General features: G+C 74.0%; 14 protein-coding genes (2 of these 14 only partly in view). 1 reads left to right on the plus strand and 13 read right to left on the minus strand.

The window, feature by feature from the left end:
* The 13 genes from Asera_RS32385 to Asera_RS32445 all read right to left on the minus strand — a co-directional run.
* Window positions 1–555, minus strand: partial view of a metallophosphoesterase gene (locus Asera_RS32385; RefSeq protein ID WP_035295626.1) — the 5' end (the start) only. Its footprint begins 624 nt before the window's first position; only the first 555 of its 1,179 coding nucleotides appear in the window; it begins with the start codon at window positions 553–555; the stop codon falls past the left edge of the window.
* Window positions 556–842: 287 nt separating this feature from the next.
* Window positions 843–1,400: a hypothetical protein gene (locus tag Asera_RS32390; RefSeq protein WP_051801932.1), complete on the minus strand. Its 558-nt coding sequence runs from the start codon at window positions 1,398–1,400 to the stop codon at window positions 843–845.
* Window positions 1,397–2,029 (minus strand): hypothetical protein, encoded by a 633-nt coding sequence (locus Asera_RS32395; RefSeq protein WP_157034684.1) that lies wholly within the window; start codon window positions 2,027–2,029, stop codon window positions 1,397–1,399. The genes Asera_RS32390 and Asera_RS32395 overlap by 4 nt, the downstream gene beginning before the upstream one ends.
* Window positions 2,030–2,062: 33 nt before the next feature.
* Window positions 2,063–3,283, minus strand: coding sequence for an SseB family protein (locus tag Asera_RS32400; protein WP_030445129.1), 1,221 nt, complete (start codon window positions 3,281–3,283; stop codon window positions 2,063–2,065).
* A 2-nt stretch (window positions 3,284–3,285) separates the two neighbouring features.
* Window positions 3,286–3,879, minus strand: coding sequence for a hypothetical protein (locus Asera_RS32405; protein WP_051801930.1), 594 nt, complete (start codon window positions 3,877–3,879; stop codon window positions 3,286–3,288).
* A complete protein-coding gene (locus tag Asera_RS32410; protein WP_244844124.1) occupies window positions 3,876–4,379 on the minus strand; it encodes a hypothetical protein in 504 nt (167 codons plus the stop codon). The genes Asera_RS32405 and Asera_RS32410 overlap by 4 nt, the downstream gene beginning before the upstream one ends.
* 92 nt (window positions 4,380–4,471) lie before the next feature.
* Window positions 4,472–4,981: a hypothetical protein gene (locus Asera_RS32415; RefSeq protein ID WP_030445126.1), complete on the minus strand. Its 510-nt coding sequence runs from the start codon at window positions 4,979–4,981 to the stop codon at window positions 4,472–4,474.
* Window positions 4,974–20,987 (minus strand): ADP-ribosyltransferase, encoded by a 16,014-nt coding sequence (locus tag Asera_RS32420; protein WP_212804787.1) that lies wholly within the window; start codon window positions 20,985–20,987, stop codon window positions 4,974–4,976. Before Asera_RS32420 ends, Asera_RS32415 begins: the two co-directional genes overlap by 8 nt.
* Window positions 20,988–21,496: 509 nt before the next feature.
* The gene (locus Asera_RS32425) at window positions 21,497–53,392 is read right to left on the minus strand and encodes a hypothetical protein (protein ID WP_212804788.1); all 31,896 of its coding nucleotides are present in this window, start codon (window positions 53,390–53,392) and stop codon (window positions 21,497–21,499) included.
* A gap of 97 nt (window positions 53,393–53,489) precedes the next feature.
* A complete protein-coding gene (locus Asera_RS32430) occupies window positions 53,490–54,713 on the minus strand; it encodes a hypothetical protein (RefSeq protein WP_030445125.1) in 1,224 nt (407 codons plus the stop codon).
* The gene (locus Asera_RS32435) at window positions 54,713–55,150 is read right to left on the minus strand and encodes a YbaB/EbfC family nucleoid-associated protein (RefSeq protein WP_030445124.1); all 438 of its coding nucleotides are present in this window, start codon (window positions 55,148–55,150) and stop codon (window positions 54,713–54,715) included. The genes Asera_RS32430 and Asera_RS32435 overlap by 1 nt, the downstream gene beginning before the upstream one ends.
* Window positions 55,151–55,273: 123 nt before the next feature.
* Window positions 55,274–55,645: a hypothetical protein gene (locus Asera_RS32440; protein WP_030445123.1), complete on the minus strand. Its 372-nt coding sequence runs from the start codon at window positions 55,643–55,645 to the stop codon at window positions 55,274–55,276.
* On the minus strand, window positions 55,642–57,195 hold the full coding sequence (locus Asera_RS32445; RefSeq protein WP_030445122.1) for an SseB family protein: 1,554 nt from the start codon (window positions 57,193–57,195) through the stop codon (window positions 55,642–55,644). Before Asera_RS32445 ends, Asera_RS32440 begins: the two co-directional genes overlap by 4 nt.
* A gap of 126 nt (window positions 57,196–57,321) precedes the next feature.
* On the opposite strand from Asera_RS32445, the gene Asera_RS32450 reads away from it, so the two are divergent.
* A protein-coding gene (locus tag Asera_RS32450; RefSeq protein WP_030445121.1) for a right-handed parallel beta-helix repeat-containing protein crosses the window boundary here: on the plus strand, window positions 57,322–57,671 show its beginning. Its footprint extends 1,333 nt past the window's final position; only the first 350 of its 1,683 coding nucleotides appear in the window; its start codon is at window positions 57,322–57,324; the stop codon falls past the right edge of the window.

The following is a 57,671-nucleotide window of genomic DNA, read 5'->3' on the forward strand; positions in this document are numbered from 1 at the left end:
CCGGCGGGACCAGTCGGCCCGGTCGATCGGGCCGTAGTGCGTGTCGGTGATCAGCACCACCCGCAGCCCGTCCAGGCCGGCGCCGAGCCGGTCCAGCCGGACCGACACCTCGGCCACCCGCGGCAGCCGCATCGCCTCGACGTACCCCCAGGCCAGCAGCACGATCGTGATGACCAGGCCGACCGCGGCGACGACCCGGGACACCGCGGTGCCGGACAGGTCGGTGGCGAGCAGCGGGAGCCGGACCAGCTGTGCCAGCGTGCACCAGACGAACAGCACCCCGATCACGCCCAGCAGCACGTCGCTGGTGCGGGCCGCGGGGTCGTTCGCGCGCCGGTGGCCCAGGTTCATCAGCACCGGGAACCCGATCGCGGCCGCGACGAACAGCACCGTACCGACGACCACGACGCCGGTCGGCCAGCCGGGCGCGAGCACCAGCGTCCACCACGACAGGCCGAACAGCAGCACCTCCACCGCCACCAGCACGGCGGCGAACGCCACCACCCGGCCGATCCGTCTGCCGGGCTCGGCCCGTACATCCTCGGTTGCCGTCACTACACACTCCGTATCCATCTCGCGCCGCGCCCGCCCGCCGCGCACCGCACGAGCATGACACCCCAACCTGAGACCAGCCCACGACGCCCGCGGTACCCGGCTTCGACGGCCGGCGGCCGTGCGCCACGGACCGTCGGCCCCGCTCCTGCCGCGCCGTCCGGGCACAGCCGGACGCCACGGGCACCGCACCAGGGGCACCACCTGGGTCAACACCTGGGTCAACACCGCGAACAACGTGGGTGTCGCGATCGGCGGTCCGCTGAGCGTGGGATGCGGGCGAGTCCGGGTCAGTCGGCGAAGCCGGCCAGCGCCGACCGCGCGTCGGCCAGCTCGCCGCGCAGCCGCTCGGCATCGAACCGCCAGCGCGAGTCGAGGCTGAACCGGCGACCCCGTTCGGTCCAGAACGCGAACGGCGAGACCGAGTCCGCGCCGGGCCGGATGAACTTCACGACCTCGGCGAGGGCTGCGACGCCCGCGCCGAGGGCGGCGTGCGCCTCCCGGCGCTGCTCGTCGGTCAGCCCGACCGGGCTGTCCGGCACCTGGGCGAACATCGCGTCGGCGATCTCCAGCCACTCGCCCGGGTCGAGCAGCTCCGACGGCGTCGCGTCGCCGAACCCGCTCCCGTCGTCGACCGGCACCGAGGCGTCGTCCGGCACCCGGAACACGTACTCGCGCCACATCCCGCAGGACGGGCAGGCGCCGGAGTACCGCCGGGCGAGCACGCCGTCGATCACCTCCGACGCCGACCGCTCCGGCTCGAACCCGGTCGCACCGCAGTGCTCGCACGGCTGGCGAGCCAGGTAGAGGTACGCCTCGGACGCGGTCCGGGCCAGCCGAAGGCTCATCGAAAGTTCACGTCTCCTCGCGCCGATGACGGCTCGTCGTCCGCATCGTCGTCCTCGTCGATCCCGTACAGCGCCTCGAACTCCGCGACCGCGGCCCACCGCCGCGCCCGCGCCGCCGCCAGCTCGTCCGGGCGCAGCAGCTCCCCGGCCACCGAACGCACCGCCCGACCCTGCTCGGTCCAGAACGCGTCCGCCGGCAACTCCTCCGCGCCGGCGGGCAGGAACTTGCGGATCTCGTCCACGGCCGCCGCCGCCAGCAACACCGTGTCGTGCACGGCCGGGACCTGCGAGGCGGTCAACGACTCGCCCGAGTCTGCCACCTGCTCCAGCACCCGCCGGCACATCTCCGCGACCAGCAACCACTGGCCGGCGTCGATGATCGTCGACGGCTCGTCGCCGTAGCCGAGCACGTACCCCGTCGGCGGCGCGGCCGGGGGCTCAGCCAGCTCGAAGACGAACTCCCGGGACCGACCGCAGCGCGGGCACTCACCGACGTAGCGCAGCACCCGCGGCGGCTCCGGGTCGAGCACGTCGACGTCCGGGGCGAACTCGTTCTCGCCGCACGGGCAGGGCACCAGGTCCATGTAGACGTATGCCTCGCTCCTGGTGCGGGCACGAGGCATCGACATGCCGCCACCATACCGGGCACGGTCGATCGACCATCAGCGTCGAACCAGGGTCGAAAGCACGAAACCGGGCACCGTCACGGCGAGCGGCCCGCCCGGATCCACCACCAGCCGGTACGTCCGGTCCGGCCACGCGGCCGCCACCTCGGCCAGTTCGACCGGCGCCACCTCGACCTCCTCGCCGAGCGCGTCGGCGGCCCGCCGGGACGCCGTGTACACGCAGACCGCGCGGCCGTCGTCGAGCGGCACCACCGGCCACACGTACCCGGGATCTGTCGGGTGCAGGTCGCCGGTGCCGGTCGCCATCCAGACGACCGCACCATCGGCCGCGAGCGCCGCGAAGATCGCATCCCGGTCGTCGGCGGCCACCGCCTCGTACAGCGCCGCCTCCAGCGCGTTCAGCGGGCGGAACGGCTCGGTGGCCGCCGCGGTCGGGTCCGGCCGGGCCGGCAGCCGCACCGTGCCGTCGGCCTCCTCCGCCGACGGCGCCGGCAGGTACGCCTCGATCGGCGTGCCGGGGTCGACCACCAGCCGCCAGCTCGGGTCCGGCCAGCTCCGCGCCAGGTCCTGGTAGGTCGTCACGCGCCAGCCGGCACCGCGGGGTGCCGGCGCGGGCTCCCCGGTGAAGGCGACGAGATGCACCCCGCCGTCGACCGTCACCGTGGCGAACCGCGGGGCCGCCGCATCCGCGTCGACCGCCGCCGACGGGAGATACAGCGGCGCGTCCAGCAGCAGCTCGAGGTATCCGCGGTCGTCGTCGCGCTCGACGGCCAGCCGCAGCGCCGCCTGCACGTCGTCGGCCGGCCGCCAGCCGTCCGGCCGCGGGGCCCGCCGCGGCGGTTGCGCCGGCTCCGGCGGCGGCGCGTCGCAGCGCCCAGCCAGCCGCAGGATCCCGTCGTCGGCCCGCACCGACGCCACCACCCGCCCGCCCGGACGCTCCGCGATCACCTCGTACCGGTGTCCCTCGGTCACCGTCGGTTCCGCCCCGACCGTCCAGCCGTGCGCGGTGAGCACCTCGGCAGCGGTCCGGACCAGCTCGGGCGCGGTCCACGCCATCCCGGGCGGGGCGGTCGCCACGGTGACCGTGCACGCCCAGTCGCCGTTCCCGGAGGCCGGCTGCGCGCCGACCGGGAACGGTCCGCGCTCCCGCTCGACCACCGGCGCGCAGTCCGGGCATGCCGCGGCCGCCACGTCCAGCAGTGCCCGGCGCAACGCCTGCCGGGCCGCCACCTGAGCGTCGCCGAGAGCCTCGGCCATGCTCACCTCCGGTCGTCGATCTCGGCCAGCAGCACCTCGTAGCCGTCCCGCACGGCCCGCATCCAGTCCCGGGTCAGCCGCCGCGGGTCGGCCGCGAGTACCTGCCGGCCCAGCGGGGAGAACAGCCGGTCGGCGGGCACCCGGTCACCGTCGGCGGGCAGGAACCGCATCGCCTCCACCACGGCGTCGCGCGCGTACTCCAGCCGGGCGCGACGCTGCTGCGCCGGCTCGGCCACGGGGCTGCCATCGGCCCCGGCAGTGTCATCGGCGGCCGCCTCGGTCAGCGTGGCCACCTCCAGCCACTCCGCCGCGTCCAGCAGTTCCGAGGGCCGGCCGGCGCCGAACAGGGTCGCCGGCTCGATGTCGTCCGGCTCGGCCGGCGGCGCCTGCTCGGGGCTGCGGAAGTCGGCCTCCCGGACGGTGCCGCACCGGCCGCAGCGCCCCGCGTACCGCTCCAACGCGACGCCGGCCACGGTGGCGGTGGACACCAACCGCCACCGCGTCTCCCGATCGGAGCACGCCGGGCACTCGGTCAGCTCCAGCCGCAACCGCGTCTCCGCCGGGGTCCGTGCCAGCGCCGGGCGGTCGGGCGTCACGACCGGTCGCCGCGCGACTGCCGCTCGGCGAGCGAGGACCAGTAGCTGTCCCGAACCACCAGCAGCCGCTCCCGGTCGAACCGGCCCGGCTCCTGATCCCGCACCCGACGGCCCCGCTCGGACCAGAACGCCTCATCGGGCACCGCCTCGGCGCCGGCCGGAATGAACTTGATGATCTCGTTCATCGCCGCCACCGCGATGGACAGGGCGTTCAGACCGGCGGTCGGATCGTCGGTGGGCACGTCGCTCGCGGTCATGTCCGCGACCCACAGCCACTCGCCGGCGTCCAGCAACTCCGACGGCGCGTCGCCGCCGAAGTGGTACCGGTCACCCGAGGCCGGCACCGAACCGGGCGCCGGCAGCCGGAACACGAACTCCCGAAGCGCGCCGCACGTGCAGGTCCCCGAGTAGCTGCGGGCCAGCTCGCCCTCGGCGTCCACCAGGGCGCTCTTCCATTCCACCTCGACCGAGCCGCACCGCTGGCATGGATGCAAATCCATGTACAGGTGTGCCTCGTCCCGCGTCCGCGCAAGCCGCAAAGCCATCCGTCAACCCTAGTTCGACCCCGCCACGCCGCGCCGCGCCGGCTCGTTCACGGACGGTCCCGCCGCTCGTCCGGCAGCGGCGGCACCTCGACCGGCCCGGGCGGCAGACCGGACAGTACCCGGTACGCGTCCTCCACGGAGAGCCCACGGGCCGGCCCGATCGGCCGCAGTTGTACCGCGTCCGGGTCGCTCACCCCGGTCAGCGGCAGGTCCGATGCCTGGTCGCCGGCGCTGTCCGCGGCCTGGCGGTCCGGCGCGGCGCCACTCGCCGCCGCCGGGAGGGCGTCGCTCTCGTCGAGGAAGCCGTAGTAGGTCATCCGGAACGGTTGCAGCAGCGCCCGCAGGAACTCATCGCCTACGGTGGCGGGAATCCGGGCACCGCCGGCCAGCACCGGCACACCGTTGTCGTAGTAGTCCTGGGCGGGGCCGGCCCAACTCCGGTCGAGCACCCGGAATGCCACGGAGCCGTCCGGCTGCCGGGTGAACTCGGCCACCTTGCGCCCGACGCCGGTGGCATACGACCAGAAACCGACCCTCGTCGGCGCGTCCTCACTCATCGACCAACCCCGCGATCTCGACGCTCGCCTCGACCCCGTCTCGTTCGGCGAACACGATCATGCCGTTCTCCTGGACCTCCCGGAGCCGGGCGAGGCCGGCATCGATCGCGGCCGTCCCGATCCCCCGGCTCTCCAGCCTTGCACGCAACTCGTCCGGGTCGATTCCCCGTACCCGGGCCAGCAGATCGGCGTTCAGCCTGGTCCGCAGCTGGGCCTCGACGAACGGCGACAGGATCTGGTCCCGGGCAGATTCCGACAGCACCAGACCGTGATCGATCGCGACCACCGACCCGTCCCGGGTGAGGAAATTGAACTGGTTACGGTCAGTGTTGCCCAGCACGTAGTCGATGACCGCGACCTCCTGCTGTTCCCGCCACGGGTACTCCTCGACCGGCCGGTGCGCCTGCGCTTCCTCGACCCACCGCTGCAGGGAGCCCTGCATGCCTCGTATCTCGACGGGCACGGTCGGCGGCACCAGGGTGGATCCGAGCAGCTCGGCGAAGTCCGAGGCGCCGACCTCGCGGGCGGCGAGCTGGCCGGGTACCTGCGGGATACCGGCCCGGATCACCTGGCCGTCCTTGACGAAGACCTCGGCCTCGGCCGGTTTGAAGGCGCCCACCACCCGATCGTGCTGGAAGGCGCGGTACGTTCCGTTGACACCGCTCTTCATCCCGGCGGCGAGACCCTCCAGCCGGTCGACCGGCTGACCGGCCAGCTCCGCTCGGGCCGCCGCCACGGCGGCAACCTCCGGCGACCGGGCGGGCATCCCGTCGCCGCCGGCCGCGAGATCCGCCGCGAGCTGCTCGAACCGCCGGGCCTGGAAGTCGTGCCAATCCGCCCAGCCACGCACCTGCTCGGCCTCGAACTCCGCGTCCCGAGCCCACGAATGATGCTGCCAGCGATCCGCGAAGGACTCCATCAGGGCGGTCAGCCGGTCGGCCCGGCGGTTCAGCCGGTCGGCGTCGGCGCGCAGGACGGCCGCCCGCTCCTCGGCTTGGCCCGCGGCGTTCAGCTCCTCGGTCACCCGTTCCGGGCCGGCCGTGCCCTGCCGGTTCAACACCTGGGCCGCCGCGATCCGGGACGCCGCCTCCTGATCCGCACGTCCGGCCTCCCGGCCCAGCTCCTCCACTCGGGCCCGCACCGCGGCCAGGTCCGCGCGGACCCGGCGGACCGTGGTCCCGGTCGCACCGTCCGAACCGGACACCGTCCGCTGCAGCGCCGCGGCGAGCTCGTAGTGCTCGATCGCCGCGGTCAGCAGCTCGACCCGACGCTCGTGCCGGTCCGCGTGCTCCGCCGATCGTTCGGCGTCCAGGCCGGTGAAGACCCGTACCGAGGAGGACTCACCGACCAGCTGCGACAGATCCCGGCGCAGCAGATCGGCGTGGCGGTCGAGCCGATCCGGGTACTGGTCCTCCCTCTCCTGTGCCCGGGCGGACAGCTCCTGTGCCCGGCGCTCGGCGGCGTCGGCCGCGGCCTCGGCCGACAGCGCCTCCTGCTCGGTCCGGCCGGCGTCCTCCGCCGCCGCGTGGTACGCCTGCTCTGCCGCCGCCCGGCGCGCATCGAGGTCGAGCAACACCTGCCGATCCGCCGCGGACCACCGCTGCAGCTCCGCCACCGCCTGGCGCGATCGAGCGAGCCGCTGCTCGGCCTGCTGCTGTTCGGCCAGCGTCCGGTCGAACTCCGACACCTCGGCCCGGGCGGCCTGGGCGGCGGCGCGCTCGATCTCGGCCTGGGACCGGTGGTACTCCGCCGAGTACCGCCCCGCGTCGTCCTCGGGCTGGTCCGGGTGCCGGCGAAGCTGCTCCGCGTGGAACGCGAGTCGCCGCTCGTGCTCGGTGAGGCGCTGCTGCGCTTCCTCGCGCGCGCCGGCCGCCGCGGTGGCCGCCGCCGACGACCGGCGGTGCTGCTCGGCAGCGACGCTGTTTTCCTGGGCCCACTCACGGAGATTGCGGTCGGTCTGAGCGAGCCGGTCCGACACGGCGTGCTGCTCGGACCGCGCCCGTGCCAGCTCCGCGTCCACGGATGCCAGCCGACGCTGGTGGTCCGCGAGGCGGATGCGGTGCCAGGTCGCGGCCGACCGCTCCTCGGCCGCGATCGCCTGCTGGTCCACCGCTTCGTCACGCCAGCTCGCGATCCGGCCGCGATCCGGACCCGGCTCGGCGCCCTCGACCGGCGTCCGGGCGGGCGCCTCGGCCGGCACGGGTGGTTCGGCCGGCGCGGATGGTTCGGCCGGCGCCCGCCCGCCGTCGGGTACCGGTCGGGGCTCGTTCGGCGTCGGTTCCGGCCGCGGTGCCGGCTCGGAGTGCGTCCCGCCGACCTCTCCCTGGCCGACCACCCGGGCCCGCAGCACGTACTGCACCTCGCCCTGGAAGTGGCGCACTTCCAGGCGGAGGCCGACGATCCGGGTGCCCGGTGCCAGCAGAACCTCGGCCTGTTCCGGACGTGGGCTGATCCGGCCGAGCCAGGCGAGCCGGGTGCCGGCCGGCACCTCCAGCTCCAGCTGGATCTTCTCGGCCTGGAAGCCGGCTCGCTCGGCGGCGGAGGTGGGCATGAATCCCGGGTCCGCGATTTCCCGGCCGAGCAGCCCGGCCAGTTCGGCGGGGCTGGTGATGCCGAGCGCGCCGAGGCTCATCCCGCGCCGGAGCAGCAGGTCCTCGGCGCTTTCCCGCATGCCCTGGTCCATCGCCTCGCACACCGGCGCGTACTCGGCGAACTGCGGCAGGTGTTGGCGCTGCCATCCGTTGATGCCGAAGTAGTTGCCGTCGAGGTAGGTGTCGTACGCCGTGCGCGCCTCGGTCGGCCAGTCACCGCCCTGTGCCGCGTGCACCCGGTCCATGTCGGTGGCGTCCGTACCGTCCGGGAACCGTGCGCTGCTGTCGGGCAGCGGGCGTGGCTGGGCCAGTTCGGCATCGAGCGCGGCGTGGCCGGCCGCGTGGGCCGCCCCTTCCGGCGTGGTGAGGAAGCGCACCAGCTGCTGCTCGAAATGGTGGTCGTCGACGCCGCCGTCGGCGCGGGCCACGTCCAGCATCCGCACCACGTCCAGCGGCCGGACCGGGTAATCGGCCGCCGCACCGGCGCGCTGCCGGATCGCCACCATCACCTGGTCGTACAGGCGCCTGGACCAGGCTGCGTGGTCGATCGCCTCGGAGTAGGGCTCGACGCCCTTCAGCGTGTCGAGCAGCTGACGGACGGCCACCGGGCTCGGCTGCGCGGGAACGTCCCTCGGGTCGTACCCGTCCCAGGCCACCTCGGCGATCTGGCCCTCGCGGGTGGCCAGCCAGCCGGTGATCCGGTTCTCGAACTCGTGGGTGTTGCCGAAGTCGTAGAGGCGGGTCTGCGCCACGTCCACCAGCGCGGCCGCATCTGCGACGGTCAGCTCCCGTCCGGCCAGCGGACCGGCGGCCAGCGCATGCCGCAGCACCTCGTGGATGTGCTCGATGTGCGCGTCGGCGCTGAGCCGGGAGGCGACCTCGGCGTCGAACGCCTCCCGCTCGGCCGGGTCGAACGACTCGTACATCGCCTCGGCCGAGCCGGCCGGCGCCGGCTGCTCCACCGCGGCGTCGTCGAGGTACCGGTCGATCAGGTACTCGCGGCGGGCCCGCAACGCGACCCGAAGGTCCTGCGCCTCCTTCTCGGGCAGCTGGGCCCGGTCGACCAGCTCGTCGATCTGTTCCGGGGTGATGTCCCGGATCCGGGCCACGCCGTCACGGATCTCCTCGGCGGTCACGTCGCGGAACGCCCGCGCCGCCGAGTCGTTGCGATCCGGGTCGAGCATCGACTGCAGCTCGCCGACCTCGGTACCGAACTCGGCGCCCTTCGCGGTGCCCTGCGCCCGGAACAGCAGCGCGCCGCCGGTGTCCAGCCGTACCGGCACACCGTCTCCGGTGATCAGGACGTTGTTGTACCCCTCGCCGATCACGTCCCAGTTGGCCAGCCACGCGTCGACCGCGAAATCGCGGCGCAGGGCGGCGGCGAACTCGCGCCGCGGCAGCCAGCGGGTCAGCGCCGTGTCCCCGTCCAGCATCCGCGAGCTGAGACCGAGCTGCTTGCCGTCGAACTCGCCGCGCAGATCGATCAGGTCGACCTCGGCGACGCGGGTGCCGGCCGCCTGGTACAGCCGGTTGGCCAGCCACTCGACCCGGGCGTGCAGCTCCGACGCGGGCGCCTTGACATACCGGCGATGTCCCTCCCCGTCGACGTACTCGGCACCCGAGACAGAGCCGCCCTGCCCGCCGACCTTGACGTAGTCATCCAGGGTGGCGGGGCGCTCGGCGGCCGTGCCTGCACCGTCGAACAGGTCGACCACCTGGTCCACCGTGGCCGCGGGCGGGTGCGGCTCGGTGAGCATCCGGAAGTCCGACGGCCCCGACGACTCCGCCGGCCCCGACGGCTGCGACGGCTCTGCCGGCGGGCGGTCGGTCGCCACCGGCGGATCGGTACCGAGCACGTGACCGGCGAAGGGCGCGTCGGGGGCGGCGTCCCGCGCCTCGTGCCCCACGGTCCACTCGGCGGGCAGGCCGTGCGCGGCCGGTGGTGCGGCCCCCCATGGCACGTTCGTACCGGCCCGGCCGTACGGCGGGGACGCGAAGTCGGCCGGCGGCGGCGGTGTCCGCGGCACCGGCTCCACCCCGTGCCGGCGCAGGTACCCGTCGACGTCGAGCAGGTCGCGGTATGCCTGGCCCCGCATCGCCGGATCGGTGGACCGCAGCCGGTCCAGCAGCAGCAGCCGCTCGTTCGCCCGCGCCATCACGCAGTCGTTGCCGTGCTGGTGGTCCGAGTGGTCGGCGCCACGGCCGGTCACCCGGGACGTGAGGCGGCCGAGGAACCGGCGCACGGTGCCCTGTTCCTCGCCGCGGGCCCGCGCGGTCAACTGGTCGACGGTGTCGGTGATCTCGTGAATCCGGACCCGGGCCACGTCGGTGGTCAGGACCCGGGGCCCGATCCGGGTGTGGAAGACGGGTTTCCCGTCCACCCATTCGAGGACCTCGTCGCGATGGGTGTGGGTCTGGCCGGCCCGCCCCGGTACCAGCGGAGTGTGGGTCGACTCCCGGAACCCGATGGTGCCGTGGTCGCGGGTGTGTACCCAGAACACGCCGCGCGGGTCCCGGCCGGCGGGCTGCCAGAGCCCGCCGCCGTGCTGCGGCCGGATCTCCCAGTCGGTACCCGGCACCTCGCGCACGTCGAGGTCGGCCCAGATCCCGGCTGCGTCGCGCCCGGACGCCACCGACCGGTGCCCGCCGTCGATGTCGGTGAACGTGACCACGCCCTCGTGGTCCGGCGCCATCGCATCGGGTCGGGCGGCGCCGGCGTCGACCGCGTCCAGCTCGTAACCCGCCCGCTCGAGGTCGACCGCGTCCGGCTCGCGGCCCGCCCGTTCGAGGTCGACGGCGTCCAGCTCGCGACCCACCCGCTCGATGTCGAGCGCGCGCTCGGCGAGCTCGCGTCCCGACTCGGCCTGCGGGTCCCGGCCGGAGTCGGGCACGGCGGCCGGGTCCGCGTCGGTGCGCAGCCGCGACACCCACTCCGCCACGGTCTCCGCCTCCGGGGTACCGAGCCGATGCAACTCCTCCACGATGTCGGTGACGGTCTGGTTCGCCCGCTCCTGCTCGGCCAGCCGATCGGCGCGCGCCAGGTGCTCACCGGTCGCCGCCTCGTAGGAGGCGTACCGGTCGACGATCTCGCCGACGAGCCGGCCGACCGCCTCGTCGGAACGACCGGCGGTCCAGTACTCGCGCGCCGCCAGGTGTGCCACGGACCGGTCGAACTCGCGCCACAACGCGGCCACCCGCTCCGACTCGACCGCGGTGAGGCGATCGACCGCAGCGCGCTCGTCCTGCCGCTCGGCCAGCGCCTCGTACCGCTCCGCAACGACCGACCGGGCCTTGCCGAGGCGGCGCCGCTCGCTCCACGTGGCGGGCTGCTCCCGATCGGGGGAGTCCACCCGGTCCAGCACACCGCGCAGCCCGCCGGCGAGCCGACCGGGATCCGCCGGAACCGCGGCCAACTCGTGCCGGAAGACCTCGTGCCCATCGACGAGATCGGCCAGGACCTCGCCCGGCGCGCGCGGGGGAACGGATTCGGTGTGCAGCCCGGCCAGGGTGAGCACGGTACGCACGTGTTCCAGCAGCGCCTCGTCGGACCGCGCGATCCGGCCCGTCGCCGTTCGGATGTCGTCCAGGTGCCGGGGCGACGCCCCCCACGCGTACCACGCTCGCGGCGGTCGGTTCGACTGCCACAGGTCACCGAACCGGGTGTCGTCGAGGTGCGCGGCGAGGGCGTCGAACGCTCGCGGCAACAGGGTCGGGCCGTCGATCGTCGCGGCAGCGGTGGCGAGCCGCTCCCGCAGCCGCGCGTACGCCTCGCGGGCCGCGGCGGTCGCGGTTGCCTCGTCGTACCCTTCGCCGGGCTCGGCGGTGGCGGCGTCCGACCGGATGGTCTGCTCCACGTCGACCAGCGCGTCGAGCGTGTCGACGATGCGCTCCGCGGTCTCCGCCCCCACCGGATCGGTGTGCAGCGGATCGCCACCGAGCCACCGGTCCAGCCGGTCGTACCGGGCAGCGAGCAGCTCGGCCCGCAACCGATGGTCGAACGCCGCGCCGGTCGCCCGGCCACGGATCCCGACCATGTCGGTGCCGATCTCCTCGGCCCGCTCGAACCGGGCCATCCGATCCAGCGTGCGGTCCGCCGCCGCCACCGTGGCGTGGGCGGTGGTCTCCCCGAGTTGGGCGGCGTGCCACCGGTCCAGCAGCTCCTGCCGCTCGGTCCAGGCCTCGGCGATCTGCCGGTGCCGGGCCGCGAGCGTCTCGTCGGCGCTCGCCGCCGCGCTGGCCCGCCACGTGTCCGCCACGTCCTGCGCCCACCGCGCCCGACGATCCCGGGCTGCCTCGTACTCGGCCCGGGCCGTGTCGGTGCGCTCGGCGGTGTGCTCGACGTCGGGGTCGCCGGCCCGCCGCGCCCGAGCGACGTCCCGCTCCGCCCTCTCGTCAAAGCGGACCGAGCTGCGATGCCCCATCGTGTCCGCGCGGGCCGATGCCTCGCTGGCGCCCAGGTACTCGCCGAACGCCCGCTGCTCGTCCGCGCGCGCCCGCTCGTACTCCAGCTCCATCTCGACGGTCTCGCGCGCCACCCCGTCGACCATCTCGGGGCCGGCGACCTCCAGCGGCGCCGCCCTGTCGTCGCCAGGCACCGACCGCGGCCGCGGGTGGTCGTCGCCCAACCGGTCGGCCACCCGGTGGGACGCCTCGTCCGCGGCGCCGTACGGGAACCGCTCGGCTCCGAGATCGGGCGAGTACCCGTCGTGGGCAGGGGGTCGCACGTCGGCCGACCCGTCTCGTTCCAGTACCGAGAGCTGCTCGTGCAACCCCCGGACCGTGGCCAGGCGGAACAAGCCGGAGCCGAGACGAAGGTCGGCGGCACCGGTCGCCGCGGTGGCGAGCTGCCGGTACGTCGCGGCCAGCGCATCGTGCCGCTCGCCCGCCCCGGAAGCGAACAGCTCGGCGTGCAGGTCGGCCTGCTGCTCGGCGAAGTCGGCCAACCTTCCGGCTTGCTCGATCTGGTCGAGCGGCTCGCCCGTCCCGGTCAGCTGTTCGACCAGTTCGCTACGGATCACCCGGGCGGTGTCGCTGCCGAGCACCGACGCTGTCACCTCGGCGGGCAGGTCACCGGCGGGCGTGTACACCTGCCGGCTGAGCTGAGTGACCGGGAGATCCAGCCCGCCCAGCGACTCGCCGCTCGCCGGCACGCCGGCGACCGCGACGGTCGCCACCTCCCACTGGGGTTCGTCACCGCCGGTGGCCACCTCGGCCAGTCGGGCCGCGGCCTCCTGCGGGTCGGGCGTCTCGGTCAGGATCCGCGTGATCTCGGCCCGGTCGAGCCGGCCGAGACCGGTACCGACCACGAACCGGTCGCCGGGCCGCACCGCGCCATACGCGGTCTGGGGCCGCACCACCCGGCCGAAGAGGCCGTCGTTTTCGGTGAGCGCGATCTGCGGCGCCAGGTACCAGTCGGGATCCTCGACAAGCACCGCCTCGGTCTGGGTCAACCGATGCAGCTCGCCGTCTCGCAGCAGGTAGGTGTCGGCCCCGGAACCGACCACGGCGAAGCGAGTTCCGTCGACGTGGAGCGCCGCGAGCCGGGCACCCGCACGGTTCGCGCCGAGCAGGTAGTTGACGTCGGCCACCCGCTCGGCCAGTCCGGTCAGCGGCTCGCCGGACGGCTCCGCCGGCCGGTCGAACAGCCGGGCAGCGAGGTCCGCGCCCGTGCGGTTTCCGCCGACGGAATGCGCGACCATGATGCCCCGCTCGCCGACCACGGCCGCGTTGCGCATGCTCGAGGACGCGCCGACCTGCGTGTGCAGCCCGGTCGCGAGCGGACCCACGGCTGCCTGCGGGTCGCCGGGAACCTCCGTCGTCAGCCTCGGATCGATCAGCATCCGGTCGCGGCCGGGCACCACCGGGTCGACGGGCACCGCCGGTTGCTCGCCGTCCGTGGCATGCGAAGCGAGATCCACCGCCACTTCGTGCCGGGCCAGGTCTCGTTGCAGGGTGTCGATCTCCCAGGCGATCTCGGCGAATCGCCGCTCGGCCGCGGCGACCCGCTGTCGCTCCAGCGCCCGGGCCTCGTCGACCGGGATCGGCGCGGCGCCGTCCGCATCCTCGACCCGCATCCCGGTGCGCTCCAGGTACTCCTGGGACGCCCGCGCTCCGGCAAGAAGATCGGCGGCTTCCTCGAGCCTGGTCGCCGCGGTCGACAGCCTCTCGAACGTCCGCGTCGCCCGCGCGTACTCGGCCGCCATCCGACCGTGCACGTCGTTGCCGGCGTCCACCCGCGCGGCCGCCTGGTGCAGCGTGCGGAGCCCCCGGACGGCCGCCGTACCGGTTCGGATCAGAGACTGGAGCGCCTCGTGCTGGCTGCTCAGCGCCCCGGCGGAGGCATCGACGCGCTGCTCGAACTCGTCGCGCCCGCGCGGGCTGCGGAAGTCGCTGCGGTCCGCGCCGACCAGGCTCGGCACGGTGTGCGCCACCCCCATCTCGGCGCTGGCGTGACCGAGCCAGTCCACCGCCGTACCGACCCGCTCCAGGATCGGGTCGAGGTGCCGCAGCGACCGGTGCCAGATCGTTTCGATCTCGACCCGGTGGTCCCGGACGAACTGGAGGTTGGTGCGACCGCCTCCCTCGCCAAGGCCCGGCGGTGTCCGCCACGCCGCGCCCGCGCTCTCGGCCGTCACCGCGGACTCGCGCGGCAACCAGTCCAGGCCGTACCGCGCCGAGCTGACCGGCATGTACCGCTTGTCGCCATCGCTCTGCACGGTCACCGGACGACCGTCCAGGCCCAGCAGTTGACGCAGCCCGCCCTCCGGCTGGACCTCGGTACGCCGCCAGTCGCCGTACCGATCGATCCCGATCTCGTACCGCTGCTCGGGGCCACCGAGAGGGTGGCGGACTTCGAACATTCCCACGAACCGGTGCGGCGCCATCGACGGGACGAGCCACGCCGGCAGGAACCCGGGGCCGTTCGACCGGATCCCCTGCAGCACCTGCGGCAGTTCACCGTTCTCGTCCCGTACCGGTTCCAGACCGGCCGGTACCTCCGTCTCCACCGTCCGGCCGGTCGGCTGCTCCGGGGTGAAGAGACGGACCTCGGGGAACGGCCGGTGGTTGGCCACCAACGCGTCGTCGAGCGCCGTGCGGGTCACCGTGTGCGAGTCGAGCTCCCACGACAGGTCGGTACGACCCAGCACCGGCGTGCGCAACACCCGGGACACCCGGGAGGCGGCGGAGTCGGCCCCGAACCGGCTGCCGTAGCAGGAGGTCAGGTCGACCGTGTCGCCTGGGCTCCACTCCAGCCGGCCCTCGGCGGCGAGCACCGCCAGGCCGTGCGCGAACAGTTCCGGACGCAGCAGCACCGACCGGCCGATGCTGACCAGGCCGTCGCGGCTCCCGTGCAGGTGGATCGTGAGCCGCCCCGCCTCCGGCCCCGCCAGCTGCCACGGGTAGGCCGCGTCGTCGCGGGTCATGAACACGGCCGCGTGCGGCGACCCGGTCAATTCCCTCCGCATCGCCTCCACGGCTTGGGCGGGCTCCTCCACGATCTGCGAACGCACCCGCCGGGCGACCTCCGGCAGCTCGTACGGACGTGCCCCGGTCTGCTCCGCGAGCCGCACCACCCGGTCGAGCGCCCGGTCGTACGCCCGTTGATCGGGCACGGGCACCACATCGAAGATGCCGAGTTGGTCCATCGCGTCCTGCCGACGCCAGAACTCCTCCATTGCGTCGTTCAGCCGCTCGGACAGGTGCCGCGGCGGCGGCGCCACCTCTCGCGCCGGGTCACCGTGCCACGGATCCTGCAACCTCTTGTCGTCGGCGGTGGGCGCCCGGTCGGGCGCGCCCGGATCCGCGGCGTGCCGCGGTTCGGCCGCGGTCTCGCCACCACCGGCCCGGGCATCCGGCTCGTCCGCCCGATCCCAGCGGGACTCGGCCTCGGCGATGCGGTTGTGCAACGCGTGCAGCCGATCGACCGCGTCCGGCCCGGCAGCGGCCGTCGTCCGCACCTCCCAGGCGTACCCGGCGCGGTCCGCGCCGGCGACACCCTCGGTACGCGCGGTCTCCGTCGCCGTGTCGGCCAGTTCCCGGTACAGCCGGCTGAGATCACGGTGCGGACCTGCCGCACCGGCGTCCGCCAGCGCCTCGTGCAGGTCGGCGCGGTGTTCGGCGAAGTCGGCGAGCACCGGATGCCGCTGCGCGAGGCGGGTGGTCGACCCGTCGCCGAACATCTCCAGGTGCTCGGACATCAGCCGCGCCCGCACCACACCCACGGTCTGCGGCGGCATGATGTCGGCCTCGACCCCGGGCGGTAGCTCGGCCGTGCGCGAGTAGAGCTGGTCACGCAGCACCGTCACGGCGTCCCGGAGGCCACCGGCGTCGGTACCCGCCGGCGGTACGTGCGTCACGGTCACCGCGACGTCGTCCGCGTCGCCCAGTTCGGCGAGCTGCCGGGCGGCCTGCTGCGGGTCGGCCGCCTCGGTGAGCACCTGCTCGATCCGTTCCGGTGCCACCCGGTCCAGGCCGGCGGCCAGCACGAACCGGTCGCCCGGGCGTACCGCTCCGTGCGCGATCCGGGGGGCGGCGGTGGACCCGTCGATCCATCGGTCGCCGGCCGGCTCGACCTCCGCGCCGGCCAGCTGGTGCAGGACGCCGTCGCGCAGCAGGTAGGCGTCGCCGCCGGCGGCGATCAGGCCGAACCGCCCGTCCGAAACGAGCAGCGCCGAGATCTCCGCACCGTGTCCGTCGTCCGACGGCCGGAACGACGAGTTGGTCTCGGCCAACCGGTCCAGCAGCGTCTCCGTCGGGTCGGCGTGTTCGCCCGCGTCCAGCCCTTCGAACGCCCGAACCACGCGGGTGGAGTTCCCGGCGGCGCCGCGGGACCGGGCGACGACCGACAGCCGCTCACCGGCGCTGGCCGAGTTCACCTGGCGGGTGGGGTTGTCCACGCGGACCGCGAGCCCGCCGCCCGGTCGACCGGTCGGTTCGGTGGCCTGCGCCGGGAACTCGGTCACCAGCTCGTCGCGTACCTCGATCCGGCTCCGGCCGGCAGCTGCCGGCGCGTCGCCGACGGGCGCGCCGTCCACATCGCCGCCGCCGTGCGCGGTCGTCTCTACCCGCTGGTCGAGTTCGCCCAGGGTGCGCAGCGACGCGTCGATCCGGCTCTCCACCGCGGCCAGCGCGCGCCGGGCCCCCGCCGCGCCCTCGATCGCGAGCCGCCCCGGCTCCTGGTCGAGCCGACGGCGCAGTTCGAGCTCGGCGTCCGATCTCGACACGGCCTCCACGGCAAGGCGGTGCCGCAGGGCCAGGCCGAACAGGCGCTTGTACTCCGCGCCCAGCTCGGTGTAGGCGCCCGCCAGCTGCCGGTGCAGCTCCGCGTCGGGTCCGGTTCGGCCCAGCTGCCGGTGGAGTGCCGCGAGGCCGCTCACCGCCTCGTTCCCCTGCCGGGCGAGCGAGTACAGCGAACGGAACTGGTCGCGGAAGCTGTCCGTGACCACAGCGCGCCGATGCACGTAGTCGGTCAGTACGGACGGGTCGGCGCCCAGTGCCCGCGCGACCCGCAGGTCGGCGCGGGCCGAACCGATCCACTCGACGTTCTGGTGCACCCGGTCGGCGGACGGACCGAGGTGACGGATCGTGCGCCGGTACACGGTTTCCAGCTCGGCGTGGTGATCCCGGACGAACGTGAAGTTGTGCCGCTCCCGCGGGCTGCGCCAGCGGGGCAGCTCGGCGTCGTCGGGCACCCGCCACCGCGTCCCGTCGCTCACCGGATGGACGGCGGCGTCCCGAGGCAGCCAGTCGGCGCCGTACTCCTCCGCTGCCACCGGGGTGTACCGGGCGTCCCCGTTGGGCAGCCGCTCCTCGACCGCGGTGACCAGCTCGCCGTTGCGGGCGAGCACCTGGGCCAGGGTGTGTTCCGGTGCGTCCGAGCCTGGCGTGAGCCGCCACCGCCCGTCGACGCCGAAGTGGATGCTGTGCGTCTCGACCGGGCCACCCACCTCGGTCGGCCGGGACTCGAACACGCCGACGTACTCGTGCGGCGCCATCTCCGGCAGCAGATGCGCGGGCAGGAAGCTCGGCACGGTCGTGTGGATCGCGCGGACGGCCGGCGGCGTGACACCGTCGGCGAACAGCTCCGGGTCGAAGCCGGCCGGCAGCTCCCACTCCATCGGCCGGCCCACGGGATCCTCCGGCGTGAACACCCGGATCAGCCCGTGCGCGTCCCGGTCGCCGTGCACCAGGACGTCGCCGACTTGGGACGAGCCGATGCTGCGACGATCGATCGCGTGTGAGCCGCTGACGGTGTCGGCGGTGCTGGTGGTGTGACCGGCGACGGCGGCATCCAGTACCCGGGCGATGCGCCACGAGATCGCCTCGAAGCCGGCCCGCTGACCGCCCAGGCAGAAGTGCCCGTGGATCAGCTCCTGGCCGGCGAGGCGAACCGCACCCTCGTGCTCCAGCACCGCCAGCCCGTGCGCGAACAGTTCGGGCCGCACCAGGAACGAGCGCGGGTCGGTGAAGTCGCTCGGCTCGCCGCCCGCATCGAGGTGAGCTTCGTACGCCGGGTTCGGCAACGCGACCAGCCCGTCATCGGTGCCGTGTGCCACGACCTGCGTCTCGTTCGGCTCACCCGCGATCAGTTCCTGCCGGGCGCTGTCACGCTGCGACATGAACGCGACGTACCGATCATGGCCGAGCCGGGTCTGCCGCATCACGTCGACGACCCGGTCCGGATCGTCCAGAACCCTGCGGTCGAGGTGATCGGCCAGCAGCGCCGGGTCGAGGTCCGCGGGTCGCTCGCCGGTGGCCGCCACGTACTTCGCGAGCCGGCGCAGCGCGGCGTCGAGCTCCGCGGACGGCTCGGCTCGGCCGTCGTCGAGCAGCGTGCGCACCTCGTCCGCGGCGGAATGCAGCGCGGCCCGGACCGTGCGCGGCGCCGGGGCCACCTCGCTGACCGGGTCGCCGTGCCACCGGTCGGGGTCCGGTTCCGCCGCCCGGCGTCGCGGTGCCGCCTCGTCGGCCCCGGAGTGCCCCGCCGGGTCCCCGATCGCCGACTTCGGCCGGAGTTCCGTGGGGTGCGGTCGGTCGAGTTCGGCGCCGTCGGTGACCCGCGGTGGGTGATGCGCGCTGAACCGCAGCACCGTCTCGCCCGGCGACAGGTCCGGGCCGGTGGTGGGCTCGCCGTCGAGCCGGGCGCTCGCGGCCCGTTCGAGCAGCATCGGTCGGCCGACGGCGTCCTCGGCGAACGCGGCGCGCAGCGCGCGACGCTGGCGGGAAGTCCACTCGGTGCCGTCGTGTCGTCGCACGTCCACCACGTGCAGCTGATCGTCGACCCGTCGTACCTCGATGTCGGCATCGAGGCGCACCGCCACGTCGTGCAGCCGTCGCTGGTCGACCGGCGGGACGCGATGTTGCTTCGCGATCGTGTCCGCATCCGGGTACGGGTCCGCCGGCGGCTCCGGCTCCGGCTCCGCGACGACCGGCTCGGGTTCCGCGGCGACCGGCTCCGCGACCCGCTCGGGCCACAGCAACGACTGCAGCTCCTCGGCCGGAATCGGGACGTGCTGGGTCACCCGGGTGACCTTGATGTCCAGGATGCCGGTGTCCTTGCCGCCCTCGTCGCGCAGCCCGATGATCTCGACCCGGTCGACCACCTCGGCCGGCAGCCATCTCTCCATGTAGTCGCGGTGCGCCCAGGCGACCCGGCCCGGGATGCAGTTCGCCGGGCGCATCGGCAGCGCGTCGGTGTAGAACTCGAACCCGACCTCTCCGCGGTCCCGCATCGCACCGCGATAGGCCTCGGGCTTGGGGTCGTCGTGCCCGTTGAACTTCTGTCCCCACACCTCGGAGCTGCGCAGGATCATCGCGACCTTCTCGCCGGTCTGCAGATCCCGGGTCCGCGCCACGCCGGTGTGTTCCGAGCCCACCCGGCTGAACGGGCCGAACAGCCCCGGCGCGCCCTCCGGCGCGATCCACTCGCGGATCCACTTCAGGCTCGGGTCGCGGTACGACAGGTCGAGCAGCTCGTCCCGGGTGAGACGCGCCGGGGGCTCCGGCGGTACCGGTGGGTCGGTCTCCCACGGGTGCTCCGGCGGCTGCTGACCGTGCTCGACCAACCGCTCGTCGATCGCGGCGATCTCGCGGGCCCAGTGCTCCTGCTCCTCGTCGGTGTCCGCCCGGCGCCACCGGTCGTCGACGACCGCGCGCTCGTGCAGCTGGGCGGTCGCGCAGTCGTCCCGGCCGTCGACGGTGGTCTCGGTGCCGCGCCGCCACACCGAACGCAGCACGCCCTGGTCCTCGCGGCGTTCCAGCGCCGCAAGTCGCTGCAGCGTGTCGGTGATCTCGTGCACCCACGAGCGCGCGTACTGCCCGCCGTGCTCGCCCGGGCCGAGCAGTTCGCTCGGCCGCACCGCGTGCGGCCTTCCGCCCGGCTCGCCTGCGGTGCGGGACACCACCGTGTACGCCGGGTGGTCGCCCAGCGCCGGCCGCGGATCGACGTCGAACCGCTGCCAGCCGAAGTCTCGGGTGTGCACCCACACCATGCCGTCCGGGCCCTTGACGATGCGCCACACCGAGCCGTCCGGGAAGTACGTCTCGACTTCGTCGCGGAGCTCTCGGATCGCGTCGACGTACTCGTCGCGGGGCAACGGCTCGTCGTGGGCGCGACCGTCGGCGGCGTACTCGCCGAGCCGCTCGGAGGTCACGAGGTCGGCCGTCCCCTCCGGGCGAACGATCTCGTCGCTGACCTGGCTGGCATCCGCCTCCACGCCTGGCCGGAAGAACGGGTGGTCGGTGTCAAATCCATCGGGGCGGCGAGCAAAGTCATCCAGTTGACGGCCAAGATCGCGAACGGTCGCCAGGCACTCACTGACCTTGTCGCCGATCTCCCAGTCGGCCCGGCGCTCCATCGCTATGTCAGCAATGCCCACACCGTTGATACCGGGCCCAGCCGCTTCCCGAAGGCGCGACACCAGCTCGGTCACCCACGGGGCTTCCTCGATGCCGAACCGGGCCATCTCCTCGTTAATCCGCCGAACGGTCCACCCGATCAGGGTCGCATCACGAGATCCGCCCTGAAGATGCTGGTACTCGTCCTCGGCCGACTCGAAGTTGCGGTACTCGGCGGCAGCGTCCGCCGCCAGACGAGTCACCTCCGCAGCGGACCGGCCATCCGCCGTCTCCTGCGCCGCGGTCCGTGCCACCGACGCATCGAACTCACGCCACAACGCCGCCACTCGTTCGGCCTCAACAGCGACCGACTGGTCGTACTCCGCGCAGAAACGTGCCAGCTGCTCCTGCCGTTCCTCCAACATCGAGCGCACGCGGTCGACGGCCTCAAGATCGGACACACCCAGCTGCTCGGCCCGAACAGCAAACCAACGCCGCACCTCGTGCAGCCCCTCAGCGACCCGGTGCGGATCGTCGGCCGCCCCGGTCTCCCCCGCCTGGAACAGATCCTCAAGCACCTCGCCGGGCATGCGCACGGGCCCGTCCTCACCGCCGGGCAGGGAGTCAATCTGGATTCCGACATCATGACCATGCAGCGCCGGGCGATGCTCGTCGCTGTTGGGAGGCACCGTGAATTCTTCCCAAGACCCATCGGAGATTTCGGGCTTGGGTGGACGCCAACCATCATCCTTCCTGTCGACCGAACGACCAGCCTGTTCGTCTGCGTTGAGCACGCCTGGACCCGGATGCTCGCCGTGCACCTGGTGGGCGGCGACATCCACCTCCCGCTCATGCCAAGCCAACACGCGCTGCAGGTTGTCGATCTCCCGGACGCTTGCCGTGAACTCCCGCTCGGTGCGGGCGATGTTCGCGCGCACCTCCGCCAGCTCGGGCGTGGTCCTTCCGGGATCGGCAGGACCCGCCTGGGATTGGCGGAGGGACTCATGAAGTGCCTGCGCCTCCACCAGCGTCGAACCGGCCTCGTCGAATCGCTCGATCGCCGCCGACAAGGAATCGAAGGTCGACGTCATCCTGCCGTACTCCCGCGCCAGCTCGGTGTGTACATCGACTTCGCCGCCCGCCTGGGCGACCGCCTGATGCAGTTCGTGCAACGACGACACTGCCGACCGCCCAGCCCATACCAGCTTTCGAAGCTGGCCCAGCTGAATCTCGTGGGAGGTGTCAGCGATCCGGACACGCATCTGGAACTCGTCGAGTCCGCCGCGACCACGGAACTTGCTCTCGGCCGCGCCAACCAGGTCCGGAGCACGCTGCGACAGGTGTTCTTCTGCTCGGGCGCGCGCGAGCCAGTCGAAGGCCGTGCCGGTCCGGTCCAGAACCGGGCCGAGATGGCGCAGCGACCGATGCCAGATCGTCTCGATCTCGGCCCGATGATCCCGAACGAACGAGAGATCAGATGCCCCATCGCCCTCGCCGATGGTGTCCGGGATCCGCCATTCCACTCCGGTGCTCTCGGGGTCACCGCCGATTCTCGCGGCAACCAGTCCACGCCGTACCGCGCGGAGAGAACCGGCGCGCGGGCGCCGCCATGGTTGTCCACGACCACAGTCACCGGGCGACCGTCCAGCCCCAACGCCTGCCGCAGGCCGCCCAACTCGACAGCATCGCGCTGCCAGTGCCCATCCTCGTCGACCGAGATCGTGTGATGCTCGACGATGCCGTCGAGATCGTCGCGCGTCTCGAACCTTCCGACAAATTCCGCTGGCTTCAATGCCGGTACGAGCGACCACGGCATGAAGCCGGGATTCACCGATCGGATACCTCGCAACGACTCCGGCAGCTCACCGTTCTCATCCCGCAGCGGATCGAACTCGGCTGGGACCTCGATTTCCTGCAGCCGACCATTCGGCCGATCCGGCTCGAACGCACGGAACCCCGAATACGCACGGCTCGGGTGCATAAATACGTCGAAAAGATCCTTTCGCGAGACTGTGTGTGATAGGGATCGGTAGGTAATGTCCTCGGATCCGACAACCAACGTGTCCAGCACCCGAGATACCCGCCACGCCGCCAAACCGGCGCCCAGGTGCCCGGCATTGCAGGCGCTCATGGAGATCTCCTTGCCCTGGCTCCACCGCACCGCGCCCTCGGCGGCGAGCACCGCCAGGCCATGCGCGAACAACTCCGGGCGTAGGAACGAATGCCCGATCAGGAGGAGACCGTGCATGCTGCCATGCATGGTGACGGCGAGCGTACCCGGCGCCCGCTCATTGAGATTCTGTGGGAAGGCAGGATCGTCCCGTGCCATGAAGACCAAGTGGTCGGCCGAGCTATTAGCGAGGCCACCACGCATCGCTATCAGCGCCTGTTCGGGATCCTCTTCGATTCGCGAATCTATTCGGTTGCGGACCTCCGGCAGATCGTTCGGCCGCACGCCGGTCATCTCGGCGAGCAGCACCGCCCGCCGGACCACCCGCCGGAACGCCTCATCGGCGATCGCGACCGTCGGATCGGCGATCTCAGTCTGATCCATCGAGTCGCGAAGAGCACGCACCGCATCCAGCGCTTCGTGCAGATCCGCCATGATGTGCCGCGGTGGGGGCGCCACGTCCACCGCCGGATCGCCGCCCCACGGATCGACCAGGTCGGCTTCGAGGTGCCGGGCGCCGTGGTACTCGATCGGGCGGCTGGGGGCGCGCAGCACCGGTTGGCCGGGCGCTTCGACCAGGTCGCGGTACGACTCGGCGCGGTGCCGGTGGTACTCGGCGATCTGGCGCTCGTGTTCGGCCCGGTCGACGAGGTCGGCCCGCTCCGCCTCGGTCAGCCGCGGGTCCTGCGCCCGGTCGGTGAACGCCCGCTCGGTGAGGCGGTGGGTCGCGAAGCCGTGCTCCGCCCGCTCGGCGAGCCGGGTCGCCCAGGCGTCGCGCAGCGGCCCGGGCCGTTCCTGGGCCAGCAGCTCCGGCGACGGGTCGACGTGGCTGGCCGGCGCGTCCTCGGCGCCGAACCGCTGCTGGTAGTGGTCCAGCTGGCTCGGCGGGGCGTCCTCGATCAACCGCACCCGGTCGTTCGCGTCGAACACCTGGGCGTCGAGGCGGTCGATGGCACCCTCGTCCACCTCGACCGGCCGCGACCGGCCGAACGGCGTGTCGGCGTCGTAGTAGGTGGTGCGCGTGCCGTCGTGGTACGCGAGGAGTACGTGGCCGCGACCGTCCACCCGCACGTACCCGACCGTCGCGTACGACGTGCCGGTCTCCGCCGCGGCCTGATGCAGGGTCTGCTCGATCCGATCGAAACCGCGCGCCGCGTCGGCGATCCGGTCGCCGGTCACGCCGAGCCGCCGGTACGGGTCCATCAGCGCCTGGGTGCGCTCGGCAGTCGCGACCCGGCTGCGAATCCCACCCAGCTCGTACCGCTGGTCGCGGCCCGGTTCGCTGGCGTGCGCGCTGAGCGTCTCCACCGCCGTCGCGTACCGCGCGGCCGGGATGCTCGCATCCAGCGTGCCCCGGGCCAGGGCGACGGTGTCCTCCGGTGCGACCGTGGGGTGCCCCCGCAGCGTCTGAACCGCGGCCCGCAGCACCTCGACGCAGTTGGACCGGCCGTCCGACACGTGCCGGAACCAGCTACGCGGGTCGCTGCGCGCGAACTCACCCCCCGGCTCGCGGGGCAGCTGCGCCTCCAACCGCTCCTGCCGGGCCCGGGTCGGCGCCATCGTCTGCTGGTCGAGACCCCGTTTCGTCAGGTCGGTGACGCCGTTGCGGAACGGTTCGACACTCTCCTCGTCCCGCCGGTTCATCTCCGCGTACGCCCGGGGCGTGTACCGCAGGTCGGTCGTGGTGCGCACCGGCCACGGCCGGGTCCAGTCGGTGAGCACCTGCACCCGCTCCCGGGCGGCCGCCACGTCCCGCAACCGCTCGTCGGCCTCGTGCGCGAGCGCCTGATCCACCGCGGCGAGCTCGTCGTTGCTCGGCCGGCCCCGGCCGGTGTCTCGCCAGATGTCCAGGCTGCGCACCGCCTCGGCGTGCCGCTCTCGCGCCGCGTCCAGCTCCTGCTGCGCCGCCGGCAGCAGCTCCTCCGCCTCCTGCCGAGCCACCCGACGGACCTGCTCCGCGCGGGCATGGTCGATGCTCATCGCATGCCGCGGGTCGTGCGTGCCGTGGTAGCCGACCGGGTCGCTGCCGGCCGCCCGCCACCGTGGACCCGGCTCGGCCGGGCCGTCGTGCAACCGGGACTCGAGGCCGACGATCTGCTCGTGCAGCCGCCGCGCGTCGGCCGCACCCGCCGGGCCGTCCAGGGCGGCGTCGGTCAGCCGCTCGTACCGCTCCGCCAGCCGCGCGTGGAGCTCCGGCTGCGCGTACAGCTTGGCCAACCGCTGATGCTCGACGCCCTGCTCGTGCGCGAACCGGGCGAGCTCGGTCGGTCCGGCGCCGCGCTCGTGCTCGGCCACCAGACGCTCCCGCTCGACGGGCACCGGACCCGATTCCGGTTCCGCCGCATCCGCCTCGACGTGCTCGCCGGCGACGGCTTCGGCCGGCATCCGCCGGCCGCCGTCGGAACCGGCCAGCGCATCGGCCGCCTGCCGCAGCGCCACCGTGCCCTCGTCCAGCGCACCGCGGATCGACGCGTGCTGGTCCGCGCCGTCGCCGCCGAGCAGCACCACCCGGTCGGCGCCCGACTCGTCGAGGTGCCGCGGTGCGGCGTGCTCGCCGGCCGGTACGAACAGGGTCGTCTCGGCGCCGCCGCTCTCCCCGCGCAGGGCGAGCAGCAACGACCGCAGCTCGGCGACCGTCTCCCGGGTCGGCGTGCCGGACGGGTCGCCGCCGTGTCCGGCCGACACCGCGACGATCGCCGTGCCGGGCCGGTCGGCGGCGTCGCGCAGGTTCTCCGCCCACCGGTCGGTCTCGGCCTGGTGGTCGATCGAGCCGGCCACGACGCCGACCGCGTCCGCGGCGCGCAGGTCGCCGTGGATGCGGACGGCGCGGTCGATCCCGTCGACGGTGCCCTCGAACGCGGCGAACCGTGGCCGCTGCTCGACCACCCGGGTGACACCGTTCGCGTCGCGCACCAGCCGGTGCTCGGGCGTGCGGAACTCGTCCAGGGTGCGCACCAGCCGGTCGACAGCCTGGTACCGGGGGTGTTCCAGCAACTGCTCGGACCGGCGGTACCCGTGCTGCCACAGGTGCCGGCGAAGGTCGTCGCGGGCCTGCGAGGCATGCCGGTGCAGTCGGTCGATCGCCACCTCGTTGGCCGCCGTACGGTCCGCGAGCGGGATGCCGTCCAGGTTGCCGACCAGCTCCGGTACCCGCTCGACGACCGCCTGCCGGTCCGGTTCGGCGAGCTGCTCCCACCGGCTGCGTACGGACTGCTGCAGGTCGGCGAGCTCGGACTCGCTCGCCGCCGGGTCGTGTGCGGCGACGCGGGCGGACGCGTCCAGATCGGTCAGGTCGGTGATCCGATCGGCCACGTCGACCGGACGCGCGGCGTCGGCCGCGGCCACCGGGTCCGGCTCGGCGGGCCCACGGTCGACTCCGAACCGCAGCTCGTAGGTGCCGTCCGTACCGTGGAACCGCAGCCCACCATCCGAGGGCTGCGCATCGTGCGTGGCCCAGGGGAAGTCCGGCGGCTCGATCCCGGCGCGCCGCAGCGCGGTCGCGATCCCGCGCAGCGTCGTCGCCCACCGCTCCCGCGGGGCTCCCTCCGCCGCCGCCCACTTCCGGGCGAAGTGCGGCCACTCGCGGGCCCGCGCGGCGAGGCACTCGCCGGACAGCGGCTCCTCGGTGCGACCGGCGCCGGACAGGATGTCGCGCCCCACCCCCTGCGTCTCGTCCCGGGCATGCGCGGTCTGCTCGTCGATCGCGTGCGACAGCTCGTGGATGCGGACCGAGGCCACCACGTCGAGCGGGGTGTGCTCGTCGATCGTCACCAGGTGCGGGTCGTTCGCCGTGCCGGCCCGCACGTCGAGCTCCGCCAGGTTCGGCCCCTCGACGGTGCCCGTCCGGTACTCGACGTGCTGCCGGTCCAGTCGGGGATCGGCCGGGTCGAACCAGGCGCGGTTGCCCTCCCACCGAGCGGCCGTACCGTCGTCGCGGACCAGCTCGGCGAGGTCGGTCGCGGTCGGTCGGGTGTCCGGACGCGCCAGGTCGGCGCCGGTGAGCCGGGGGTTGTCCGGATGCTTCAGCAGCGCGGTACCGGGCAGCTCCGGGTCGTGCACCCGGACCGGCTCGGGTAGCGCCGAATCGAACGCGCCCGCCGGGCGGGTCCGGTCCAGGTACGTGTCGAACCACGCGTCGTCGTGCCGGGACGTGCGGAACGTCAGCCGCGGCCGCTGCCGGACCGTCCCGTCCGGCGAGGCCGAGCCGGGCTCCTGCCGGCCGTCGCCGTCCCCGGGCCGGTCCAGCGGGATGGGGTCACGCGCGTCGCCGACCCGGCCGGACCGCGCCTCCAGCTCCGACCAGCGCTGTTCGATCTCGGCCGGCAACTCCGACAGCCGCTCGTAGTGGTCCAGGAAGCTGTCCGCGATCCGGGCGGACGCGAAGATGTGCTCGGCCGACGGGCGACCCATGAGCCGGCCGCCGAGCTGGCCGAACGCGATCGCGTCGGTGATCGCCTCCCGGGTGGCGAAGTCGGCCCCGTACGCCCGGACCGGCCACATCGCCACCTGCCCGAGGGTGCCGTGCAGCAGCCGCGTGGTCAGCGCGCCGTGCGTCGCGGCGGTGATCACCTGCGCGGTCACCCCCACCGCGGACGGCAGTACCGCGTCCTTCAGGTGCTCGCGGAACGAGGCGGGGTCCGGACGGTGCCGCTGGTCGTAGGCGAACTCGCGGAGCACGTCCTGGGCGGCCCGCAGCTTCGTCTCGTACGGCACCGACGGGTCGTCGGTGACCTGCACGTGCAGGTGCGTCTCGTCGTAGAAGTACCGCGCGGCGCGGGCGGCCGCGCCGTCCAGCGTCGCCGCCGGCACCACCGTGACGCGCGCGTGCAACGAATCGAACCGGGATACCGGCCCGCGCCGGAGCGGGTCGCCGTCCTCCGGGAACTTCACCCGGAACGTGGACCCGCCGAGCCGCTCGGCCCGCGTCGGGCCGGGCAGGCCCCGCTCGGTGATGTCGGAGACCAGCCGCCGGCCGAGGGTGGAGTGCTCGTCACCGAGCATCTCGCCCAGCCGGGTCTGGACCGCGGTCAGCCGGTCCCGGTCGGCCTCCTCGGCGTTCTCGTGCGCCGCGACCGCGCGGTACGAGTCCAGCACCGTCTCGGTGAACCGTTCCAGCTCGGTGCGGGCCTGAATCTGGTGCTCGCGCAGCAGTTCCGCGGTCACGTGGCTCGGATCGTCGCCGCCGTACTGGTTCTCCACCCGCTGCGCCTGCCGGACCCGGGCGAGCGCCCAGTCGCCGACCGCCACCGGTGCCTGCACCGCCAGCCCGGCGAGCGTCAGCCAGGCACTGTCGATGTGGCCGGTCAGCGCCGCGACGGCGCCACCGACCACGGTGTACGCGCCGTATCCGGACATCCGCTGGGCGAACCGGACCCACAGCCGCGGGCGGCCGGTCAGCTGCCAGTTGATGGCCTTCTCCGCCACTCGGACGGCGATCCGGCCCGCCTCCTCCGGATCGATGGTGCGGGTGCCGTCCGGCCCCGGATGGGTCGGCACGGTGATGCGCACCTTGCCGTGCCCGACCCGGGCCCACCGCGGTTCGGTCTCCCCGTCCCTGCCGTGCTCCAGGTAGATGCGCACCGAGCCGCGCTCGGTCTTGATCCGGAAGCCGCTGACCTCCTTGGTCTTGGCACCTGTCGATCCGTCAGCGGACGCGGCGTCCGGCCGGTCTCCCTCGTCGCCGGCCGGACGCCCCTCGGCATCCGGCCGGCTCCCCTCGCCGTCCGGGCGCCCCTCGCCGTTCGGTCGTGTCTCCTCGCCGCCTTCGACAGCCGAGCGAGCCTCGACATCGGGCCGGGTCTCGGCATCGGGCCGGGCCTCGACATCGGGCCGGGTCCCGGTCTCCGACTCGGCGGCGTGCTCGTCCGGCAGGAGCGTGCCCTCGTCCGGGCGGGCCTCGTCCGGGCGGGCCTCGTCCGGCTTCTCCTCGCGCACCGGGACCTTGAACGTCGTGCGCTTGACCGCGTCCTCGCCGAACGCCTCCTGGCTGCGGAGCGTCTCCTCCAGGCCCCGGTAGCCGCCGATGCTCTCGTCGCCCGGCCGAGCATCGACGAACGCGTCGAACTCGACCCGCTCGGACGACAGGCTGGCGTCCCCGAGGTCCTCGGACAGCCGGCGCCGCTGCTCGTGCGCCGCGTCCGCGAGCGCACTGAACGCCCGGTCGACCGCCGCCGCCGAGGACTTCTGCACGTTCTTGTCGAGCTTGTTCTCGAACTCGTACTGGTCCTCGAAGTGCTCCTGGCTGGCCCGCAGCGCGGCCTTCTCGGAGCTGCGGTTCAGCAGCACCTGGTAGGCGCTGTCGGTCCAGCTGTACAGGAACCGTTCGAGCGAGGCCGCCTCGCGGAAGTGCGCGTGCTCGACCATCGACGTCCGGCGGGCTCCGGTGGCACCGCTGGACGAAATGATCACGTCCTCGACCGCGCCGGTGGTGCCGACCCGCTGGCCCTGCCGCAGCGGCTGGCGGACCATCCCGCGCAGCCAGTCGCCCAGGCTGCTCAGCTCCCGGACCCGGGAACCTCGCTCGGCGTCGGCCACCGCCGCGAACGCCTTCCCCAGCTCCTCCTGCCGCTCCCGCTCGCCGAGTTCGTGGAACTTCGGCGACACCGTCATCCGGTAGTGGCCGCCGCGGCCGGAGATCGGCTGTACCTCCAGGGTGCGGTCGGATCCGGTGAGCTCGGCGACCCGGACGTGGACGTCGGCCCGCAGCATCGAGGGCGCGAGCCGCAGCGCCCCGTGCCAGCGCTCGCTCCACGTCGGCCGCTCGTCACCCAGCGGCCCCTCCATCCGGTACCGGAACTCGCCGTACCGGATGCCGCCGACCTTCACGTCCTTCGGGTGCAGGTCGAGCCGGTCGAAGCCGTCGAACGTCGGCTCCTCGGCACGCTCCTCGCTCGACGACTCCTCCTGCGCCTCGCGATGGTGCTTGGCCAGGGCGTCGACGGCGTCGGTGACCACCTTCCGGATCTCGCTGCGGCGCTCGAGCCCGATCTCGCCGGACCCACCCTCGGCGGGCGTCCCCGACTCACCCTCCGCCGGCCTCGTGGACTCACCCTCGGCGGACTTGGCCGACTCGCCCTCGCCCGGCTTCCCGGACTCGCCCTCGGTCGATGCTGCCTCGTGTCGACCCGGCTCCTCGCCGGCCGCCTCCGCTGCTTTCTCGGCGGCCTTGCGGTCCAGCTCGGCCCATCTCTCGCCGGCCGCCGCCTCGGTCAGCCCCCGCGCCCGCTGCTGAACCTCGGCGGTCCGGGTGGTCAGCTCGTCGACCCGGACGTACGCGCGCCGCTCGATGTCCCACGCCTCGCCGGCCCGCTTGGCCTCGACCTGGCGCACCAGCCGGGTGTGCTGGCGCACGCCGTACGCACCGGTGTTCACCGTGGCGCCCTCGATCATGCTGGCCGAGTACCCGCTGAGCGGGTGCCCGGCGCCCGCCATGGCGCCCTCGAACAGGCCCAGCTTCAGCACCGCGCCGAACACCGCTCGCTTGGTGTTGGTGCGCCAGGAGACGTAGCCGCCGGGGTGGTCGCGCTCCAGCGTGCGCGTCTCGCGCAGCATGTCGTCGACCGCCCGGGTCACCGCCTCGTGGTCGGCCGCGGCCGGGTCGAACAGCACCCGGTAGGTGCGGTCGGCGCGGGCGAGCAGCAGCACGCCGTCGGCGTGCTTGACCACGACGCCTTCGGCGACCCGGTCGCCCGGTTCGAACGGCCGGGGCTGGCCGCCCTCCATCGGGATCCGGGCCCGCTCGTCGGCGCCGAACTCGACCACCCACGGATGGCGCGGCCCCTCGGTGCGCTGGAACGCCTTGTCGAAGGCCAGCTCGTACACGTGCTCGGCGCGCGGGGTCACCGTCACGTGCTCGGCGGTGAACCCGGCGACGCGCGTGTAGATCGTGCCGCGCAACCGATCGGCCGGCGGCGCCGCGTCGAGGCCGCGTTCCACCCGGACCGCGTCCAGCACGTCGCCCCGCAGGTGTTCGGCCACCCGCTGCCACTTGGCGTCGCCGCCCGGCTGCCACTCCATCAGCCCGGCCCGCTCCAGCACCGCGCGCAGCTCCGCGCGGGCCGCCGGCGCGGTCTCGCCGCCGTGGACCACCCGGTCGGCCAGGTACCGCAACGGCTGCAGCACGTCGCGATGGTCCGCCGCACCGAGGTGCACCCGGCGCGGGTCGGTCGCGTGCACCGCGTCGGCGGTCAGCGCCTGCCGCTCCGGCAGCCGGAACGACTCGTGGATCCGGTCCCGGACCCCCGTTCCGGCGTCGGCCAGGTCGGCCGCGAACCGGTGCAGCGCGGTACCGGCGACGAGCTCGTGCACGCCCTCGGCCACGAACACGTGGTAGGTGTCGCCGCCGGGGCCGGGGACCGGGTCGCGGGCCAGGAGGGCGTCGACGCCCTCCGGCAGCCGGGCGGCGACCGGACGAAGCCGGATCGGCTCAGCCTGCCCGTCCCGCGGTACGAACACCGCCACCCCGTCGCGGGCGTCGACCGCGCCGAACGGCGACCGGGCGCCGTGCAGGTCGGGCCGGTAGGCAGCGGACGCGTCGGCGATCCGCGCCGCGTCCAGCGGTACCCCGTCCGCGGTCCGGGTCGAGTCGGTCGACACGACGATGTCGGTGCGGTGCCGCAGCGGCTCCGGCCGTACGTCCGCGGCGAAGAACCGGCCACCGCGCCAGGGGAACTCCGGTGGCTCGATCCCACCGCGCCGCAGCGCCTCGGCCATCCCGCGCAGCGTGCGCTCCCAGTCGTCGCGCTGCTCGGCGTCCCGTGCCTCCGCCCAGCGACGCGCCGCGTGGTTCCACTCGCGGCTGCGGGCGACCAGGCACTCCTGGTCCACGGCGTGGTCGCGGCGGCGCGCCGCCACCAACTCGGCCCGGCCGACGCCCTGTTCCTCGGCGCGCGCCCGGGCGCGCAGCTCGTCGACCGCGTGCGAGAACTCGTGGATCCGGATCGAGCCGAGCACGTCCGCCCGTACGTGCGGGTCGATCATCACGACGTGCGGGTCCTGCGCGGTGCCGGCGTGCAGGTGCAGCTCGGACAGGTTCGGCCCGTCCACCGCACCGATCTGGTAGTCGAAGTACTGCCGGTCCAGGTGCTGCGCCGGATCGACCGCGGTGGGCTCGAACCACGCGCCGTCCTGGTCCCGGCCGAATTCGTCCGCCAGCCCGCGCAGGTCGCTGGGGTGCAGCTGGCTGTCGGAGGCCAGAACGTCCGCGTCGGTCAGCACCGGGTTGCGCGGGTCGGCCACCAGCGGGGTACCGGGCAGCTCCGGGTCGTTGATGCGGCCGTCGTCGCCGGTGCGCCGGTGGTCCGGACCGGTCGGGTTCAGCTCGTCCGGCGCCGCCCGATGCGGCCGGGACCGGAAGTGGCGCTCGACCGCATGCCAGCGCTCCGCAGACCTGGTGTCCTCGGCATGCAGGCCCAGCTTGGCGTCCAGATCGCGGAGCCGGTTCGCCGCCTCGTGCCGGAACGGGTCGTCGACCGCACCGGCCCGCTCCGTCAGGTACCAGCGGCGCTGCAGGTTGCCGGCGTCGGTGTCGGACAGCCGGCCGTGCCCGTCGGATCCCACCGCGAGCACGTCCGGCCGGGTACCGCCGGCCGACCGCCGGCCGAGCCGGTCGAACAGGCCCGCGTCCCGGCTCGCGAGCAGCGCTCCCGCCTGCTGGTGGAACGCCTCGCCGATGCCGAGCCGGTCCAGCCGGTTGGACAGCACGATCACGTCCACCGGCTCGCCGAGGTGCCGCAGCGCCGACGGGATCGTCGTGGCGCGCAGGTCGCCGGGCAGGTCCGCAAACACCGGAAGCACCTGGACCGGGTCCTCCCGGTGCACCACGCCGTGCGCGTCGACCCGATCCCGGTTCAGCAGCAGGTAGCCGTCCTGCTCCCGGATGTCGCCGTACGCGCTGCCCAGCGTGTCGGTGCGGGGGCGACCGGTGAGCGCCCGCAGGTCGGCCCACTGACCGTCCAGATCGGCTCGGCGGACACCCAGCGGGATGCCGGACTCGTCCCCCAGATGCAACGCACCGACCGGATCGTCCCCAGTACGCGGATCGGCTCCGTGCGGGCCGGCTCCCTGCGGGTCGGCCCCGTGCGGGCCGGCTCCCTGCGGGCCGGCTCCGTGCGGGCCGGCCCCCTGCGGGCCGGCTCCCTGCGGGCCGGCTCCCTGCGGGCCGGCTCCGTGCGGGTCCGCTCCGTGCGGGCCGGACCCGGGTGGGCCGGCGGGCGCCGGGGCGGTCGGCTCCGGCCGCGCGGCCGTACCCGACAGCGGATCGGTGCTGTGCCCGGCCGGATCGACGAACACCGAGCGGACCCGGGTGGCCGGGCCGTGCGCCGCCTCGTAGTCGGCCAGCAGCGACCGCAACGGGTCCCGGACCAGCCGGCCGTCCGGCCCGATCTCGGCCCCGTTGCGTACCTCGCCGATCCCGGTGGAACCGGTGGCGGCATCCGGCGCCACGTCCAGCCGGGGCGACTCCGGCGGCCGGACCTGCACGGCCTGCATCGTGCCGTTGTGGTTGCCCACGACCCAGTGCGCCGTACCTCCGTCGGGATGTTCGGTCACCACGATCGCGGTCGCACCGTGGCCGAGCCGACGGACCGCGTCGCCGAACATGTCCGACTGCGCCGGGTGCGGCACCGTCTCGTAGCGCCCGCCGGTGGCGTGCTCGATCGCGCCCGGGATGCCGCCGACCTGGTCGCCCCCGATCCCGCCGCCGGTCAGCAGCGCCACCCCGCGGTCCAGCGCGGTGATCCCCGTCGGCGCGAAGCTCTCCGGCAGGGCGGACTCGTCCAATGCCGGCAGGGCCGGGTCACGCGGCACATCCGGGTCACGGGCGCTGCCGTGGCCGACCTCCGGCGCGGCGGTACTGGCCGGCTCGGGCTGGTGCGACTCGGCATCACCGCTCCAGGTCAGCCGGATCGGCTCGGTCGGCCGGCCGGGCGTCGCCCAGTCACCGGCACCGAGGCCGAGGTTGTCGCGCAGCCCCAGCACCTCGGACACCACCCGGTCGATGCGGCCGTCCCACTCGTACAGCGAGGTGGTGCTCTGCGCCATGTTCCCGACGAGGTCGCGGGACGCCGCACCCGTCAACCAGGACACGTACGCCTTGGCTCGGCCCTTCTTCAGCTCGGCGCCGAAGTCGTGGTAGTGCCCGCCGTAGGCATCGGCGACGCCCTGCAGCGGCCCGCCCACGACCCACAGCGAGTAGTTGCTGATCGACTTCGCATCGAACCCGGGGGCCTGCAGGACCTTGATCGTGGAGCCGTCCGCCAGCTTCTTGGGCACCTCGACCGCGTGCAGGCCGTTGTAGAGCGCGCCGACGCCCTGGCCGACGATCGTGGGCAGCGAGTTGATCAGCTGCTGGCGCAGGTAGTCGGTGGTGCCGGCGACATGCTCCGACATCCCGTAGACCGTCGCCAGGTGGGCGGTGACGCCGGACCAGATCGCCTGGGTGATCTCGGCCGGATCCCGTGTCACGTCGACGAACGCCACCAGCTTGCCGTCCGAGACCCGCATGTCCACGGCCGGCCGGTCGGCCGGATCTCCGGCCGCCGGATCGTGATCGAACCGGGTCGGGACGGTCTCCATGGTGAATTCCTGCCGCGGCAGGATCGACACCGCTTTCGGCCGCGCCTCGATCCGGAACATGTGCGTCCCGGTCTGCTTGATCAGCCGGATACCCAGCCGGTCGTGCACGGTCGTGGTCGGGTCGTCGGGCAACGTCGCGTTGCGGTCCAGCAGCGACCGATGAACCTCCGGGATCGTGTCGGCCGAGGTCGGCACCTCGAGCTCCGTCCACAGCCGGCGGGCCTCATCCCCGACCTCCGGGTGGTCCAGCAGCGGGCGCAGCAGCTCGCGCGCCGCGTCGTGCTTGGACATCAGCCGGTCCATCGCCCACTGCCGGGACATCGACAGCCCGATCGGCGTGTTCAGCTTCTTGAGCTGCTCGGCGTCGGTGACCGGGCTCGACTCCGGCCCGCGGGAGAAGTCGTTCCAGTGCCGGTGCAGGTTCGCGTGGTACTCGGCCAGCACTCCCGGGAACGCGTCCGCCACTGCCACCCGTACCGCGATGTTGGAGTTCTGGGTGAAGCCCTCCAGCGCCGAGGCGGCCCACTTGGTGCCGGCTCCGGTCACCCGGCCGATCAGGTTGCGCGAGATGTAGTCCCGCAGCTCGCGTGGGTTGTTGTGGGCCAGCGCGCGGGCGGCGATGTCGCGTGCCTCCCGGAAGCTCTGCTCGATCTCGGTACGGGTCGCCTGCTGCGACGCACCGACCACCATCGAGTCGTCGTTCATGCCCAGCACCCGCGCGGCGGCGGTACCCGGGTAGTCCTCGGGGACGATGTAGACGTCGATGTGCCGATCGGACCGGACGAACCCGCGCACCAACGGGATGCGGTGACGCAGCCGCGTGGTGGACAGCGTGTACCGGACGATGTCGCGATGTTCCGGGTGCACCTGTGGACCGGAGAGCTTCACCCCGGCCGGCAGATCCTCCCGATGGCTGCGGAAGGCGTCGCTCGCCTCCTGCACGACGTCCGCGCCGGGGCGGCCACGCAGCGACGCCTCGCTCGCGGCACCGGTGTGCACCCGGATGGCGTCCTCGTCCAGGCCCGCCTTCCAGGCCAGCTTCTCGATGTACTCGCGCAGCTCGGTGGCGCCGTTCGACGTCTCCTCGGGGAGCACCGAACGACTCAGCTCGCCCTCGCGCGCCCCGGCGGACATGTCCGCCGCCTCGAACATCCGCTCCGAGAAGTGCTTGACCGTGGTACCGACCCACCGGCCGGCGAATTCGGCCGCGAGCAGGCTGAAGCCGAGCTGCGGCGCGTTCGCGTGGACCAGCAGACCGGCCAGCACTCCACCGGTGAACCCGCCCCACAACGAGTTCACGGTGAGCTTCGTGCGCAGGCTCTGGAACTTCTGCACGAGCTGCCGTTCGGACGACATGACCTCGGCCAGCCGGTCGCGCATGACGTCTTCCATCGTCTTGCCGGCCGGCAGCTCGCGCGGCACGTAGACGATGTGTTCGTTGGTACCGACCCGCCGGGTCGCCGGATCGCTCGGACCGGCGGGCTCGAACCGTACCTTCACCCGTGGTGACACCTGGGTGGCCAGCCGATGCCGCCACCCGTCCGGGCGAGCCTCGCCGTCCGGACGCGCCTCACCGTCCGGACGCGCCTCACCGTCCGGACGTGCCTCACCGTCCGGGCGGGGGCCACCCTCCGGCCGCGCGGGCTCGTGCGGTCGGGCGGTGCTCGGGTCCGCCCAGCCATCGGACGAGCGCGACTCGGCCGGCTTGAGCCGGTCGCGCCGCAGGACCAGCGTCCCGTCCCGGTCGGTGTGCGCGCGCACGTGGTCCACCTGGCGCTCGTCGAGCACCGTGACGGCGGCGGTACGACCGGCCTCGACGAGCCGTTCACGTTCCTCCGGCGTCATCAGCTCGCCGTCGGACCGTCGTGCCACATCGGTGCCGGGCTCCGGGTGCTGCGCGGGATCGTCGGGCCTGCCCTCGCCGTCCGGCCGCGTCTCGCCCTCCGGCCGCGCCTCGCCCTCCGGCCGCGCCTCGCCCTCCGGACGCGCCTCGCCCTCCGGACGCGCCTCGCCATCCGGACGCGCCTCGCCATCCGGACGCGCCTCGCCGTCCGGCCTGGTCTCGCCCTCCTGCCTGGTCTCGCCCTCCGGGCGCGCCTCGCCCTCCGGGCGGGCCGCGCCGTCCGGGCGCGCTCCGGTCAGCTCCGGCCGGCCCGCCTCGTTCCCGGCCGGCAGCTCGGCCCGCATCCCCCGAGCGGCCAACCGCGGGTCCGCGACATCGCGCAGGGCGCCCAGGTCGCGCTGCAGGTGGGTCCGGGGATCCTGATCGCTCCAACTCGTGCGCTGCTCGCGCAGCATGGTCTGCACGTTGTCGATCGTGTGCCGCAGGTAGTGCACCAGCACCGGGCCGCTGACGAACAGGCCCAGCAGGCCGGCGGTGAACGACCCGGTGCCCTGGGCCAGGGGAAGGTAGCCGGACAGCAGCGCACCGGCCAGCACGGACACCTTGGACAGCGGCCCGGCGATCTCGGTCGCGAGCATCTTGCGAACCGACGGGAGCCGGCTCGGGGTGCGTTCGGTGGCGAGCATGTCCGCGAGCTGCCGGTGGAGCTCCCGCCGGATGTGCTCCGGAGAGATGTTGCCTGGCCAGTCCTCCCGCACCGTCAGCTTGAAGTACCCGGGGGACACCTGGCGGGAGTCGACGAGCGCGTCCGGCACGTCCGGTGCCGCGCTGTCGAACCGCACCACCTCGCCGTGGAACAGCGCGTCCGACTCGACGTGCCCGATCTCGACCCGTACCTCGATGCCGGGGTCGATCGCCGCCAGCAACCGGTCCATCCCGTGCTGCTCGGGCCGGACGCTGAACAGGCTGTTCACTCCGCGCTGGGGCAGCAGGTCGTGCGGGCCGCGGACGTCCGCGAGGTGCGGCGAGGACGGGTCCCGCTCGGTCCGTGGCTCGATCCGCAGACCGTCGATTCCCTCACCGAGGATCCGGACGACCTCGTACTGCGCCGGCAGGTCGTGCCCGTCGTTCACCTCGGCGAGCAGCCGCCAGGTTTCGTCGCTGACCCGGTCGGACACCCAGTCCCGCCGCCGGTCCGCGCCGTCGGTGTCCTCGGTCAGCGCCCGATCGCGCACCGCCTCCTCGATACGGTCCCGGGTCGCCGCGTCGGCGGTCTCGTGCAGCCGGCCGAGGGCACGCAGTTCGGCCAGCCGCACCGCGTCGTGCGGGGTGGTGAACTTCAGGCGCTGCACGGTACGCGGCAGCCAGCCCTTCGACGGCTCGTTCCACAGGATGTGGTCGTGCCGCCGTTCCGGGTGGACGATCCAGGAGACCCGCCGCGGCGGTCGCTGCCTGGCCTCGGCCACCGCCTCGGCGACGACCCTCGCGACCGCCACCCGACGCCCGGCGTCGTCGGCCGGCAGCTCCCGGTTGGCCCGGTCGAACAGCTCGACCCGGATCGGACGGCCTCGATGCCGGGTGACCTCCAGCGATCCGTCGGCGTTCAGCCGCAGACCGGCGGCAAGCTCGTGCCGGTCCGGCCCCACCAGATCCGGCAGCAGTTCATGGACGGTGCCGAAGAACGCGGCCTCGTTCGCCGTCAGCCCCTCGGCCGCCAGGCTGATCTCCTCGACCGTGGCGCCCCGGTCCACCCCGTCGGCCAGCAACCGCCGGGCGGCCGCCGGCAGCGCCCCGCGCTCGACCTCGCCTTCCGCAGCCACCTCGGCGAACCGCTGCCGGGCCGCGTCCCGGACGTCCGCCGGCAGCTCACCCCGGCCGGCGATCTCGGCCAGCGCGGACAGCGTGGTCACCCGCCGGTGCGTCGCCGCGTCCGCGCCGCCGGGACGTACCGCGTCGTCGACGGCCGCGGCGAGCCGTTCGACCGCCGCTACCGTACGCTCCGGCGACCGGCCCTGCGCGGCGATGTCGTCGAGGACCCGGCGCGGGTCGACGTCGACGTCGCGCCCATCGGCGGTACGCACCCGGAGCCGGCCCTCGTCGAGTCCGACCGAGCGGGCCCGGTGCCCGGGCTCGGCGCCGGTCAGCGCCCGCGCGGCGGTCGCCACGTCGTCGCGGACCGACTCCTCGTACCGGCTGTCGAGGCCGTCGCGCAGATCCTCGTGCCGGACCTCGTCGACGATCCGGCGCAGCTCGGCCGGCAGCATCGACCTGGCCTGCACCAGCCGCGGCTCGGTCCCGGTCCGGTCGGTCAGGCCGGTGTCCGCCGCCCGCTGCCGCAGCTCCTCGGCGAGATCGTGCCTGGCCGCGTCGAGCCGCGCCGCCTCCACGTAGTCGCCGGAACGCCGTGCCTCGGCGGCGCGCTCGGTCAGCCGGGCATGCGCCGCGGCACGGCCGTGCTGGCCACCCACCTCTGCCAGCAGCGCCCGCTGTTCCGGTGGCCAGCCGGCCAGCCGGCCCGAAGCGTCCTCGGCGAGCGCCCGGCCGATCGCCTCGCCGACCGTCGTGAGCGCGAGCTCCTCGTACCGTTCCCGGGCGGCTCGAACGTCCACGTCGGTCAGCCGCGCGGCCGCCGCCGCGGTCACCGTCTCGTGCGGTTCCGGTAGGCGGACCTCGATCGGGGCCCCGTCCAGCGGCCAGACTCGCACGGTCGCGCCGTCCACCAGCTCGGCCCGGCGAACCAGGCCGGTACCGCCGGCGCCGAGGTCTGCCACCACCGCGTCCACGGCGGCGACCAGGCGCAGGTGCTCGGCCGGCGGGCTCGCCAGCTCGACCTCGCGCGGCGCCGCGCCGAAGTGCTCCAGCAGCGCCCGCTCGTACCCGCCGAGCGGCTTGACGAACTCCACCCGCAGCTGGCCCGCGTCCCGCAGGTCGTCACGCAGCCCCAGCTCGGTCAGCAGGCCGGCGATGCGGCGCTCCACCGCGTCCCGCTGCGTCCCGTACGACTGCTCGTGCAGCCGGGCGAGCGCCTCGAACCGCACCGACCGGCTGGCCACCTCGGGGTTGCCGGACAGCTCGGCCCAGTCGCCCCGGGACAGCCGGAGCTCGGTCGCGAACCGGCGCGCCAGCGCCTCGGTGACCAGCACCGGTACCCGTTCGTGGTGCGGGCCGGTGACCGCCGGATCGGCGGCCACGTGCGGGATCGGCACCTCGACCCGGCGGCCGTCGTGGCTCAGGCCGATGACCCGGTCGCCGGCGGTGCTCAGGTACGCCCGGGCCAGCGGGTGGCGCCCGGCCGGTCCCTCCAGCGCGGCCAACGCGTCCGGCAGCGCCGCGCGCACCTCGGCCGGTACCGGCGGCAGTTGGCCGGCGGGGTCCGGGACCGGCTCGGTCACCTGTTCGGGCGACGCGTCCCGATAGAGCTGGTCCAGCAGGTCGCGTGCCGGCGGGCGCAGCTCGGACCGCAGCAGCCGTCGCGCCATGTCGTCGCCGTGCACCCCGGCCTCGTGCAGCAGCTGGTCGAACCGCGACTCGATCGAGGCGTGCGCCGCGTCCGGCGTCTGGGCATGCAGGTCGGCCAGCGCGTCGAGGGCGCCGATCACCGGCTCGTGGTGCAGGTCGAGCACGGCGTCGATGCGCTGCCCGAGCCGGGCGACCAGCTCGGCATCCGCCGTCGGGTCGGTGATCCGGGGCGCGACGTCGGCCAGCACGTCACCGATGTCGACCTGCTCGGTACGGCCCTGCCGGGTGGTCACGGTGAGCAGCCGGTCGGAGCGGATCCCGGTGTCGGGGTCGGTGGCCCAGTCGACCCGGGCGACCGCGTCGCCGCCCGGGCTGCCGTGCTCGGCCGGCGCGGCGAGCAACTCCCGCGCACCGTCCGCGGTCGAGACCGCCTGGGCGAGCTCGTGGGCGTCTGGCACCCCGGGGGTACGGCGGGGCTCGGCCACCGCGGCATCCGGTGTGGCAACCGGGCGCGGGGCCTGAGCCGGGGTGGTCGCCTCGGCCATCCGGCGCCACGCCGGCACCTCACCCGGCGCGGACCGGGTGTCCCCGCTCGCCAGCGCCGGCCGCTGGCGCCGCGCCTCGTCCTCGGCGGCGATCCGTTCCGCATGGTCGCGTACCACGTCGGCGGCGTGCTCCGAGGTGAGCCGGCGGGTGACCATCGACAGCGCCCGATCCGACTGGTGCACGCCCAGCTCCCGGGCGAGCCGCCCGGACTCTCGCTCGGCAAGGTCACGGACGTGCTCGAGCCGGCGGCGCTCGACGTCGGCGGCCGGGTCCGCGGCGGGGTCGCCGAGCCGGCCGAGGTCCTCGACCGCGGTGCGGTGCAGCTCGAGTACCCGGTCGAGGTAGTTGATCTGTTGCCGGTCGCGCTGCGTCAGCCGGGGCATGTACCAGTCGGGCTTGCGGTGCTCGCTCAGGCTGTCGCCGGAGGTACGAATCCGGCGGTGCCACCACTGGCTCAGCCGTCGGTGGTCGGCCCGCGGCCCGTTCGGCCCCTCGACCGCCCGGGTGTGCATGTCGACCAGCGCGTCGCCCACCTCGCGCAGCACGATCAGGTCGAGTTCCTGCCGGCTCTCGACGTGGATCCGGTCGGACACGACGATCGCGCCCGGCTCGCCGTTCTCCGGATGGGCCCGAACCTCGGCGATCCGTCCCGGCGGCAGCGGCCCGCGCTCGATCCTGGTGCGCACCTCGGTGCCGTCCCAGCCGCGGGCCCGGGCGACGTAGCGCGCCTGGTCGCCGTGCTCCCCCGGCAGGTACCGTTCGGCCACCACCTGCTCGAACGCCGAGCGCTCGGCCTGGCGTACCCAGCTCGCCGCCCGGCCCAGCCCGATCTTGCCCAGCAGCTGGTCGAGCCGGACGCTGGTGCGGTCGCCCCGGGCCGACTCCGGCTCGCCGAGACCGACCCGGCCGAGCAGGCGGTCGAGCACCGAACTCGCCCGGGATCCGCCCAGCAGATCGAGCATCCGCCGCACCGAGTCGTCGATCTCGGCGGTCGACGCGAGCCGGGTCGGGCGGTTCGGGTCGGCCTGCGCGGCGTGGTCGGGCTGCGTCTCCGCCGGGGTCTCCTCGCCCCCGTGCTCGGGTTCCGGCTCCGGATCGTGGGTGCGGGCCTCGGTCAGTGCGTCGGTGGCCCGGTCCAGCGCCGCGCGCAGCTCCCGGTCGGCCTCGTCGGCCGCGGTCCGCTCGGCCGCCGCCTGTTCGCGGGACTGCTCGGCGAGCGCTTCGTGCCGGGCCCGCTCGGCCGGGTCCGACGCCGCCCTCGCCTGGTGCTCGTGGTCGACCGCGGTCAGATCCGCCTGGCGCCCGGCGGCGAGCGATTCCCGGTGTCGCGCGTCGGCGGCGACGAGTTCGGTCTCGACCTCGCGCAGCGACTCGGCGACCCGGTCCAGCCGGTCGGCCGTGCTGCGCAACTCGGCGATCTGCTCGGCGCGCGCCGGCCGGTCCGGATGGTCGGCGGGCAGCGAGCCGAGTTCCGCGTCCGCCTCGGTGGCTCGCTCGCGCAGTTCGAGCGCGTGGTCCTCGACCGCGGTACGCGCCGCGCGCTGCCGGTTGATCGCCTCGGCCGACATCCGGGCGTACCGCTCGGCCGGCGCGTACACCGAGCGGCTCGCGACGAGCTCGCGCACCTCGGCGTCCGCCAACCGCACCGCCGCCTCGTCGCGCTCCCGCTGGGCCACGTCCACCGCGGCCGGATCCGCGTCGGGGTCGGCGTGCAGCCGGGTCAAGCGTTCGTCGGCGGCGCGCAGTTCGGCGCGGGCGTCGGCGGTCGCCACGACGGTACGGCTGATCTCGTCCACCGCTGCCCGGTGCGCCTCGTGCCCGGCCAGCAGGCCCTCGAACCGGTCCGCGGCACCGGCCGCCGACCGCTGCGTACCGGCCTCGGGGGCGTCGGTGACCTCGGGCGCCCAGGCGGCCCGATCCTCGCTGTCGCGGACCTCGTCGAGCCGTTCGATCGAGCTACGGAGCTTGTCGGCGAAGCGTTCGGTGAGGTCGGCGGCGCGGTGCCACTCCTGGTCGGCGATCACGCCGGAGTCGACGACGTCCGGATGGGTCTCCTCGATGCCGGCCGCCCGCAGCATCTCCTGCTCGCGCAGGAACTCGCGGGCCTCGTCCATCCGCTCGTTGGCCCGCAGGTGGATACCCTGCGCGTTGCGCAGCGCCCATTCGGCGTTGTGCAGCCGCTGGGCCCGCGCCTCCAGCCGGTGCCCGTCGTCGACCCGGCCCACGTACCGCAGGTCGCCGGCGCGATCGCGCAGCAGGCTGGCGGCGCGCCGGTAGTCGTCGGCCTCCCGGCCGAGCGTCCGATCGACCTGCTCGACCCGCTCCCGCAGGCGCTGCTCGGCCTGGTCCAGCCGGCCGCGCAACTCGGCCCGTCGGTCCGCCGCGCCCTCGACCCCGGCCCGCTGGTCGGCCTCGGCCCGGACGAGCTGCCGGTCGAGCTCGAGCACCTCGTGCCGGGCGTCGAGGGCGGCCCGGTGGGTGTCCCACAGCTCCCGGTGAGCGGCCGGGACCCGGCCGATACCGTCCAGCACCTGCCGCGGGTCGTCGATGTGCGGCAGCTCCGGTCGGGCCCCCGGATCGGCTATCGCCGGCCACCGGGCGCCGGCTGCGCCCGCCCCGTCGCTGGCTGGATCGGCACCCGGCCGCGGCTCGGCGGTGGGCTGACGCGTTGGCTCGGCCACCGGCTCGGCCTCGGCGGGCAGCGCCTCGACCCGCTCCGGAGCCCGCACCGCGGCGGCACCGGCCGCCGGTGCAGCCGGATCCGGTACCGGCTCGGCGACCGCCTCCGGTGCCTGCCGGGCGGCGGACGAGGCGGGTTCGCCGGTGCCCTGGGTCTGGCGGTCGAGCCGGGACTGGTGGTCCTCGGCCCGCCCGGCATCGCCCCACAGCCGTTGGATGGCGTTCGCGACGGCGGGCCGCTGCTGGTCGAGCCGGCGGGCGGCCGCGTCGAGGGCACCCTGGTACGCGTGCCGGGTGCCCGGCGCGTCCGGTGCGCCGGCCAGCCGGGTCTCGGCCCGGGCGACGCCGGCGCGCGTGCTGCCGAACTCGGTCAGCTCCGCCACCGCGGTCTCGTACGCCTCCGCCAGCCGACGGTAGGCCTGCTCGGCGTCCCGGGCGGCCCGGGCCGCCGTCGCGGCGCGCGGATCCTGACCCCGGGCCGCCAGCTCGGACCCGAGCCGGGCCGACTCCGCGATCCGGTCCGCCAGCAGCTGCCGCACCCGGGCGTGCTCGGCGTCCAGCCCTGCCTGGGCCGCCCGAAGCTCCTGGCGCAGCGCGTTCTCGGTCCGCTGGGTCTCGGTCGAACGGTGCAGCGCGGCGGCTCGCTCCGGGTCGCTCTCCGGCCGGTGCATCACCCGCGCCACGTCCTCGAACGCCGCCTGCCGGGCGTGCGCCGCGGCCTCGTGCCGGATCCGCAGGTCGGCCAGCTCGTTCAGGTCCTGCAGGTTGAGCTGCAGCTCGGCCCGCAGCTCGCGGATCGTCCGCAGCGCCGGATCCAGGGTGGACAACGCCTGATCCAGCCGAGAGCGCCGCTCCGGCGACATGCCGGTCGAGCGGCCCGACCCCTCTCCGGGCTCGCCGGCGGCATGCACCGGCCGGACCACCGGCCGCGGCGCGTCCTCGTACCGGCGGATCTCGGCGGACGCCTGGTCGGCGATCTCGTGCCGGGCCCGTGCCAGCGCATCGGCGACGGTCGCGGCGGCCAGATGCTCGCCCTCGGCCTGCTCGGCCCTGGCCTGGCCGTCCCGGGCCGAGCGGGCCTCGGCCAGCAGCTCGTCCCGTGCCCGGGTGGCCTGCTCGGCCTCGGCCCGGAACTGCCGGGCCTGCTCCGCGTGCGCCTCGGCGGCGATCCGGTGCGGCTCGGCGGCACGGCGAAGCTCGGAATCGCCCGAGCCGCGCAGCCGGTCGTACGCCTCCCGTTCGAGGCGCTCGGCGTCCTCGTGCACCTCGGCGCGGCCCGCCGCCTCGGCCCGGGCCCGGTCCGGTACCCGCGCCTCCGCCGCCAACCGATCGGCCTCGGCGGCGTGCCGGGACGCCTCGCCGCGCCATCCGCCGTCCGCGGCCGGCTCGCCGGCACCGGTGTCCCGGCCGGGCTCGTCGACCCGGCCGGCGGCCCGACCCTCGTGCGTACCGACCCGGTCGCGGGCCGCGGCGGCCGCGCGGTAGGCGTCGCTCGCCTCGGCCGCCGAGCGGCCGATGCCGTCGTAGTACTCGGCCAGCTGCTCGTACCGGGGGCGTTGCGGGTCACCGGCCGGCAGCGTGTCGGCCCGGTCCCGGTAGGTGTCGCGCACCGCCTCGGCGTCGCCCACCCGCGCCCGCAGCTGGTCGCTCGCCGCTCGGGCCCAGCGGGCGTACTCCTGGCCGGCGCGGTCGGCGGCGGCGTGCAGCTCCGCGGCCGCCTGCTCCGCCTCGGCGTGCGAGCGCGCGGCGGCCTCGGCGCGCTCGCGCGCCACCGTCGCCTGCCGGTCCGCCTCCGCCAGCCGGTGCTCCGCGCGCACCCGGACACCCTGCTGGCCGGCGGCGCTGCGGCGGGCGGCGGTGGCGTCGGCCCGCTCCTGCGCGGCCGCGCGCTCGTGCGAGGCGAGTTGGTCGGCCACTCGCCGGTCGCCCGACGCGGTCAACCGGGCGATGTCGGCCTCGTGCCGGCGGGCCCGGTCGGCATGCCACTCGGCCCGCTCCCGGGCGGCGTCACGGCGCTGCTCCGCGACGGCGATCGCGCGCCGGTGCCGGGCGGCCGCGAGCTCGTGCTCGTGCGCCTCGGCGGCCTGCTGCCTGGCCAGTTCCGCCTGGTGCGCGGCCTCCTGCCGGGCGGCGTCGGCGCGAGGGCGAAGGTCGGTGAGCTCCCGCTGGTACGACTCGGCCCCGGCCATCCCCCGCTCGGCCTCGGGCAGGTGCGGCAGGTAGTCCGCGCTCGCCAGGCCCGGGTCGCGCATGGTGACGTTGTCGAACGGTACCGGCCGGCCGGTCTCGCCGGAGAGCACGGCGACCTCGACCGTCCGGAACTCGTCGAGCCGGTAGATCGGGTCGTAGCGCCACTCGCCGGTCTCGACGTTGACGTAGACGCGCGCATCCGCGTCGGTAGCCGAGAACCGGGACTCCCGGCCGGAAGCGAGGTCCGCCGCGCGCTCCGGGCCGGTGACCTCGGTGAACGACCCCACCCGCCACCAGTCGCCGGTGTTCAGGTCGGCGTAGTGGATCTCCCCGTGGTGGTTGACCGCGGCGTAGACGTGGTCACCGCCGTCCCGCCACTCGGCGCCGATCGCCGCGATGGAACCGTGCCCCGCCTCCCGGAGCTGGTCCTCCAGCCGCGCGAACGCCTCGTCGGCCCGCAGCTCCGGCACGGTCAACCGGCCGTGCACGTCCCGGGTCGGCACGGCGTCGCGGTGGAACAGCGTCTGGAACCGGCCGCCGGTCGCCTGGTCGATCCGGGCCCGCAGGTCGCCGTGCGGCACCAGCCGTGGCTCGCCCCCACGGTAGCCGGTGTGCACCGGCTCGGCGGCCACCGTCGGCCGGCCGTGCAGGTAGGTGTCGAACAGCGACAGCCAGCGGTCCACGCAGTTCCCGTCGCCGGGGCCGAGCAGCCGGCGCAACCAGTTCGATCGCGGCTCGGGGGTGCGCTCGATCTCACCGTCGGCGTTGCGCAGCGCCTCCTCCAGCGCCCGCTGCTCGTGCTCCGAGGGCAGCTTGTAGCCGACGCCACCGACGTCCTCGGCCCGCCCGTACGGCCGGGTGGCCCGCACCGACGGGGGTTCGCCGGTACCGGTCAGCCGGGACTCCTGCGGCCCGTCGTGCGGGTCGATCGGCTCGACGCCCACCTCGTCGCTCGGGTGGTTGGCGAACCGGTCCAGCTGCTCGTCGGCCGCGATCGCGGTCTCGGTGATCCGGTCGACACGACCGTCGATCTCCTCGGCGCGGGCGGCCGCCCGGTCGGCGTCCTGCTCCAGCCGGTCGGCGTCGGCGCGCACCCGGTCGGCCTCGGCGGTCGACTCGCGCGCGTCCGAGGCCGCCTGCTCCGCCCGTTCACGCAGCTCGGCCCGGCGCGGGTCGGCGGCGTCGTGCGCCCGCGCGTCGACCGCGTGCTCCCGGGCCAGCCGGTGCTGCTCGGCCGCGCGTTCACGCAACGCGGTTTCGTCGGCGCGGCGGTCCACCACCTCGCCGCGCAGGTCGCGCTCGAGCTGGCGGTGCTCGGCCTGCTGCTGCCGCAGGTCGGCCACGTCGGGCCTGGCCTCGACGGTGTCCCGCACCAGCTCCAGCCGGGCCCGTCGATCAGCCTCGTACCCTTCCCGCCAGCGGTCGGCGGCCTCGGCCGCGCTCTCCGGGCGGCCGGTCTCCGCACCGGACGTCTCTGGCCGGCCCTCGGCCGCCCCCGCCGGCCCGGTTCGCCCAGGCTCGGGCGCCGCGCCGCGCTGACCGGTGCCCTCGGCCAAGCCGGCCGCATGGTCGGTGCCGTACGGGTTGTCGGCGTCGACCCGGATCACCGGCTGGTCCCCGGTCCCGTCCGCCAGCCGGACGTTGCGCGGCGCGTACTCCCCGGTGTTGCCGGCCTGCTCGTACGCGGTGGCCCGCGCGTTGTCGAAGTCGGCGTGCACGTCGTAGCCCGGGTGCACCCCGTCGGCGTCGATCAGCTCCCACCGACCGGTGGTGTACTCACCGGTCGGAGCGACGACGCCGTTGTCCAGGTTCGGAGCGCCATGCTCCGAGGCGCTCTCGCTCGGACCACCGCCGAACGAACCGTCCGCCGCCAGGTATGCCGGGTCGCGGGAGACGACGATCGGCGCCCCGGTCTCGTTGTGCAACTCCATCCCGAAGCTGCCCGGCCAGTCGAACCGCGCGTCGCCACCCTCGCAGGCGATCAGGACGATCCGCTGGCCCGGCCGCCAGCCCGCTTCCTGCAGCAGGTGGTGGGTCTCGCGCGGGTTGAGCCGGTAGCCCTCGAAGCTGAGCGCGTTCGGCTCGCCGTGTGCCACGAGCACGAACGCGTCCGGGTGGGACGGAATGTTCGCCGCGTACCGGGCGAGGTCGCTGCCCGGCTCGGCCAGCACGAGCCGGTTCGGCTCGCCCAGCTCCACCCGGTCGGTGATTTCCCGGATGTGATCCGGAACCATCCCGAGGTGGTTCTCGGCGTGTTCGCAGCTCGTGCAGGGCCGGCGGTACTCGCCGTGCCCCTCGGCGGTCGTGTCGCCGATCTGCACCGCGGAGATGGAGACGTCGCGCAGCCGCTCGGCGATGTAGCTGTACTTCGCCAGGTCATGGTCGGTGGCGCCGCTGTCGCGGAGCCGGTCGTACAGGTCGCCCAGGCTCTCGCGCTGCACGTTCTCGTCGCCGTGGGGCGCCCGCGCCGGGTCGTCCGGGGCGAGGCCGTCGTATTCCCGGTCGAGCCGGATCGCGTGGTCGGACAGGCCGGAGACCTCGGAGCACATGCCGTGCCCGCGACCGGCGACGTACCGGTCCGCCAGCTGCTGCCGGGCGTCGATCCACTCCTGGATCTTCGAGCCGTCCCTCGGGACCTGGCTCTCGTACAGTTTCTTGAACCGCTCGTAGCGGGCCAGATCGTCGGTCTTCCCGCGTTCGGCCGCCTGGGCGTCGAGTGCCCGGCGTGCTTCGGTCACGTCGCGCTCCTTGGCCGCGACGTTCCTGCCGATCGCCTCCCGGGTCCGCTCGTTCGTGGCCGCCCGCAGCTTCTCCTGGGCGCTGTCGAGCCGCTTCTCCAGCGTGGTCAGCTGATCGTGCGCCTTCTTCAGCTCGGGGTTCTCCCGCGCCCACCCGTCCAGCCAGCTCTTACCACCCTTGCCGTCCGGACCGGACCAGAATCCCGCCTCGCCCAGTTCGTTGTCGGACAACTCGGAGCGGACGTGCGCGTAGTCGGCGGCGATCAGCGGGTGCGTACCGGGGGCGACCTCGACCCCCCGGACCCCGCTGCGCGACGTGCTGAAGTGCAGCGAGCCGTCCCGGTCCATGATGACGGTGGCCATCCGCAGCCGCGGCGGCCAACCCGCCGGGTCCGCCGCCCATCCGCGCAGGTCGGCGAACGCCACATCGTCGGCGAACTCGACCGCCCTCCGCCGCGCCTCCGCCCGGGCCGCCGGGTCGTCGACCGACCGCGACTCGGACGGCGGTTCGGAACGGCGGAACCCGTAGCCGTCCGACTCCGGAACCCGTTCCAGGCGACGCCCGTAGTCGGCATCGTGCGGCCGGTCCGGGTCCGCCGCACGTCGCGCCTCCGCGTACTCGGCCCTGGCGGAACGCTGGATGTCCTCGATCTGCCTGGCGATCTCCCGGGTGCTCTTGACCTCTACGGTGCCGTCCTGGCCGGTCCGGGTGAACTCCCGGCGGAAGATCTCCTGGAGCCGGTGGCGTTCCGGCGTGGTGCGGGCGTTGAGCTGCTCGTCCAGGACCCGCTGAACGCTCTCCCGCGTCAGTCGCAGCGGGCGGGTCCGATCCAGCCCCGCGTCGCTGACCACCCGGTCGACGAGCTGCTCCGCACTCAGTACCCGCAGCCGGCTACCGCCCGGAGTCAGGTCCCGCTCGAGGCTGCCGCTGTCCTCACCGGCCAGGCGGATGGGGCGGTCGTCGCGGTCCGGGCGCTGGCTCGGCTCGTGCCGGGTCTCCCGCGGCTCGTACCCTTCCGCACCGCGCTCGTGTGCCTCGGCGCGGGCGTCCTGGTACTCGCGGTGCAGATCCACCTGGGTGGTGTGCCGGCCATCCATGTGGTACCGCAGCCAGCCGTCGCCGACCCGCTCGGGCGCCCCGCCGATCCATTGCTCGTCGGGGAAGCGCTCGGGCGCCCGCTGCAGGCCGAAGGTGCCGTCGTCGGCCAGCGTCAGATGCTCGGGCAGCGCGTACACCTCGGTACGGAACTCCCGGGCGAGGTCGCGGGCGATCGAGCCACCGTCGCTGGTGACCAGCACGATCCGCTGGTCGAGGCGGGGCAGCTTGACATCCTGGAGCAGCTTGACCAGATCGGTATGGGTCAGGTCGCGGCCGTCGAAGCGCAGCCCGTCCGGACCACGCTCGGCCACGATCACCAGATGGTCGGGGTGGTCCGGCACCCGCTCGCCGAACTCCCGCAGTTCGCTGCCGGCGCGGCCGAGCACGATCCGGTTCGGGTGCGCCGGGTCGGCGAGCAGCGCACCGTCCAGCACGTCGGCGACCCGGTCGTAGTGGATCCCGGCACGGGTCAGGCTCTCGTCCGTCGTCCGATCCGGGTGCGAGATCTCGCCATGCCGGTCACCGCCGATCTCGTACGCGTGCAGCTGCACGTCGGCGAGCTTCTCCGCCACGTGCGTGTGCCGCGCCATCCGCTCCTCGACCGCGGCCGGATCCCGGCCGGCCTGCTCGGCCTTGGCGCGGAGCGAATCGTAGGCCTCGTCGCCCAGGACCCGACGCTGGTGCGCCTCCCGGGTGGCGTCGGCGAGCCGGTCCCGCACCGCCGCCGGATCACCGTCGGCCTGCCGTTCCGCGTCCGCGCGCACGTCGTCGAGGCGATCGCCGAACGTCTCGTGCTGGAAGTCCTCCCGGCCGTACCGGGCGGCGTCCGCGGCGAGCGTCGCCCCGTCGATCTGGCGTTCCACGTGCCGCGCGTAGTCGGACATCACCGCGATCTCGGCCCGGCCGGCGTTGCTCAGCCAGTACCGCTCGCTCGCACCCGGCATGCCGTGCCTGGCGGCCCGCTTCTCCGCCCGCGCGTGCTGGCGCTCGGCGTTCTCGTGCCGCACCGTGGCGACGGCGCGATCCCGTGCCGCGGCGGCGAGATCCTGCCGGGCCCGGACCCGGTGCTCGTCCTGCATCGCCCGCAGGTCCTCGCGCGCCTGCCGGATCCGCGGATCGTACGACTCGTTGGCGGCGCGGATCCGGCCCCCGTCGTAGCCGCGGCCGATCGTGCGGCGCTTCTCCGCGCGCAGCTCGTCGATCTCCCGGTGCTTGGCGGCGATCCGGTCTTCCAGTTCGCGAATGCCCTCGTTGACGGTCTCGTAACGGGCGTTGGTCAGCTCGAGCTCCGCCGTGGCGTCGCGCAGCTCCTGGTCGCGTCGCTGCAGTTCGGCGAGATCCGCCGGCGGCGTGTGGGTCAACTCCTGGACGACGTCGTGTGTCGACGGCACGACGTCGTGCTCCGGCCGCCCGACGGACGGGCCGTCCCAGCCGGTGCTGTGGAACACGCCCTCCGGGGAGATCAGCGTGGCGCCCCGGCTCGGCTGTGCGCCGACGCTCTCGCCGGACGGATCCAGCAGCCACCGGCGCGTGTGGTCGGCGAGCACGTCGTCGGCGAACTGCCGGGACGCCTCCCGCGCCGCCTCGCGATCGGCAGACTCGCCCCGTTCGACGTGCGTCGTCGTGTCGCTTCGGCTGTACCGGGTGCCGTCGGTCGGGTGGGTCTGGTAGCTCGGCCGCCGGTCCGTGGACTCGGTGGGGAACCCGAGGTGGTCGCGGGTCTGCTCGGTGCTGTGCGTGGCCGGATCGGCGGTACGGACGTCGTTCAGCTCGGCGCGCACCTGGTCCTGCAGTTCCCGCAGGTGATCCCGGATCGCCGCGTCGTCGCCCATCGGGACCCGCTCACCATGCGGTCCCTCGACGGTGAAGTGCTCGACCAGCGTGTCCCGCAGCCGGGTCAGCTCCGGCACCTCGTGCAGCCGACCGCCGACCCGTACCGTCGGGGCGGTCTCGCCCGCCGCGGCGTGCCGGACGACCTCCGCCATGTCGACATCGACGAGCTCTCGCCGGTTGGCCAGGCCGCGGTCGAGCAGATCGAGGTCGTCGCCCAGGGTGCGGTGCGTGGTGTGCTCGGACGGATCGGCCGAACCGAGCCGGATCCGCCGCTGTGTCCGGTCGTCCGAGCTGCGGTGCTCGGTCTGCTGGGCGCCGCCGTGCCGATCGCCGTCGGCCTGCTGCCGGTCGCCGCCGTGCTGCTGGCCGTCGCCCTGGTCTCCGTCGTGCCGCTGACCGTCGCCCTGCTGGCCATCCTGGCGCTGACCGTCGCCCTGCTGACCGTCGGCCTGGTCCGCGTCGTGGCGCTGACCGTCGCCCTGCTGGTCATCCCGACGCTGACCGTCGCCCTGATCCCCGTCATGCCGCTGACCATCGCCCTGCTGACCGTCACCCGGCTGACCATCGTGCTGCTGGCCGTCGACGCGTTGGTTGTCGGCACCGCGATGCTGGCCATCGCCCTGGTTGTCGGCGCCGCGCTGACCGTCGCCCTGCTCGGCGTCGCCGCGCTGCTGGCTGTCGGTACCGGGATGGCGCCCGTCGCTCTGCTGGTCGGGTTCACCACGCTGACCGTCGTGCTGGCCGGGTGAGTCGGTGCCGCGGTGCGGTCCGTCGCCGGTGTGCTGCGGATCGGCCGCCGGTTGGTCCTCCCGGCGCGGCGGATCGCCGGCCAGCGGGCGGTGCGACGGGTCCTGCCCCTCCGGTACCGGATCGGGCTGTCGCGGTCGCACGACCCGGCGCTCCTGCGGCGATCCGTCACCACGCGACTCGCCACCGCGCGGCTCCGACGGCCTGCCGGACCCGGTGCGGGTCGACGATCCGGTCGACTCCGAGGTCGAGGTCCGGGCCCGCGGGCCGCCGTCCCCACCGGCACCGGCGCTGGTCGATCCGGGGGCGGGGCTGGGCGGTGGCGGCTTCGGCGGCTCGACGGTCGTCGGCCGGTTCTCCGGCAGGCGGACCTCCGGACTGCCGGCGCGGGAGGTGAACGGCGTCGCGGTCCGGTCCATCGCCAGGTTGTGCTGCGCGGCGAACTCCTCGGCCTTCAACCGCATGTGCTGGGCGCCGCCCATGGCGCCGTACGCGGCGGCGTGGACGGCGTTGTGCTTCTCGCTGCCCCAGAAGGCGCCGAACCCACCGGACTTCGGGTTCCCCTGCTCGTCGACCCAGTGGAACTGGTGGTCCTTGAGGCTGTAGGCATTGATCGCGTCGAACGCGACCGTGCCGCCGACCATGCCGGTGATCTCCGGCAGCATCCCCTGCCGGCCGAAGCTCAGCGGCGCGCCCATCGCACCGGTGGCGAGGGCCCCGGTCGTCTGGTTCCACAGGTTCTTCACCCCGTCGCCGACGCTGATGTGGCCGGCCCCCACCTGGTACGCGTCGACGACGCCCTGGGTCTTGAGGGTGAAGGCGGCGAAGTTCTTGCCCTTCATCAGGGCGTCCTTGCCGAACTCCTTGCCGATCATGCCGACCTTGCCGGCGGCCCCGCGCTCCGCGTACTCCTTGAGGAACGCGTTGCGCGCCTCGGCGCGGGCCGCCGACCGGGCCGCCGCGTTCTCCGCCTGCTCCCGCACGGAGGCCCGCATCGCCTCCTTGAAACCCTTGCCGGCGTTCAGCGCCTCCCGCGCCGCGGTACGGGACGCGTACCGCTCGGCGGCGTGGTTCGCCGCGTGCCGGGCGGCGAGGTTGCTCGGTTTGAGCCCGGACCGCGAATCCCAGGCGAACTTTCCGGCGCTTCGTGCGCCGCGGCCCACCGCCTTGGTACCGCGCCAGCCCAGCTTGGCACCGTCCGCGAGTCCACGGCCGGTCGCCCGGGTACCGCGGCCGACGGTCTTGATCGGATTGCGCGCCGCGTACTTCAACGCGTCGCCGCTCTTCCGGGCCCCGTTGGCGATGTAGCGGCCGATGTCGCCCCTGCTCGGCACGTGGTCGACGATCTTCGGCACCGACGACTTGATCTTCGGGCCGAGATCCTTCACCGCGTTCTTGCCGAACCGGTACGCGTCCGGTGCGTGCTCGACCGCCTCCTTGCCCAGCACCGGCAGCGCCTTGAACGGCGCGAGCGCCAGGTGACCGAGCACGGAGCGATTCGTGAGCGCCTTCTTGAACCCCTGCTCGCTGATCGCCTTGATGGCATCCTCGCCGATGATCTTCTCGAGGAACTCGGCGATCGCCTTCTTGATCCCGGCCTCGGCGACGGCCATCGCGCCGCCGATCTCACCCAGCCCGATGAGTCCGCCGAACCCCGGCAGCGCCGCTGCCGCCATCAGCGCCGAGTAGATGGCCTGGCCCAGCATGTAGAGGTCGGTGACGACCATGAACTTCGACATCTCCATGTTGGCGGAGGTGTCGTAGGCGATTTTGGCCTTGCCGTACTGCTGCTCGGCGATCTGCTGAAGCATGTCGCGCAGCGCCTGGTCACGATCCGCGTACGCGGCGGGCGCCCCGTCGCCGATGTATTTCTGGTAGATCTTCTCCGCTGGGACCGACTGGTCCTTCAGCGCGTCCGTCAGTGCATCGCCGGCCTTCCTCCGGGCGTCGCCCATGTCGGCCAGCCCGTGTTCGGACCCCGCCGGGATGTCGATCAGCCAACGCAGTACCTCGCCGGTGACCCCGGGCACCATGCCCTCGACCTCGCGAAGCCACTCGAGGATGGGGTCGAGGATGGCGTCGTTGAAACCGTAGTTGCCGCCCACCGACTACCTCCCCTCTGCCGCCAACCCCACGCGTGGGGCGGCCCCCTGCGAAGGCCGCCCCATGCACATGCCGCCCGTCCCGGGACGGGGATCGCTCTCAGACCTGTGCGGATCCCGGCAGGACCGAGCCGCCGTGCTGGACCGTGCCCGGCTCGACCGCCGTCGCCTCGACGGGCGCCCACTCGCCGTCGCGATAAACCTCCTGCACGTACCGTTCGGCGCCGTCGGTCGGCTGGGCCGTCCCGCCGTCGGAACGGAACTCTGCGTGTTCCACCCCGGTGCCCGGGTCCTGCTGCCCGGCAGGGACGGCCTCCTGCGCCCGGTCGAGAACCTCACCCGGATCGCTGCCTGCCACCTGGAACACCTCGTGCCCGTGCCCGGTGGCGAAGCCGGAGCCGGCCGGCTCGGACGCCGCCGTCTGCATTGCCTGCACGCCCTCGGTCGGTCCGCCCGCTGCCTGGTACATCGCCCGCACGTTGCCGAAGCGGTGCGCCGGAGCGCCGTCGGTCGCCGGCCCGTCGGTCACCCTGCCGTCGACCGGTTGACCGTCGATCGCGTGGCCGGCCAGCATGGCGCGGACGTGTCCGAGCTGCTCCGCGGGGTCCGCGCCGGGACGCTCGGTACCCTCCGGCAACACCCCGTCGGTGACCCATCCGACGCCGTCACGGAAGACCTCGTGCGCCATCCGGCGGTCGCCGTCGTGTGGCGTCGGGCCGTCTTCCACCTCGTGCAGTGTCATCATGCTCGCGGTGGCCACGCTGCCGAGCACCATCCGGCGGTCCGGCGGCCGGTTCCCGGTGCCCTCGGTGCCGGTGTTCTCGGTCGCGTACACCGCGTCGTACGCCCCGGTCGTCCGCCCGGTGCCGGTGCTGCCCGAGCCGGAGGTGTCCGTGCCGGAGCTGCCGGTGCGCTCGGAGCGGACCCTGGTCGCGGTGAGGATGCCGCCTCGGGTGCCACCATGGCTCGACCCGGTGACCTTCGGCTTGTCGGTCTCCAGCGAGTGGATCGACTGCTTGGCCTGCGAGTCCGCGTCGATCCCGTCGACGGCCGCCCACTGCACCGCGTTGCCGACCGTACTGAGCTGCTCGCCGCCGTCGGTCAGGAAGGTCAAGGAGTCGTCGCCTTCCTGCGGGTTGCCGTACTTCTTCAGAAACTCGTGACCGAACTTGTCGTCGCCCCACGGCGCCGACCCCTCCGCTGCCTCGATGCCGGACCGCACCGCCGACCCGTTGGCGGTCAGCTGGTCGCCGGCCAGTGCGTACCGGGCGCCGGCGACGCTGGTCTCGTCGGCGCCCATCTGGACGAACGTGCCCTCGCCCATCAGTCGTCCTCCTCCGCGTTGACCTTCTTCGGCAGTTCGGCGTCATGGCTTTTCAACACGGTCCGGAAGTCGAACGCGCCGGTTCCACCGATGCGCAGGTCGGACGGCACGCCCTCGTTCACGATCTGCTCGGTTTGCTGGGCGACCTGTTCGATCGCCTGCCGGCTGGTCTCCAGGATCGTGCGGGCGAGCGCCTTGGAGTTGGGCTGCCGGTAGACGCGCGGGTCGATGTCCAGATCGATGAGCTGGCCCCGGGGCCCGACCACCACCTTGACCATCCGGTCCGGCGACCAGGCGGTAGCGGTGAGCTGGAAGACCTTCTTCTGCACATCTTGCGCCCGGGAGACCTGCTTGGTCAGGTCGGTGAAGGCGCTCATCAGCGCACCCCAGTCCGGGTGGTCGACCGGTCGCTGCGGCCGGTCCGGCCCGTCGATCATCCAGCACCTCCTCGGCACATTCCGGGCGTGGCGTCCACCATCGACGAACGACATTGCAGACTTTAGCCGAGATCACGCTCTGCCCGAGATGACGATAATCGCCCCAAGCAAGCGAACGACGGGTCAGCTGCCCGTGCGCAGGTGCGCCACGTCGGCGACCCTCGCCCGCGGCACCCAACCCCGGAACACCCCAGGCTCGACTTCGGGCAGCCCGAGCTGCTGGCCGACCGGGGCCCGGCCACCGACGTACTCGGCGAGCAGTTCGTCGCCGCGCTCGGCGAGCAGGATGACCGGCGCGCCGTCGAGCCGTCCGGTCACGTGCAGGTAACCGAACCACTCCAGCTCGCCGGTGGGCACGATCCGGCGGTACCGGCCGGGCCGGACCTCGTCGAAGCCCGGCGCGGGGTCCGCACCGTACAACCGGACCAGGTCGCCGTCCGGGCTCGCCTCGTACTCGGTGCCCTGCCAGCGCGCGCGGTACCCCGGGGTGATCATCGCCCGTCCTCCGTCCAGCGCGGCGCGCCCACCGTGGCGACCCAGGTACCGGTGTCCGCGTCGTAGCTCGCCACCTCGCTCTCCCGGCCGTACCGGTCCAGCCGGCACAGCTGGGCGCCGTGCGGCAGCTCGACGCTGTCCACCTTGAACTCCGGTACCCCGGCGGTACCCGGCGCGATGCCGCTGCCCAGGAACGGGGCCGGCGCCACGACCCAGCCGCCCACCGCGGCCCGGGTCTGCTCGTCCCGGCCGCCGATCGCGACCCGATACAGCTCCGGACAGTAGGCGTACCACCGCAGTACGTGCACATCCTCGTCGTCGAGGCGGAACGGGGTGCGGTCGTGCACCAGCCCGAGCCCGGCGTAGAGCTGCTGCGGCGTGGTGAGCTCCCGCACGCTCTCGTACGGGTGCACGAAGCCGGCCACGTACCGCTCACCGCGCCGGAGGTACGCCTCGGCCTGGTCGGGCGGCAGCACCTTCTGGAACAGCACGGGCGCCGTCGGCGGCGCGTCGCCGGCCGGCGCGACCAGGCCGCCGGCCGGCGCGGCCGGGTCGCCGACCGGCTGCGGCAACGCGGCGCCCACCGCGTACCCGCCGACCACCGCACCGGTACCGGCCGCGTCCGCCATCCGGGTGTCGGGCACCGGGTAGTCACCGGCCTCCACCCGGTCCATCAGGTCCGAGGCCCAGGACACGAACGAGGGCATCATCGTGCCCTCGAACGACAGCTCGATCGCGGACCCGATGTTGACGACCACCTGGCAGTCGTCGTCCGGCCAGGCCAGGGCCAGCTTGACGAACGTCGTCGGGTACGCCGGCGTGTCCGGCGGCAACACCTCGGCCAGCCGCTGCCGGGAGGTGAACACGCAGATCGACGGGATGTCGTCGATCTGCTCCAGCTGCCACGGGAAGTCCTCGTCGGTCAGCGCCGCGTCCGGCCGGGTCGGCTCCGCGACGGCCACCAGCACGTCCGAGACGACCAACGCGTCGATCGCGACGTCGACCTCCTGCCGGGACAGGCCGTACTCGATGGCCTGCTCGGCCTCGTTCGCCGGGGCGAAGTCCGCCGCGATCGGGGTGCGGTCACCGACCGCGTCCGGGGCGATCAGCTCGTCCGCCAGCGGGATCTGGATGTCGCCGAGCGCGGCGCGCATCACCGCGTCGATCTCCACGTACGCGTCGATCGGCTGGCCCGGGTTGATCGCCAGCCGCCACTCCGGGTCCGGCCGCCGCGCCGCCACCTCCTCGTAGCTGGTCAGGGCGTACCCGTCCGGGCGGCTTTCGGGCGTGTAGCCGGACTCGACGTACCCGGTGAGCCCGCGCACCGAGGTGAACACGAGCAGGTGCTCGGCGTCCTCGATGGTCTTGACCACCACCCGCTGACGGTCGGTGTTGGCATCGCTCAGGAAGACCGGGAGGTACAGCGGGGCGGTGGCCACCAGCCGGAAGTAGTCCTGCGAGTGGTTGCGCACCAGCGCGTCGAGCATGAGCCGCTCGACGTCGTTCGACGGTTGCCAGGCCGGTGGCCGCTCGTCCTCGCCGCGATCCACGTCTTCCGTGTCTCCTCAAGCCGTTGCGTCGTCAGTACTCTAGTCAGCACGTCGACGTGGATCACCGGGCCGGCGTGGACCCCTGAGATAGTGTGCGCAGAAGTCAACCCTTCCACCGGCGGAGCCATGGCACGTAACCTTGTCGTCTCGTCCCAGCAGCCCGGGGCCTACCCCACGATCCGCGATGCGCTGGAGATCGCCGAGCCCGGCGACACCGTGTCGATCGCACCCGGCGAGTACCAGGAGTCGCTGGTGGTCTCCGGCCTGCGGGTGTCGCTGGTGGCCTCCGGCGACCCCGGCTCGGTGACCGTGGACTCGACCGCCGTGGGCCTGTCCGTCCTGGCCGCACGCAACAGCGAGGTGACCATTCGCGGGCTGTCCATGCGATCGGGCGACCGGCCCACCGTCGATGCGTACGGCGGCCGGCTCAAGCTGGAGAAGTGCACCCTGCAGGCGGGGTACGCGCCGGCGGTGAG

It is taken from the genome of Actinocatenispora sera (assembly GCF_018324685.1).
Classification (GTDB): domain Bacteria; phylum Actinomycetota; class Actinomycetes; order Mycobacteriales; family Micromonosporaceae; genus Actinocatenispora; species Actinocatenispora sera.

What these genes read in the sequence shown, in the direction of transcription:
- Asera_RS32390 (WP_051801932.1), bottom strand. Translation starts at nt 1,400, where the DNA reads ATGAGCCTTCGGCTGGCCCGGACCGCGTCCGAGGCGTACCTCTACCTG.
- Asera_RS32395 (WP_157034684.1), bottom strand. Translation starts at nt 2,029, where the DNA reads ATGTCGATGCCTCGTGCCCGCACCAGGAGCGAGGCATACGTCTACATG.
- Asera_RS32400 (WP_030445129.1), bottom strand. Translation starts at nt 3,283, where the DNA reads ATGGCCGAGGCTCTCGGCGACGCTCAGGTGGCGGCCCGGCAGGCGTTG.
- Asera_RS32410 (WP_244844124.1), bottom strand. Translation starts at nt 4,379, where the DNA reads ATGGATTTGCATCCATGCCAGCGGTGCGGCTCGGTCGAGGTGGAATGG.
- Asera_RS32415 (WP_030445126.1), bottom strand. Translation starts at nt 4,981, where the DNA reads ATGAGTGAGGACGCGCCGACGAGGGTCGGTTTCTGGTCGTATGCCACC.
- Asera_RS32430 (WP_030445125.1), bottom strand. Translation starts at nt 54,713, where the DNA reads ATGGGCGAGGGCACGTTCGTCCAGATGGGCGCCGACGAGACCAGCGTC.
- Asera_RS32435 (WP_030445124.1), bottom strand. Translation starts at nt 55,150, where the DNA reads ATGATCGACGGGCCGGACCGGCCGCAGCGACCGGTCGACCACCCGGAC.
- Asera_RS32440 (WP_030445123.1), bottom strand. Translation starts at nt 55,645, where the DNA reads ATGATCACCCCGGGGTACCGCGCGCGCTGGCAGGGCACCGAGTACGAG.